The organism is Jiella flava (assembly GCF_017349315.1).
GTDB classification, from domain to species: Bacteria; Pseudomonadota; Alphaproteobacteria; order Rhizobiales; family Rhizobiaceae; genus Jiella; species Jiella flava.
Genome location: NZ_JAFMPP010000010.1, coordinates 56,872 through 113,198, shown reverse-complemented (window position 1 = coordinate 113,198; position 56,327 = coordinate 56,872). Strand labels below are relative to the sequence as shown.

The window sequence follows — 56,327 nt, the reverse complement described above, 5'->3', positions numbered from 1 at the left end:
TCAGGTCGGGGCGCACGAACATGCGATCGAAATCGAAGCGGGACTCGCCTTCGGCACCGGTCATCACGGCACCACGGCCGGCTGCCTGACGCTGATCGACCAAGTCGTGCGGCTGCGCCGGCCGCAAGCGGTTCTTGATCTCGGCACCGGGAGCGCGGTGTTGGCCATCGCACTTGCCAAACTCGCCCGGGTGAAGGTGCTCGCGACCGATGTCGATCCGGTCGCCGTCGCGGTCGCGGCCGACAATGCCCACGCCAATGGCGTTGCGGCATTGGTCGAGACGGTGCGGGCCGACGGCTTTGCGACGCCGGCGGTGCGCCAACGGGCGCCGTTCGATCTGATCGTCGCCAATATTCTTGCCGGCCCGCTGATGATGCTGTCGCCGGAGTTTCGCCGGCATTCGGCACTCGGTGCCGACGTCATTTTGTCCGGCATTCTCATCAAGCAGGCGGCTGCGGTGCGGGCCGCGTTCCGGGCGCAGGGCTTTGTCCATTGCCGGACGCTGGTGATGGGCGAATGGGTGGCGCTGCATCTTCGCGCCGCGGGTTGAACGGAAAAGCCCGGCGGCCACTATGGAATCCGCCGGGCTTTCATATCGTAGAAGCCTGAGATAGGCGCGGCGCTGTTACGAGCGCTGCGGAGCGCGGCTTTCGAAATTCGAGACGGTCTCGCCGCCGAAGACGTCGGGGTGGAAGCGCTTGCCGTAGTGGCTGGCGATGTAGCGGCGCGCTTCGCGCTCGCGGGCTTCCATCATCCGATTGATAACCGTGCGCATGATGCCGGCATTTTGCTGGCGCTGGCGGTCGTTGGTGCGGTCGTTGCTGGCCATGGTGCAATCTCCTTCAGAAAGCTGTTTTCGGCCTCCCGTTGCAGTGCAATATGACGCTGGCTGAGCGGCTTCGGTAGCGGTTCCGTTGCATAGGTCCTATCCGCTGTCTGCAACGCGACAGGGCTTGGTCGGTCTTCGGGCAAAATGCTGCGAGCGGTGGCTTTGAGAGCGGCTGCGAACGCTCCGACCTTGCGGTCAGGCTGGAAATTTCGGACACATCGCAAACGGCGTCGCGGCGCTCTCGGCAAGCAGGGGCGAACATGTTTCAGAGTTTCGACAATCCGATTGATTTCTCGAACAGCGCCGCGCGGATCGGCGCGTTGCGCAAGCTGCTTCGCGAGCGCGGTGTCGACGGCTTCATCGTGCCGCGCGCCGACGAGCATCAGGGCGAATACATCCCGCCCTCCGCGGCTCGGCTGGAATGGCTGACCGGTTTTAGCGGTTCGGCCGGGGTGGTCGTCATCCTTGGCGACAAGGCCGCGATCCTCGTCGACGGGCGCTATACGCTGCAGGTTCGCCAGCAGGTCGACTTGGCTGTGGTGACGCCGCTGTCGTCGCTGGAAACGCCTCTCAGCGCCGTTCTCGAAGCGGAAGGGGCCGGCAAGACAATCGCCTATGATCCGTGGCTGCATACCGTTGGCGAGGTCCGGCGCCTCGCCGAGATCCTGCAGAAAGTCGGCGGCAAGCTGGTCGCGATGGCTGACAATCCCGTCGACTGCATCTGGAACGACCGACCCGCGCCGCCGAAGGGCCAGGCGTTTGTCCAGGACGACGCGCTGGCCGGTCGCAGCGCGGCGGACAAGCTTGCCGAGATCCGGGCGGCGATCATCAAGCACAAGGCCGACCTGACGGTGCTGACCGACCCCTCGTCGGTCGCCTGGACGTTCAATCTGCGTGGGTCCGACATCGCCCATAACCCGCTGATGCTGAGCTTTGCCATTGTGCCGGCGACGGGCGAGGCGCAGCTTTACGTCGATCCGGAGAAGATCGACGCGGCGCTCGAAGCGCATTTGAAGCCGCTTGTTGCGCTCAGGACGCCCGACCGTTTCGAAAGCGATTTGGCGAAGATGGCCAAGCAACAGATTGTGGCTCTTGATCCCAATCTGGCGGCCGCGCGCCTCGGGGAAATCGCCGCGAGCGCGGGCGGGACCGTCGTCGATCTCGCCGATCCGGCGCAGCGGCCGCGGGCAACCAAGAACGCTGGCGAACTTGCCGGCAGCCGCGCGGCGCACCAGCGTGACGGCGTCGCCATGGTCAAATTCCTGGCCTGGCTGGTGCGCCAGGAGCCGGGGACGATCGATGAAATCACCGCGGCCGAGACGCTGGAGCGTTGCCGTGTCGAGGCCGGAGAGGCGGCGGGCATGCCGCTGGTGGACATCTCCTTCGACACGATCGCGGCGGCCGGGCCGAACGGGGCCATCGCCCATTACCGGGTCAACCGCGAATCGAATCGGGTGCTCGGCCCGGGCGAACTCTTCCTCATCGATTCCGGCGGGCAGTACCGCGATGGCACGACCGACATCACCCGCACCGTGCCGATCGGGGCGCCCGACACGCTGATGCGCACGCGCTTCACCCAGGTTCTGAAGGGCATGATCGCCATCTCGCTCGCTCGCTTTCCGAAGGGCACCCGCGGCGTCGATCTCGATCCGCTGGCCCGAATCGCATTGTGGAAGGCCGGCTGCGACTATGCCCACGGCACCGGCCACGGCGTCGGCGCGTTTCTGGCGGTTCATGAGGGGCCGCAGTCGATCTCGCGCCGGGGCATGGCGGTGCTGGAGCCCGGCATGATCGTTTCCAATGAGCCCGGCTACTACAAAGAGGGCGTCTTCGGGATCCGCATCGAAAACCTGCTGGTCGTCACCGAGCCCGCGCCGATCGAGGCGGGCGATGCGCTGATGCTCGGCTTTGAGACGCTGACGCTTGCGCCGATCGATCGGCGGTTGATCGATGCGACGCTGCTTGGCGAGGATGAGCGCCAGTGGCTGAACGCTTATCACCGGCGGGTGCGCGAGGCGCTTTCACCGCATCTTTCAGCGCAGGACGCCACCTGGCTGGAGGCTGTCACACGGCCCTTGTGATGATCCGGTGAACAGGATCGTTGCCACAGTGAGGCCCGCAGGCTTTGCTCGCTGGCGCGTCCGGCCACCGCTGTGGCGGTGAACGATCTGTCGACGCCTTGGAACCTTCGGTTTGTGCCATGCTTGGGCTCAAGAAGAGCCCCGGCCACTCGAACCGAAGGAACAGGGTCGTGATTCCCCATCTTGTTTATTTCGCCGATCCGATGTGCTCGTGGTGCTGGGGCTTCTCTCCGACCATCGACGCCATCGCCAAGGCCCATCCCGATCTTGCCATCCGCCTCGTGCTGGGGGGCTTGCGGCCGTTCAACGACCGACCGATGGACGAGCAGGCGAAGGCGGAAATTCGTCATCATTGGGAGCATGTGGAGGCGGCGAGCGGCCAGCCCTTCGACTATGCTTTCTTCGATCGCGAGAGTTTCGTCTACGACACCGAGCCGGCGGCGCGGGCGGTGGTGGCAGCGCGGCGGCTCGATCCCGCGCATGTTTTTCCGCTAAAGCAGCGGATTTCGCGGGCTTTTTATGCGGAAAACCGCGACGTGACGAAGCGTGAGGTGCTGGCTAATCTGGCAGTCGCCGAGGGTCTTGATCGAGATGCGTTCCTGCCAGCTTTCGACGATGAGGCGACCAAGCAGGAAACGCTTGCGGACTTTGCCGTCACCCAATCCTCCGGCGTGACCGGCTTTCCAACCTTGGTGGCGGGGCCGGTCGACGGCCGGGAAGGCCATTATGCGGCGCTTGCGATCGGGTTTCGTCCGGCCGATCAGGTGCTTGCCGCGATTGAGGCGTTTCTCGGCGCAAACTGAACCGAATCTTCCGCAGCGTCCTGGAGAAAAATTGATAAGTGTTTAAAACAAAATCTCGACAGTTTTGCACAATTGTGATCTTTTAGTTGCAGATAATCGCGGGTCTGGGGGCGGGGCTCGGCTATTTAATCGCATAGGTTGTTTTTTTGATGGCGTGCGGTTGTGATCGGATTTTGGCGGTGATCAAGACGTGATCGTCCCGTCACCGGATGGGGCTGGTTCGTGGAGTGTGGGTTGGCGGATTGGGCGATGCCGTACCTGGTTGTCGCGCTGAGCCAATCAGAAGATCGACGCGTCGCCGGCAGAGCCGACGGCGAGCCGAAGGGTGTGTGCCGGCAGGAGGGGCGCCTGCCGGCCTCACCTTTTTTGGGCCTACCTCACCTTCTCGTGCGTCGCGCCCGCATATCGATCCCTTGGCCCTGCGCACGATCAAGCCTGCCGGTCTGGGCTGATGGCTTTCGGCGATCTTGAACAGCTGATCGGCTGGTCCGGCCTCGACAAGGGTCAGCCTGGTCGGCCCTCGGCGATCTCCAAGCGGCGGCCATGTTCGCCGGCCAAATTCATCATGAACTGGTGGGCGACCCGCCCCGAGCGGCTGCCGCGTGTCGTCGCCCATTCCAGCGCGGCGCGGCGCAGTTCGTCCGGCGTCACCGTGTCGCAGAGCCCGTACGCTGCGACATAGCCGTCGATCATCGCCAGATATTGATCCTGGCTGCAATTGTGGAATCCCAGCCACAAGCCGAAGCGATCCGACAGCGACACCTTTTCCTCAACCGCCTCGCCGGGATTGATTGCCGTTGCGCGCTCGTTCTCGATCATGTCTCGCGGCAGAAGATGCCGGCGGTTCGACGTGGCGTAGAACAGCACATTGTCTGGCCGTCCCTCGACGCCGCCTTCAAGAGCGGCCTTCAGAGATTTGTAGGCGGTGTCGTCGTGATCGAAGGAGAGATCGTCGCAGAATAACAGCACCGGGGCAGGGGCGGCTACGAGTTGATCCATCAGCTCCGGCAGGTGCGCGATATCTTCGCGCGGGATTTCGACCAGCTTGAGCGGGGCCTGGGCGGAGCCATGAAGCTCTGCGTTGACCGAGGCGTGCACCGCTTTCACGAGCGACGACTTTCCCATGCCGCGTGCGCCCCAAAGCAGTGCGTTATTGGCGGGCAGACCCTTGGCAAAGCGCAGCGTGTTGTCGAACAGGATGTCGCGCGAGCGATCGATGCCTTTCAACAGCGTGATCGGCACGCGATTGACCTTCGGAACGGCCTTCAACCCTTTCTTCGGATCGAAGACAAAGCAGTCGGCTGCCGCAAAGTCGGGCTTGGCCGGGCGCGACGGCAGAGCTTCGGCGAGCCGTTCGGCGATCGATTCGAGCGCGATCGCGATCCGCGAGAGGTCGGCGGGTGAGGTCATCGAGGCTTTTCCTCCGTGGTCAAAACGCAACGGCGCGCATCATGTGGAGCACGGGCGTTCACGTCGCACTGACGGGTTGGTGACAGCATTGTAATGGCATAAGCGGCCCTGCGGCGGGCTGTAAATGCCGCAGCTTGTTGCAAAGGCATAGGCCGATCGTATATTGCGGCCACGTCCAGACAGGTCTCTTGGAGATCTTGGGCGCCGTCGGCGGGACGTTCGTTTCGACGCGCTTTTGTTGCAAACTCATTCTTGCGAGGTCGATGATGTTCGTGTCCGAGGCTTTCGCCCAGACCGGTGCCACTGCTGCCGGTGGGAGCGAATTGCTGATCAGTGTTCTTCCGTTTATCGCGGTTTTCGCGATCATGTATTTCCTGATCATCCGCCCCCAGCGGTCGCAGATGAAAAAGCGCGAGGAGATGCTGAAGAACATTCGGCGCGGCGACACGGTCGTCACCGGTGGTGGCATCGTCGGCAAGGTGACCAAGGTCCACGACAACGGCGAACTGGAAGTCCAGATCTCCGATCAGGTTCGCGTCCGGGTGCTGCAGGGAACGCTCAGCGACGTCCGCGTCAAGGGCGAGCCGGCCGCCGCCAACAGCAAGTAGCAGGCGGCACGGGCCGCAGGTCCGCCATGCCGCAGATCCGAGCCGCTCCGCTCTCAACTCTAGCGGGACGGCGACAGACGCCGAAACCGGTTCCAACGCCTTGGCGCGAGCCGACATCTCCGAGACCGACATGCTGTATTTCTCGCGCTGGAAGACGATCCTCATCTGGCTGACGGTGCTGATAGGCCTCGCCTATGCCGCTCCCAACGTTCTTCCGCGGAGCTGGACCGAGGGGCTGCCGAGCTGGCTGCCCGACAAGTCGGTGACGCTCGGTCTCGATCTTCAGGGCGGTTCTTATATTTTGCTGGAGGTCGACCGGGCCTCGCTCGTCAAGGAGCGTCTGCAGTCGGTGCAGGACGAGGTCCGTCAGCTGCTGCGCCAAAAGCGCATCGGCTACTCGGCGATTGCCACCAAGGACCACACCATCTCGGTTCGGCTGCGCGATCCGGCGCAGGCTTCAGACGCGCAGTCGGCGCTCGAGCAGTTGACCCAGCCGATTTCCAGCGGCCTGATGTCCGGTGGCTCCGTCGCCGAAGTCGAGTTGGCGCAGCCGCAAGCCGGCGTCATCACCGCCACCTTGACCGATCAGGGCATCGCTTACCGCGTGTCGACGGCGGTGACGCAGTCGATCGAAGTCGTGCGTCGGCGTGTTGACGAGCTCGGCACCACCGAGCCGATCATCCAGCGCCAAGGCGCCGACCGCATCATGGTCCAGGTGCCGGGCCTCGGCGATCCGAAGCGGTTGAAGGAACTGCTCAACCAGACCGCCAAACTCACCTTCCAATTGGTCGATCAGAGCGAGAACGCCGAGACGGTCGCCAAGGGCGGACGAGTGCCGCCGGGCGACGTGCTGCTCTACACCAACGACAAGCCGGCCCGACCGATCCTGGTGAAGCGACAGGTGATGGTCTCGGGTGAAAATCTCACCGACGCGCAGCCGGGCTTCGATCAGCAGACCAACGAGCCGGTGGTCAACATTCGCTTCGACTCGCAAGGCGCCCAGCGCTTCGGCCGGGTCACCCAGGCCAATGTCGGCAAGCCTTTCGCCATCGTTCTCGATGACAAGGTGCTGTCGGCGCCGGTGATCCGCACCGCCATTCTCGGGGGGCAGGCGCAGATCAGCGGCAGCTTCACGGTCCAGTCAGCCAACGATTTGGCGGTGCTGTTGCGGGCCGGGGCGCTGCCGGCGACGCTCAATATCATCGAAGAGCGAACCGTCGGGCCGGGCCTTGGCGCCGACTCGATCGACGCCGGCGAGATGGCCGGCGTGATCGGCGCGGTGGCGGTCGTCGTCTTCATGCTCGCGGCCTATGGCTTCCTCGGTGTCATCGCCAATATCGCTTTGGCCGCCAACCTGATCCTTCTGTTCGCGGTCCTCACGGTGATCGGGGCGACCCTGACACTGCCTGGTATCGCCGGTATCGTGCTGACGCTCGGCATGGCGGTCGATTCGAACGTTTTGATCTATGAGCGGATCCGCGACGAGCGGCGGCAGGGACGCTCGGTCGTGCAGGCGATCGACGCCGGCTTTCAGAAGGCCCTGGCGACGATTCTTGACGCCAACATCACCACGCTGATTGCCGCTGTCGTCCTGTTCTTCCTCGGCAGCGGCCCGGTGCGCGGCTTCGCCGTGACGTTGGCGATCGGTATTCTGACCACCGTTTTCACCGCCTTCACGCTGACGCGCTGGCTGGTCGCCGCATGGGTGCGCCGCCGGCGCCCGAAGGAGCTGCCGAAAGGTTATCTGCGCCTCGTGCCCGAGGTGACGAAGATCCCGTTCATGAAGGTCCGTCTGAAGATCTTCGGCGTGTCGATGGCGCTCTGCATCGCCTCGATCGTCTCGCTCTTTGCCATCGGCCCGAATTTCGGCATCGACTTCACCGGCGGCACCTTGATCGAGGTGCAGGCCAAGCAGGGCGCGGCCGATACCGGCGACATCCGCACCCAGCTGACCAAGGCGGGCATCGCCGACCCGCAGGTGCAGGAGTTCGGCACCCAGAACGAGGCGCTGATCCGGATCGGCGCCTTCGGTGAGGTGTCCGACTCATCCCAGCAGAAACTGGTCGACACGGCCAGCCAGGCGCTGTCGCAGACATATGATATCCGGCGGACCGAAGTCGTCGGCCCAACGGTCTCCGGCGAACTCGCCTGGGCCGCGATCATCGGCGTTCTCGCGTCGCTGGTCGCGATCCTGGTCTATGTCTGGCTGCGCTTCGAGTGGCAGTTCGCCCTCGGTGCGATCATCGCCACCGTCAACGATGTCATCCTGACTCTCGGCTTCATTACCGTGACGCAGCTCGACGTCAGCCTGTCGACGGTCGCGGCGATCCTGACCATCGTCGGCTATTCGCTGAACGACACCGTCGTCATCTACGACCGCGTCCGCGAGAATCTGCGGCGGTTCAAGAAGATGCCGCTCGGCCAGTTGCTCGATCTGTCCGACAACGAGATGCTGTCGCGCACGACCATGACGTCGGCGACGACCGTGCTCGCACTGGCCGCGCTGTTCGTCTTCGGTGGCGAGGTGATCCGCTCCTTTGTCGCCTCGATGTTGTTCGGCGTGATCATCGGCACCTTCTCGTCGATTTTCGTCGCCGCGCCGGTGCTGGTTTTCTTCAATCTACGCTCGACCGATGCGGCGGAAGCCGCCAGGGCGGCGGACCTTGACGAGAAGAAGAAGGCGGCCGAGCCTGGGCAGATCAGCGCCGGGCAGGCCTGATCATGGTGCAGGGAATCGAAATCCGGGAAGCGCATTTTCCTGGCCGCGCGCCGATCGAGGCGTATGGCAATGGCGGTTTCCGCTTTGCCGAGATGTCGCATCGGGGCTCGATCCTGTGCCTGCCATCCGGCATCTACGGCTGGTCGGCGACGGCGGAAGAGCCGTTTTTGGGCGAGCGGCTCGAGCGGATTTTCGATGAGGAGATTCGCTTTTTGCTGTTTGGCACGGGCAAGAATATCCGCCGGTTGCCGCCGGGCCTTGCCGAGCGCCTGAAGCGGGCCGGCATCTCCTGCGATCCGATGTCGACCGGAGCGGCGGTGCGCACCTTCAACATCATGCTTTCCGAGGGCCGTCCGGTCGGCGCCGCTCTCGTCGCCGTCGACTGAGCTGGCGCCATCTGGTGCCGGCCGTCGCGGTTGGCAAACTGCTTGACGCTAGAGCGGGATGCGATGAACTGGAATCGCCATTTCGCTCCAAGCCATTGTTTTACCGCATGATGTGACCCGAAAAGTCGTGCAACTTTTCGGCACCATGCTCTATCCGCTCGCGCCTTCGTTGGAGCGGAATGCGATGAACTGAAATCGTCATTCTGCTCCCGGTCATTATTTTGACGCATGATGTGATCCGAAAAGTCATGCAACTTTTCGGATCACATCATGCTCTAACAGCATCGGCCTGAACATCGGAATCGATTTTCGGCAAAGCACGATGCGTCGATTCAAAGGTCGCTCTCGGACGACGCCGACGCTTGCAACTTGCCCGTCATTCGAACCGGACGGGCCGATCAGGATCACCGCATGAGCGCCAGCCCGAGCGACACCTGCCACGACCTCGTCGAGGCCGAAGATCGCGACCGGGCATTGTCGTTGGCCTTCGCGCCGGCCGATCGACGCGGTGATCTCGCCGCGCTTTACGCCTTCAATATCGAGATCGCCAAGGTGCGCGATCAGATCCGCCAGCCGTTGCCTGGGGAGATCCGCCTGCAATGGTGGCGGGACGTGATCGCCGGCGGCGGATCGGAGAAGGGCGCAGCGGGGGGCGGTGAGGCCGGCCATCCGGTGGCGAGCCGGCTGCTCCAGACGATCGAGCGCCATCATCTGTCCAAGGCGGCGTTCGACCGGATGCTCGAAGCGCGGGCCTTCGATCTTTATGACGATCCGATGCCGAGCCGTGAGCATTTCGAGGCCTATGCCGGTGAAACCGCCTCGACGCTGATTATGCTCGCCGCGACGATTTTGTCGCCCGCCGATGCCGGTCAGATTGCCGATGCGGCGGGGCACGCCGGCGTCGCCCAGACGGTGGCAGGGGTGTTGCGCCTGCTGCCGATCCATCGCGCGCGCGGGCAGTGCTATCTGCCGGCCGACATTCTCGCGGCAGCCGGCTGTTCGCCCGAGGTGCTGAATGCCGGGGAGGCGGAGCCGTCGCAGCGGGCAATGGCCGCGATGGTGGCCTTTGGCCGTTATCATGTCGGCGAAGCGCGCCGCCATTCTCGTCGGCTGCCGAAGCCGGTTCGGGCCGCCTTCCTGCCGGCCTGGCTCGCCTCGCCATATTTGGACCGTATCGAACGGTCAGGAGCGAACGTGCTGCGCCAATCGCCAGACCTTTCGGCACCGCGCAAGGTGTTCGCTTACTGGCGGGCGATGCGCGGCTGAGCGTGTCGCGGCGCAACGGTCGGCATGGCACCGGGTGGTGCGGCTTTGGCGCCATGTGCGGACCGGCCCGTGCGCGTCGGGATTGGGCGAAGGGACGAGCGGGACGGCGGAATGCAGCGGATCGTGGACAGGCGCGCTTCGGCGCAAACCAGCGGTTGGTTCAACCGGGCCGCGGCGACGCTTGCCCGGGGCACCGAGATTGCCCTTGTCCGATTTCCGGTGGCTTCGCTCGGATTCATCGCCATTGCGATCCTGAGCAATATGGAGGTTGCCGGGCACGATTTTGACCGGATCGACGATCTTCTCTGGCTGATCGGTGCGCTCTATTGCGGGGCGGTTGCCGCGGTTTCGGCCACGCTGGCCGGCGAGGCGCGCGACTGGCGAGATCTGCCGATTCAACTGGCGGCGCTCGGCGTCGCCACGCTGCTGGCCGCGGTCGTCTATTTCGGTGGGCGCGCGGAGAATCATCTGCCGGCCCTGACGCCGGCTTTGACCTTGCTGGTCCCGCTCGCGCCGTTTTTGGGGCGGGGCGGACCGGTGCGGTTTTGGACCTTCACGCTCTGGTCGTTCGTCGGCGCGGCGCTTGCTTTCCTGTCGGTCCTCTTGTTCGTGGTCGGTCTCTCGGCGATCTTCGAGATGGTTCGGTTCCTGTTCGATATCGGACTGAGCGCGACCGACTACGAACATATCTACGTCACGGCCTTCACCCTCGTCGGTCCGCTCTTCGCGCTTGGTCGTCTGCCGCGAAGCTTTGAGGATCGGCCGGCTTTCGCCGAGGATCGGCTGGTCAGCGGCGTGCGCCTGCTGATCTCCTGGGTCGCCATTCCGCTCGCACTGACGACGGCGCTGGTTCTGCATCTTTACGCCGTCAAGATCGCTCTTGCAGGCCGCCTGCCGCAAAACGCCGTCGGTTGGATCGTCACCTTTGACGCCTTCCTGGTGCTTGCGCTGCGGATTGCCGCCGAGCCGTTTCTTGCCACGGGCGGGCTCCCGAGTCGGCTGTTTGCCAAAAGCTGGGGCGTCATTCTGATTGTCCCGCTGATTCTCGCCGCGATCGGGATCTGGCAGCGCATCGCGGCCGAGGGCGTCACGCTCGAACGCTATTATGTCGCGCTTGCGATCCTGGCGGCGGTGATCGTGCTCGCCTGCCAGCTGGTGCCCCGGCTCGCGGGCGACATCCGGCTGATGGCGTTGGTGCCTATTGCGCTCGTCGGACTGTCGGCCATCGGTCCTTGGGGAGCGGCGAGCGTATCTGGCGACAGCCAGACGGCACGGATCGTTGCGGAGTTCGCGACAAGGGTTCCCGGCAGCGATCAGCTGGCTTTGCGGCCGAGCAAGGAACAGCATGCGCAGCGCGTCACCCGGCTCGAATCGCGTTTGGGGGCGCTCGCCGACGCCGACCGCCTCGGCGATCTTGCGCCCTATCTCGATCACGATCTGGCCGCGCGGCTGATGACGGCGCTGCGCAACGATCCGGGCGACGCCTATGCGCTCTTGGTCGACAGTCTGCATATCGACACCTCGACATGGGTGAAGGCGCGTCCGCGCGGTTTCGTGGCGCTGAAGGGCACGGAGATCGCGACCGGCGGCTATGACAGAGCCGTGCTCGCCCGGGTCGTCATTCCCGGCGTCGACGAAAGCAAAGACGACAACGGCGACGCGATTGCCGGCATGACCTTCGCTCTCGAAGGGGGCGATCTCGTTGCCTCGCGGGGGACGACGGTGATCCACTTTCCGATCAAGAAGGCCATCGACGAGCTGCCCGATCAGCTCTTCGACGAGCCGGCGCAGGTAATCACGCCGCCGGTTCTCGATTTGATCGCCCAGGACGGCAAGCGCCTGCGGATCGTCCTGCGTCGCGTCGCCCAGAGCGATTCGGGCCAGATCAACTATCTTGAATTTGACGCCTTTTTCCGCAGCGCCGACTGGTCCTGAGGTCCGGCAGAAGTGTGCCGTTAGCGCGCATCGCTGCCGTTTCGGGGATTACTCGGCCGCTTGGCGCAGATCCTTTTCGCCGAGCCAGGCGGCGAAGTCGGCAAGGGCCCGGCGCGAGAGCGCGTTCTTTTTGGCAAGCGCCTTTTCCTTGCCGCGAAAGCGCTTCTGGCCTTCGGGCTTCTGGATTGCGCCCGGCTCGAGCGGCGGAAACAGGCCGAAATTGACGTTCATCGGCTGGAACGAGCGTTTGCCGCCATCGTCCTGCCGGGCGAGATGGCCGCCGGTGATATGGGCGATCAGCGCGCCGGTCGCCGTGCTCTGGGGCGGCGGAGGAAGCGATTGGCCCCGGCGTTCCGCGGCTGTGAAGCGTCCCGCCATCAAGCCGACCGCGGCCGATTCGACATAGCCTTCGCAGCCGGTGATCTGGCCGGCAAAGCGCAGATGCGGGCGCGCCTTCAGGGTGAGCGTCGCATCGAGGAGCACCGGCGAATTCAGATAGGTGTTGCGATGCAGGCCGCCGAGCCGCGCGAATTCGGCACTTTCCAGCCCCGGGATCATCCGGAAGATCTCGGCCTGCGCGCCGTATTTCAGCTTCGTCTGGAAGCCGACCATGTTGTAGAGCGTGCCGAGCGCATTGTCCTGGCGCAGCTGGACGACGGCATAGGGTTTGATGTCGGGCTGATGGGCGTTGGTCAGGCCCATCGGCTTCATCGGCCCGTGCCGCAAGGTCTCGGGGCCGCGCTCGGCCATCACCTCGATCGGCAGACAGCCGTCGAAATAGGGCGTGCCCTCCCACTCTTTGAACGCCGCCCGGTCGCCTTCGACAAGCGCCGCGACAAAGCGCTCATAGGTTTCGCGGTCGAGTGGGCAGTTGATGTAGTCCTTGCCGGTGCCGCCGGGCCCGACCTTGTCGTACCGCGATTGGAACCAGGCCTTGTCCATGTCGATCGAATCGAAATGGACGATCGGCGCGATGGCGTCGAAGAAGGCGAGGGCATCCTGGCCGGTGGCCGCGCCGATCGCTTCCGCGAGCTTTGGCGCGGTGAGCGGCCCGGTGGCGACGATGGTCGTGCCCCAGTCTTCCGGCGGCAGGCCGTCGACTTCCCCGCGCTCGATGGTGACCAGCGGGTGATCCTCGAGCGCTTTCGAGACGGCCGCCGAAAACCCTTCGCGATCGACGGCGAGGGCGCCACCGGCCGGCACCTGATGTTGGTCTGCCATCGTCATGATCAGCGAACCGGCAAGCCGCATCTCGGCGTGCAGGACGCCGACGGCATTGGCCGTCGCATCGTCGGAGCGAAACGAGTTCGAGCAGACCAGCTCCGCGAGACCGTCGGTCTTGTGGGCCTCGGTGCCGCGCAGCGGGCGCATTTCGTGAAGGATGACGGGGATGCCGGCATGGGCAAGCTGCCAGGCGGCTTCCGACCCAGCAAGGCCGCCGCCGACGACATGGACGGTTTTGTTTGACATGGCCGGAATCTACGCGACGGCGCGCGAAAACGAAACCGGCTTCCGGCCATTAAAGCTGTCAAATTCGAGCGAGACGAGCGCCTTGAAAACGCAAAACCCGCCGGGGGGAGGACCCGGCGGGTTCAAAGGATGGTCTGCCGGTTGGGAGGAGGTTGGCAGACCGTTTTCCGCTTTTGGCCTGGGAGGAGGATGGCCTCGGCGAAACTGTGAAACTCTTGGATCCCGATGTGCCCGCCGGGGGGAGGACCCGGCGGGCTCAAAGGATGGTCTGCCGGTTGGGAGGAGGTTGGCAGACCGTTTTCCGTCTTGGCCTGGGAGGAGGATGGCCGCGACGAAACTATGAAACTCTTGGGTCCCGATGCGCCCGCCGGGGGGAGGACCCGGCGGGCTCAAAGGATGGTCTGCCGGTTGGGAGGAGGTTGGCAGACCGTTTTCCGTCTTGGCCTGGGAGGAGGATGGCCGCGACGAAACTCAAAACTTCCGTGGCATTCTCTGACGTCGAGCGCCTTGACTTAGAGAACGGTCTGGCGAGCAACCGTCGGGATGTCCGAGCGAGAAATGCCGAGATCGGCAAGCTCGCGACGCGACAGACGGCTCAGCTCGTTCAACGTCTCACGGTAACGGCGCCAGGTCTTGTACGAACGAACCAGGTTCATGACGAACGTCCTTAATCATTCAAACTTCAGCCAACGAGCTTCGGATCAACGTCCGTTTCCCGCTGTTGTGATTGCAATCTATGCGCGGCCGACGAGGTGAGCTAGACGGCGAAATGCATGGCTGCAATGCGAGTTGTGCATCGCAGCAAAACTTTGCAATGACCCAGTTATCACAATGACTTGGAGTCAATCGTTGAGGCGATCTGTCGTTAATTTGTCATAAAGAATGCTTTATTCCCGCGCAGTGCGGGGGCCGTTCGCCGATAGCGTGTTGGAGCATCCCGGGCACCAATCGGTGCCGATGCGGCCGCAAGACAGGCGGTTTTGCCCTTTCATGGTCGGATTCGCGGTGATATAGAGGCCCGCGCTTCGCAACCTGTGTGGCCGACGCGTCTTGCGGGTGTGGCGGAATTGGCAGACGCACTTGGTTTAGGTCCAAGCGCCGAGAGGCATGGGGGTTCAAGTCCCTCCACCCGCACCATTTGCCGAATTCAACAGGACTGTTCTCGGTCGTAAATCCGCAAAATCAGCGGGCCGGTGCAGTCAAACAGGATCGAGAAGGTTATAAAGCATGCAGGTTACGGAGACCAAGGCCGAGGGCCTCAAGCGCGAGATCGAGATTGTCGTGCCCGCCTCGGACCTTGAGGCGCGCCTTCAGACCCGCCTCTTCGAGGCGAAGGACAAGGTGCAGCTGAAGGGTTTCCGTCCCGGCAAGGTGCCTGTCAATCATCTGCGCAAGATGTACGGCAAGTCGCTGATGGCCGAGATCGTCAACGAGATCTTGAACGAGACGCCGGGGTCGGTGATGGCCGAGCGCAACGAACGCGCCGCCATGCGCCCCGAGATCGCCATGACCGAGGACGAGGCCGAGGCCGACAAGGTCTTGAACGGTCAGAGCGACTTCAAGTTCACGGTCTCCTACGAGACGCTGCCGCAGTTCGAGATCAAGGACACTAGCGGTATCAAGATCGAGCGGCCGATTGTTGAGGTCTCCGAGGCGGAGGTCTCCGAGCAGGTTGAGCGGATCGCGGAGAACGCTCGCGTATACGAGGAAAAGGACGGGGCTGCCGAAACCGGCGACAAGCTGACCATTGATTTCGTCGGCAAGATCGACGGCGAGGCTTTCGAGGGCGGTTCGGCCGAGGGCGCCGATCTGGTGATCGGTTCCGGCCGTTTTATCCCCGGCTTCGAGGAGCAACTGGTCGGTGCCAAAGCCGGAGACGAAAAGACGCTCGATGTGACCTTCCCAGAGGATTACGGCGCAGATCATCTTGCCGGTAAGGCGGCGAAGTTCGACGTTACCGTCAAGGCGGTGTCGGCTCCGACCGAGACGGCGATCGACGACGAGATGGCCAAGAAGCTCGGTCTGGAGTCGCTGGAGAAGCTTCAGGAGATCGTTCGCGATCAGATCCAGAGCCAGTACGGCATGGCCACCCGCCAGAAGGTCAAGCGCCAGCTGCTCGACGCTCTCGACAAGGAATACGACTTTCCGCTCCCCGAGAAGCTGGTCGAAGCCGAGTTCGACAACATCTGGACCCAGGTGCAGCGCGAGCTGAATGACAACGGCAAGACCTTCGAGGATGAGGAGACGACCGAGGAAAAGGCTCGGGCGGATTACCGCCGCCTCGCCGAACGCCGGGTGCGTCTCGGGCTCGTTCTGTCGCAGATCGGCGAGACGGCCGGCGTGCAGGTCGCCGAGGAGGAGCTGCAGCGCGCGGTCTTCGAGCAGATGCAGCGCTTCCCGGGCCAGGAACAGGAAATCCTGAAGATGTTGCAGGAGAACCCGGAAGCGATCCAGAGCATCCGGGCGCCGCTTTACGAGGAGAAGGTCGTCGATCATCTTCTCGGTCAGGTCGATGTGACCGATAAGACGGTGACCAAGGAAGAGCTGATGGCCGAGGACGAAGCCGAAGACGGCGCGCTCGCCGCCAGCTGATCGACGACATTGAACTGTCATTGCAAAAGGGCCGGTCAATGCCGGCCCTTTTGCATTTTCTGCCCCACTGTCGTCAAAGCCATCGGTGATAGGCTGACGCGCGCGCCGCAGCGTGACGTGCTCGATCTCAACTGCATCTGCCGCTGCGCATCCTGCCAATCCGGATCCAGAAGAGACCTTTGTTGAAGATGAATCGCTGCGTCAGACCGCTGTTTTCATCGCGCTGCCTTGCGGCGTTGTTCGCCGCCCTGTTTGTCGTTCTCGCGGCGGCGACGTCGGTTGTGCAGGCGCAGAGCCTGTCCACGCTGACGGGCTCGTCGCAACCTGCCGAACAGGCCGACAGTGGCGCGGCCGCCAAGCAGCCATCGCTCGACGACCTCATCAAGATTCTCGAAAACGACGACACCCGCAAGAAGCTGATCGAATCGCTGAAAGCGGCTGCCTATAAGGCGCCGGAGCAGAGCGCTCAGCAGCCGCAGCAACAGGCGGAACAGGCCAAGAATCCCGGCCAGATCGTGCGCTCGCTGCCCGGCCGGGTCGCCGAATACAGCCGCATGGCGATCGGCGCGGTGGTCGAAAGCGTGTCGGAGATCCCGCATTACATCAATCTGTCGACGCAGATGCTGTCGGGCGCCGAATCGATCGACCTGCCGAACATCTTCAAGGCGATCCTGCCGGTCGCGCTGGTGGCCTTTGTGGTCTTCGCGATGTTGTTCGTCGGGCGCTATTTCTCCCGGAAGATTTTTCGCAAGCTCGCCGACGGTACCGAGCATGCCGGACCGCTGCGCAAGCTGAGCTATCTCGTCATTTCGGCCTTGGTCGAGTTGGTCGCCGTGGTGCTGAGCTGGGCCTGCGGCTACCTGATTGCGACGCTTTACAGCGGTACCCGGCCGATCTTCAGCCAGGCGCTGTTCCTCAACGCCTTCCTGCTGATCGAGATGATCAAGGTTGTGCTCTCCGCCTTCGTCGCGCCGAACTATCCCGAGCTGCGGCTGACGCCGTTCTCCAATCGCCAGGCGAGCTACTGGTATTTCTGGATCTCGCGCCTGATCTCGATCATCGGCTACACCTTCCTCTTCATCGCGCCGATCGTGCAATGGGCCTCGACCCAGGCGGCGGCGGAGGCCACGCAGTTCATCGTGGCGTTCGGCGCGCTCTGCTTGACGATTGGCCTGATCCTGAAAAACCGCGGGGTGGTGCGCGAGCGGCTGAAGCGGGCGCGTAAAAATGGCGACACCAGCTTCCGGGCGAGGGCCCACGCCTTTATCGGTCAGATCTGGTGGCTCTTGGCAATCGTCGCGACCCTCTCGCTCTTTGTGGTCTGGCTGCAGAGCCCCGAGGACGGTCTTGCCTTCGTCGCGACGGCGGCTGGCAAGTCGGTCGCCGCGATGGCGCTGGGTGGACTACTGTTCTCGATCCTGTCGCGGATGATCGCCCATGGCGTGATCATTCCGCAGGAGCTGAAATATCGCTTGCCGCTGCTGGAGCGGCGGCTGAACGGCTTCGTGCCGAAGCTGCTCACCATGATCAGCCTCCTCGTCGTCGCCGTGGTCTTTGTCATCATCCTCGATTCCTGGGGCATTTCGACGGTCGGCAGCTGGTTCAGCTCGACGTTCGGGCAGCAGGTGGTGTCGGGCTTCCTCGGGGCGCTGCTGATCGTCATGATCGCTTGTGCGATCTATCTCGGGGTGTCGTCCTGGATCGAATATCGGCTCAATCCGAACTACGGGACGGTGCCGACGGCGCGCGAGCGCACGCTCCTATCGTTGTTCCGCAATGCCTTTACCATCACCCTCGTGGTGGTGATTACGATGCTCGTTCTCTCGCAGATTGGCATCGACATCGCGCCGCTGCTCGCCGGTGCCGGTGTCGTCGGTCTGGCGATTGGTTTTGGTGCGCAGAAGCTGGTTCAGGACATCATCACCGGCGCCTTCATCCAGATCCAGAACGCCATGAACGAGGGCGACGTCGTCGAGCTGAACGGGGTGTCGGGCGTCGTCGAGCAACTGACCGTGCGCTCGGTCGGGCTGCGCAGCGTTGACGGCACCTGGCACCTGATCCCGTTCTCTGCGGTCGATCGGGTGGCGAACTTCTCCAAGGACTTTGCTTATTATGTCGCCGATATCGGCGTCGCCTATCGGGAAAATGTCGAGGATGTGAAGGCGATGATGATCGACGCCTTCGAGGAGTTGAAGACCACCAATGTCGGCGAGAATCTGATCTCCGGCTTCGATATGTGGGGCGTCAACGAACTCGGCGACTCGGCGGTGGTGGTGCGTGGCCGGGTGATGACCAAGCCCGGCACCCAATGGGGCGTCGGCCGCGCCTATCGCGAAATCATCAAGCGCATGGCGGACGAGCGCGGCATCGAGATCCCATTCCCGCATATGACGGTGTGGTTCGGCGAAGATCGAAACGGCAAGGCGCCGCCGGTGCGCATGCGCGAGGAGCCGGCCGAGCCGGCGAAGATCGTCGATCACACCGCCGAAACCAAGGAGGGGCACGAAGGCTACGACCGCGACCTTTCCAAGCACGGCACCAGCGACGGCGGCGGCAAGCCGATCCCGCCAGATGCGGTCGATATCGACACGGCCGGGGGCGGTCGGGGTTAGCCGCACAGGCTGACAGCGATCGCCGCGCGAGGTGGGCGGTTGGCGGCCGCAAGGGGCGGCGGCAGCCGACGAATTTACCGCAAGATCGCTTGATCGCGCAGCCCGGCTTCGGACGGGTTGCGGATCGCCGATGCAAGGCCCTATCTAGACTCCAAGCCGGCCGGCCGTGATTCGTCGCGGACGGGCAAAGCCATTCATATTCGCGATGTTTGAGACACGATCATGAAACACCCGATGGAAACCGCGATGAACCTCGTCCCGATGGTGGTCGAGCAGACCAATCGCGGCGAACGCGCCTACGACATTTTCTCGCGTCTTCTGAAAGAGCGGGTGATCTTCATCACCGGTCCGATCGAAGATTCGATGGCGACGCTGGTCTGCGCCCAGCTCCTTTTCCTCGAGGCCGAAAACCCGAAGAAGGAAATCGCGCTTTACATCAATTCTCCCGGTGGTGTCGTCACCTCCGGCATGGCGATCTACGACACCATGCAGTTCATCAAGCCGGCGGTTTCGACGCTGTGCATCGGTCAGGCGGCGTCGATGGGCTCGCTGCTTCTGTGCGCCGGCCACAAGGACATGCGCTTTGCCACGCCCAATGCGCGCATCATGGTCCATCAGCCGTCCGGTGGCTTCCAGGGTCAGGCGTCAGACATCGAGCGTCACGCCCAGGACATCATCAAGCTGAAGCGGCGCCTCAATGAGGTCTATGTCGAGCATACGGGGCAAGACTACGAGACTGTTGAACGCACGCTCGATCGTGACCACTTCATGACGGCAGGCGAAGCGCAGGCCTTCGGCCTGATTGACAAAGTTTACTCTTCACGCGAGGCGCTGGAGAAGGAATTGTCGCAATAGCGCGATTTGCACGGCTTCGTCACTTGTCGGCCACAGTTGAGCGTCGATAATGGGACGCGTCCCGTTAAGGGCCACATAAGCAATTGGCGTTATGCCTTAAGATGTGGATTGCTATGTGATGTCCGGGGAGGGGCTTGCGCCTTTGCAGAGACGGTCTGAAGACTATCTTTGGAAAGGTGCGGTTTCGCGGAAGAGACGCTAACGGGCGCATTGCACCCGATCGGAAGGAAAGACGAATGAGCAAAACGAGCGGCGGCGATTCCAAAAACACGCTCTATTGCTCTTTCTGCGGAAAGAGCCAGCACGAAGTCCGCAAGCTGATCGCCGGGCCTACGGTCTTCATCTGCGACGAGTGTGTCGAGCTTTGCATGGACATCATCCGGGAGGAAAACAAATCCTCCATGGTGAAGTCGCGTGAAGGCGTGCCCACACCTCAGGAGATTATCGCGGTTCTGGATGACTATGTGATCGGCCAGTCCTACGCGAAGAAGGTCTTGTCGGTCGCGGTCCACAATCATTACAAGCGTCTGGCTCACGCGCAGAAGAACAACGATGTCGAGCTGGCGAAGTCGAACATCCTGCTGATCGGCCCGACCGGTTGCGGCAAGACGCTGCTCGCGCAGACGCTCGCCCGCATCCTCGACGTGCCGTTCACCATGGCCGACGCGACGACGCTGACCGAGGCGGGCTACGTCGGCGAGGATGTCGAGAACATCATCCTGAAGCTGCTCCAGTCGGCCGACTATAATGTCGAGCGCGCGCAGCGCGGCATCGTTTATATCGACGAGATCGACAAGATCAGCCGCAAGTCGGACAACCCCTCGATCACCCGCGACGTGTCGGGCGAGGGTGTCCAGCAGGCGCTGCTGAAGATCATGGAAGGAACGGTTGCGTCGGTTCCGCCCCAGGGTGGCCGCAAGCATCCGCAGCAGGAATTCCTGCAGGTCGACACCGCGAACATCCTGTTCATCTGCGGTGGCGCCTTTGCCGGCCTCGACAAGATCATCTCTGATCGCGGCCGCAAGACGTCGATCGGCTTCGCCGCCAATGTCGAGTCGCCGGAAGACCGGCGCTCGGGCGAGCTGTTCCGTCAGGTCGAGCCGGAAGATCTGTTGAAGTTTGGCCTGATCCCGGAATTCGTCGGCCGCTTGCCGGTTCTGGCGACGCTGGAGGATCTCGACGAGGTCGCTCTGGTTCAGATCCTCGAACAGCCGAAAAATGCGCTCGTCAAGCAGTATGCGCGCCTGTTCGAGATGGAAAATGTCGAGCTGACCTTCCACGAGGACGCATTGAAGGCCATCGCCCGCAAGGCGATCGAGCGCAAGACCGGCGCACGTGGCCTGCGCTCGATCATGGAAGCGATGTTGCTCGACACCATGTTCGATCTGCCGACATTGGAAGGCGTGCAGGAAGTCGTGATTTCGGAAGAGGTGATCGACGGCAGCGCACGGCCGCTTTACATCTACGCGGACCGGAGCGACGAGAAGGAGAACGTCTCGGCGTGACGAACGTCAGCGTCCCACTCGACTGAGATTTGTGCGAGCCCGTTCCGATTTCGGAGCGGGCTTTTCCATGCTTGCGCCGGTCTGTTGCTGCATTGCGAACAATCTGTCTGCTGCTTGAAAAACAAGGACTAGGACGCCAAATTGGCATTGGCGAATGGCCTTTTGCGCAAGGTCTTCAAGTTAAGGCTTGCCCTTGAGGGCTGCATGCGGTCGTCGCCGTAGAAAGGAAAATTCATGTCCAATACGCCAGAACGTCCGGAGGCGGGAGAGACGGCATTGTTCCCAGTGCTGCCGCTCCGAGACATTGTTGTGTTTCCGCATATGATCGTGCCGCTTTTTGTCGGCCGTGAGAAGTCGATTAAGGCGCTCGAAGAGGTGATGGGCGCGGACAAGCAGATCCTGCTTGCCACCCAGAAGAATGCCAGCGACGAAGACCCGGCGCCGGATGGCATCTACCCGGTCGGCACCATTGCGAATGTTCTGCAGCTTTTGAAGCTTCCGGACGGTACCGTGAAGGTGCTGGTCGAAGGCATCTCGCGGGCGATTATCCAGTCGTTCAGCTCCCGTACGGAATGGCACGAAGCCGAGGCCGACGTCGTCGGTGACAGCGAGGATGATCCCGTCGAGCTCGAGGCGTTGGCGCGCTCCGTGGTTTCGGAATTTGAAAACTATGTGAAGCTCAACAAGAAGATCTCGCCCGAAATCGTTGGTGCGGCCGGCCAGATCGAGGACTATTCGAAGCTCGCCGACACGGTGGCCTCGCATCTGGCGATCAAGATTCCCGAGAAGCAGGAGATGCTCTCGCTCTACTCGGTACGGGAGCGGCTGGAGCGCGCGCTCGGCTTCATGGAGGCGGAGATCTCGGTCCTGCAGGTCGAGAAGCGCATCCGCTCGCGCGTGAAGCGCCAGATGGAGAAGACCCAGCGCGAATACTATCTCAACGAGCAGATGAAGGCGATCCAGAAGGAACTCGGCGACGGCGAAGACGGCCGCGACGAGATGGCCGAGCTCGAGGAGCGGATCAAGAAGACCAAGCTCTCCAAGGAGGCGCGGGAGAAGGCGAATGCTGAGCTGAAGAAGCTGAAGCAGATGTCGCCGATGTCCGCCGAGGCGACGGTCGTGCGCAACTATCTCGACTGGTTGCTCGGCCTGCCCTGGGGCGTCAAGTCGAAGGTCAAGATCGACCTGAAGAAGGCTGAGGAGATTCTCGACGCCGACCATTACGGCCTCGACAAGGTCAAGGAACGGATCGTCGAATATCTCGCCGTGCAGAGCCGGCAGAACAAGCTGAAGGGGCCGATCCTGTGCCTTGTCGGCCCTCCGGGCGTCGGCAAGACCTCGCTGGCCAAGTCGATCGCGCGGGCGACCGGGCGCGAGTATGTCCGTATGGCGCTCGGCGGTGTCCGTGACGAGGCGGAGATCCGCGGTCATCGGCGGACCTATATCGGCTCGATGCCAGGCAAGGTCGTGCAGTCGATGAAGAAGGCGAAGAAGGCGAACCCGCTGTTCCTTCTGGACGAGATCGACAAGATGGGGATGGATTTTCGCGGCGATCCGTCCTCGGCCTTGCTCGAAGTGCTCGATCCCGAGCAGAACGCCACCTTCATGGACCATTATCTTGAGGTCGAATACGATCTGTCGGCGACGATGTTCGTGACCACGGCGAATACGCTCAACATCCCGGCGCCGCTGATGGACCGGATGGAGATCATCCGCATCGCCGGCTACACCGAGGATGAGAAGGTCGAGATCGCCCGGCGGCACCTGTTGCCGAAGGCCGTTCGCGATCATGCTCTGAAGGATGGCGAGTTCTCGGTTTCCGAGGACGCGTTGCGCGAAATCGCCCGGCGCTACACCCGCGAGGCGGGCGTGCGCAATTTCGAGCGCGAGCTGATGACGCTTGCCCGCAAGGCGGTCACCAAGATCCTCAAGGGCGAGACCGAGACGGTGGAGGTCAAGGCGGACAACATTTCCGACTTCCTCGGCGTGCCGCGCTTCCGCTTCGGCGAGGCCGAGCTCGACGATCAGGTCGGTGTGGTGACCGGCCTGGCCTGGACCGAGGTCGGCGGCGAGTTGTTGACGATCGAAGGCGTCATGATGCCCGGCAAGGGCAAGATGACGGTGACGGGCAATCTGAAGGACGTCATGAAGGAGTCGATCTCCGCAGCGGCATCCTATGTGCGCTCGCGTGCTCTCGACTACGGCATCAAGCCGCCGCTGTTCGAAAAGCGCGACATCCACGTCCACGTTCCGGAGGGGGCGACCCCGAAGGACGGGCCGTCGGCCGGCACCGCGATGGCGACCGCGATTGTCTCGGTGATGACCGGCATTCCGGTGCGCCGCGATATCGCCATGACCGGCGAGATCACCCTGCGCGGCCGGGTCTTGCCGATCGGCGGATTGAAGGAGAAACTACTCGCGGCACTGCGCGGCGGCATCAAGAAGGTTCTGATTCCCGAGGAGAACGCCAAGGATCTGGCCGATATCCCGGACAATGTGAAGAACCGGCTTGAGATCGTCCCGGTTTCGCGGATGGGCGAAGTGCTCCAGCATGCCCTGATCGAGCCGTTGAAGCCGGTCGAATGGTCGGAGACGGAAGAGCCGCTGAAGGGGCCCGAACCGACCGATGAGGGCGCGACGGCTGTTGCGCACTGACCGCAGTTGCGAAACTATGTCATGAAATGCCGCCCTGCGGGGCGGCATTTTCGTGCTGTTAGCTCGATTCGAGCCTTGTGGACATTGCCGAAATTCAGGCGATCCGCGAGAGTAAACGCTGGTTCTCAATATGGAATCACATGAGCGATGATGCTCCCCAGGAGGATTGCCAATGAATAAGAATGACCTCGTCTCCGCCGTCGCCGAACAGGCGGAGCTCTCCAAGCAGCAGGCCGGCGCGGCCGTCGATGCCGTTTTCGACGCTATCGAAGCTTCCATGGCCAAGGGCGACGACGTGCGCCTTGTTGGTTTCGGAACCTTCTCGGTGTCGCACCGTGCCGCTTCCAAGGGCCGCAACCCGTCGACGGGCGCTGAGGTGGACATCCCGGCTCGGAACGTCCCGAAGTTCGCTCCGGGCAAGGGTCTCAAGGACGCCGTCAACAAGTAAGCTTTTCCGCTCGCTCGGTCTTGCCCGTCGAATGATGAGATGGGCAGGACCGCGCGGAGTAAGAGTCTGCCCATCGCATCGCCGGACCCGCGCGGCCGCGCCGACCGGTGTGGCGCTGAACAGATGTCCTGTGAACGTTGGCGTCACGGGCTTGCCCATGTGCCTTACGTCGCGAGTTCTGGTTTGCGATGGATTGCTCCGAGCGATTTCATTGCCCTGATGCGGCTCTCGGCTTGCTGATGACGATGCCGGTCGATCGTGCATGAGGGCGGAAGAACATCGCGCGTTCGCGCGTCGCTTCGACGTGCATGAGCCGCTCAGCATCTCGTTCATCTTTCACGTCCGATCACGTGTTACCGTTTGCCCGATCTGGTGCTGCGGCTGCGGCGATGATGTTGCGTATCGAAAAGTCGGCCAGGGCTCGATGCTCTGGCTGTCATGCGTGAACTGCGATAAGTTCGCCTGCGAAGAGTCGCGGCCGCGCGGAGGCGAATGAAACGTCCGGTCCGAACGAACTGTGTGGGCAGTGTTGTTCGGCGATGGGCACAGCCGGCCACGACACCAGGGGAGGCAAGCATGAAAGCCTTGGCAGTCGAGGCACCGGGCCGGATCGCCTTGGTCGACCGGGTGCGACCTGAAGTTGCGCCGGATGGCTGGGTTCTGGTCGACGTCGCGCGGGTCGGAATCTGTGGAACCGACTATCACATCATCGATGGCAAGCACCCTTTTCTGCAATATCCACGGCTTATCGGTCACGAACTGAGCGGCCGCGCGTATTCCGACGGTCCCGGGTATCGGGCCGGCGATCTGGTGATCGTCAATCCTTATGTGTCCTGCGGCAAATGCCGGGCCTGCCGCAAAGATATGCCGAATTGCTGCCAGAGCATTGAAGTGCTGGGTGTCCATCGCGATGGCGGGCTGACGGAGCGGATCGCGGTGCCGGCCGGCAATCTTTACCCAGCGGAAGGGCTGAGCGTTGATCAAGCGGCGATGGTCGAATTTTTGGCGATTGGTGCCCATGCGGTGCGCCGGGCGCGGCTTTCGGCCGGCGCCGAGGTCGCGGTGGTTGGGCTTGGCCCGATCGGCATCGGCGCGGCGCTGTTTGCCCGGATCGCCGGCGCAACGGTGACGCTGGTCGATACCAACGCCGACCGGATCGCGGTTTTGGCGGCCCGATTTGGTTTCGAGCGTGCGGCCTTGGCCGGGAAGGACGTCGACGTTCTGGCCGCAAGCGGTCAGCCGGACGGATTCGACTGCGTCTTCGATGCGACCGGCCATGCCGCTGCGATGGAGGCGTCCTTTGGGCTGGTCGCCCATGGCGGGCAATTGGTTTTCGTCGGCGTCGTCAAAGACGCGATCCGCTTTTCCGATAGCGAATTCCACAAGCGCGAGATGAGCCTGCTTGCCAGCCGCAACGCCACCCGCGAAGACTTCGAAACGGTGGCCGCCGCGATCCGGCGCGGCGACGTCGACACCGACGCTCTTGCCACCCACCGCGCCCGATTCGATGATATCGTGGCGGGCTTGGAAGAGTGGCGTCGCGATCGCTCGATGATCATCAAGGCGATCGTCGAAGTCGCTTAGATTTCGTGCGCCATCAAGTTTGATCGCTCGTTGAAACGGCTGATGTCCCGGTGGGAGCCCTGCGTCGCAGGCGGCGGATCAAGGGGGAGAGGCCGAACGAGCGATTTTGGACGGTCCCGGCGGGCCCGAGATCAAGGCCAGCGGCAAGTCCGCTGATGGGAGGCTGACAGTGATGGAAGACCCGGCAATGACTTCTGGCGTGGCGTCGAACGTTTTGAAGCTTGACGCGAGCGACAACGTTGTGGTTGCCCTGCGTCCGCTGGCGATCGGCGAGACCGTCGAGGGGTTGACGCTGACCAACCCGATCCCGATGGGTCATAAACTGTCGCTCGTGGCACGCACCGAAGGCGATCCGATCGTCAAATACGGCCAGGTGATCGGGCGCGCGACCCAGCCGATCGCCGCTGGCGAACATGTCCACAGCCACAATTGCGGCATGGCGGATCTGCGCAATGCGGCGGGACCGGGCGGCGCGTCGCAACGCGACCTTCCCGCGCGCCGGACCTTCCAAGGGTTTCTGCGTCCGAACGGACGCGTTGGAACCCGCAATTACATCGGCATTCTCGCCTCGGTGAATTGCTCGACCACCGTCTGCCATGCCATCGCCGCCGAGGCCGAAAAGCGGCTTTTGCCACGGTTTCCGGGCATTGATGGTTTTGCCGCGATCGTCCACGATCAGGGCTGCGGCATGGCCGGCGCCGGGGAGGGCTTCGAGACGCTGGTGCGCACCCTCAAAGGCTATCGCGATCATCCAAATTTCGGCGGCATTTTGATCGTCGGGCTCGGCTGCGAGGTCAACCAGCTCACCCTCTACCGGTCGAGCGACTGGACCAAGGAGCGCTTTGCGACTTTCAATATTCAGGACGTCGGCGGCTCGGCCTCCGCCGTGCGCCGGGCGCTGGAAATTCTCGAACCGATCGCGGCGGCGGCCAATCAGGACCGGCGCAGCGAGCAGCCGGTGTCGAAGTTGACGCTCGCCATGCAGTGTGGCGGGTCAGACGCGTTCTCTGGAATCTCTGCCAATCCGGCGCTTGGCGTTGCGTCCGACCTGCTGGTCGCCGCCGGCGGCACCTCGATCTTGTCCGAAACCCCCGAAATCTTTGGCGCCGAGCATCTCCTGATCGCGCGATCCGACGCAGAAGCCGGCGAGAAGATTACCAAGATGATCGAGTGGTGGCGCGACTACACCGGCAAGAACGGCGCCGAGCTCGACAACAATCCGTCGCCCGGCAACAAGCGCGGGGGGTTGACGACAATTCTCGAAAAATCTCTCGGTGCCGTTGCCAAGGGCGGACGCGCGCCGGTTGCCGGCGCCTATGCCTATGCCGAGCCGATCGACCGCAACGGCTTCGTCTTCATGGACAGTCCCGGATACGATCCGGTGTCTGCGACCGGTCAGGTGGCGAGCGGCGGCAACATCATCGCCTTCACCACGGGCCGCGGCTCCTGCTTCGGGGCCAAGCCGACGCCGAGCATCAAGCTGGCCTCGACCACGGCGCTGTTCAATTCGATGCCCGAGGATATGGATATCGATTGCGGCCGGGTGCTCTCCGGCGAGATCGACCTCGAAACCCTCGGGCGGTCGATCTATGAGACGATCCTCGACGTTGCGTCGGGCAAGAAGAGCCGCTCGGAAGAGTTCGGCTACGGGGACCACGAATTCGTCCCCTGGAAAATCGGCGCGACGCTCTGAGCTGTCGTTGCGCCAGGCCGAACGGGGCGGCTTGAGACCACCGCCATTCGGCGGCGCTCGGCCGGAAATTTTCGGGACTGCAACAAATCGTCATCCCGGCGTCCGATTTTAGCCGGGATGTGGCATGAAATCTTCGTTCGTCGACCACTGGGAATGGCCGTTATCCTGACCGCCATTCCAACGCCTGCGCCAAAGCGGAGGCGGTGTGGTCCAATCGGGGACGAGGACACTCGATGATCGCAGTCATTGCGCGGTTTTCGCGCCGCTTTGCTTCGCAGGCCGTGATCTCGGGCTCCGTCATGGTCGCGCTTCACGCGATCGGCGGTGGCGCCGGTCTTTATGCGCTCATCTTCGGCCATGACGGCACCGTCGGCCCAAGCCGCGATGCGCCGCTGGGGGCGAGGGGCGATGTCGATCGGGCCGGCAAATCCGCGCGTCTCACCCGCCAAGCCGAAGCCGAGCCCATCATCGCGTCGGCCAGCTTCGTTTCTCCCCAGCCAGCCGCCGAGCCGGCGCGAGCGCTGAAATCGTCAGCCGGTCAAAGCCGTGATCTGGGCCGCGATCTGGGCCACGGTCTGGCGATTCCATCCGGCGTGACATTGTTCACCGAATGCCGCACCCGGTGCGAATCTCACGATCCGAGGCTCGTCGAAAACGAGACACCCGCCGCGATCCTGCCGGTCGCCTCTTTGCCGATCGCAGCACGGTCTGATGGCGACCGCGCTGCCGGTACAAATTTGCGGATTGCCGAGCGCAATCGTCATGCGCCGGCAGCTCAAGGCGTCGCAGATCGCGTCACAGCACCGATTTCGAATGGCGCACGATTTGTCTCTCACCAGATTGGTTCGCTGATCGACGGGGCCGGCGATACGGTCACCGCGTTGGCGAGCTGGTGAAAAGCCGTGAGCCGTAATGCCGCGTCGAAACTCGTGTGAAGCATCGAAAATCATGGTGGGCGCGACAGGGATCGAACCTGTGACCCCTTCGGTGTGAACGAAGTGCTCTCCCGCTGAGCTACGCGCCCATTCGGCCTGCGGCCGTGTCGCGCCGAAACGCTTGGCCTGCCGTTGGTCTTTTCCCGCATCGATCCAGGCGAAAATCGCCCCACACATGATTGGATCACGCTCGGCGTCGCATGGCGACGCAGGGACAGCCTATAGGGCGCTGCAGGCGCTCCCGTCAATATGCGATCGGCGCTGCGGCGACCTGTCTTCACATTCCGTCGGCGCGGCGCTGCAACAATTCGGGCAGACCGGCGCAGCTTACGGGCGATGTGCGAGCAGCCGCCACGCCAGCTTGGGGGTGAGATCGCGATAATCGGCCAAGGTGATCGACGCCTTTGCACGGGCGTCCGCCTCCGGCGCATAGCCGAAATCGACCAGAATCGATGGGATACCGGCGGCATCGGCGGCGTCGATGTCCGCCGCCGAATCGCCGATCATGATGGCGCCCGCCGCGACGCTGCCGCCGGCTCGGCCGAGCGTTTCGCGGATATGGTCTGGATGCGGCTTGCGATGGGCGACCGTGTCGGCACCACAGATCGTCGCAAAGCGGGCCGACAGGCCAAGCTGGTCAAGAAGCACCGTTGCCAGCCTCTCGCGCTTGTTGGTGCACACGGCAAGCTCGAAGCCGGCCTCGGTTAGAGCATCCATCGCGGTGACGACGCCCGGATAGGGGCGGGAGGCATCGGCGATATGGGCTTCGTAATAGCCAAGAAAGCGGTCGAGGGCGGCAAGCATCATCGGTTCGTCGAGGGGGACGCCGCGCCGCGCGTAAGCCGCGGTGAGCATGGCGCGGGCGCCGTGGCCGGCCTCAGGGCGCACGACCGCCAAGGCATCGGTGCCATGACCGGCTTCGCCGAGACAGTAATTGAGCGCGGCGGCAAGATCGGGGGCGGTGTCGATCAGCGTTCCGTCGAGGTCGAAGATGATCGTGGCGGCGGTCGGTGATGGCATGGCGCATGTCCTTTCGAGCCGGCGCCGCAGTGTCTGTCGCGGCCGACCGGGTTTAAGCGGCGAGCGAGCGGCGCGGCAAGTCCGCCTCCGATCAAGCCCGTCACATCGCGGTCGCGGGCGGCGGGCGACCGTGTGAAATCCGCCACCGGGTCAGGGCGGCCATGCTCAGCACCGGCGCGATGAGACCGGGCTGGCAAATGCCGTCTGGGCGAATTGATTTTGCTTCAAAAACCGCTTGCCTTTCCGTATGTCAGAGCCCATCGCCCGTACGGGGCCGAGCTGTGAGGAAAGATGCATGTCCTTCAACGATCGCGCACATGACTTCCAATCGCGTTATCTGCACGATCAGGAACTCCGTTTCCGGATCGAGGCCCGCCGCAACAAGCTTCTGGGTCTATGGGCGGCGGAGAAAATGGGTCTGACCGGCGACGATGCGACGCGCTACGCGCAGGAGGTGATCAACATCGCCTTCCAGACTCCGGGCGAGGACGGGATTTTCCAAAAGATCCGCGCCGATCTCGACGGCGCCGGCGTGGATCAGTCCGACCATCAAATCCACCGGCACATGGCGGAGCTTTTGGCCGAGGCCGAAAAGCAGGTCCACGACGACTGAGCTGTGCGCCGGCGCCGTCAGGCGGATGCCGGCGACAACCGGCTCATGAAACGCCCGAAGGTCAATAGGCCCTCGGGCCACGGCCCATGGCCGCTCTCGGCATTCAGATGGCCGACATCGCCGGCATCGACGAACAGTGAGCCCCAGGCACCGGCGATGTCCTCCGCCGCTTCGAAGGAGGAGAACATGTCGCTGCGGCTGGCGACGACGACGCTCGGAAACGGCAGCGGATCGCGCGGATAGGGGCCGAAGGTGCGCAGATGCTTGGGCCGGATCGCGTCGTTCGCGACATCCGGCGGCGCGACGAAGAACGCCCCGACCACCGGCCGGGTAAATTTCGGCACGGCGTGGACGGCGGCGGCAACGCCCAGCGAATGACCGACCAGCACCACCGGCCGCTTGGCGCTGTTGACGGCGCTGGCGACGGCCGCGGTCCAATCCTCGACGACGGGTTTTGACCATTCGGCCTGTGCGACACGGCGGGCTGTCGAGAGCTTGCGCTCCCAACGGGTCTGCCAGTGATCGTCAGGCGATCCCTTGTATCCGGGAATGATGAGAATATCAGCTTCGGCGACACGCATGGCTTGGGAGATGCGAATGCGGCGCCGCGAAGTCAACCGTTTTTCGGCGTGAGCATCGGCGTTCTTTCAGTCCCGGCCGGCGGACACCGCCGCCGGCGCGCAGCGTGTGCCCGCGTCAGGTCTCGGCTTAACCGCCAAGGAGATCCTTGTAAGTCTCGCGCAGAATGTTTTTCTGCACTTTGCCCATGGTGTTGCGCGGCAATTCGTCGACGAAGACGATGCGCTTGGGCTGCTTGAAGCGCGCGAGCTTGGCGGTCAGAGCGGCGATGACCGCGTCCTCCTCCAGCGGCTTCGACGCCACTACGCAGCCGACGACGCCCTCGCCGAAATCCTTGTGCGGCACCCCGATCACCGCGCTCTCGACGACGCCGTCCAGCGCGTCGATCGCCAGCTCGACCTCTTTCGGATAGACGTTGTAGCCGCCGGTGATCACGAGATCCTTGCCGCGTCCGACGATGGTGACGTAGCCGTCCTGATCGATAAAGCCGAGATCGCCGGTGATGAAAAAGCCGTCGGCGCGAAATTCCGACGCGGTCTTTTCCGGCATCTGCCAGTAGCCGGCAAAAACGTTCGGCCCCTTTACCTCGATGACGCCGATCTCGCCCTGCGGCAGCAGCTTGCCGCTGTCCGGATCAGCAATTCGAAGATCCGTGCCGGTGAGCGGAAAACCGACGGTCCCCGCCCGGCGCTCCCCGTCATAGGGATTGGAGGTGTTCATGTTGGTTTCGGTCATGCCGTAGCGCTCGAGAATGCGCTGGCCGGTGCGCGCCTCGAAGGCCTTGTGGGTCTCGGCCAAAAGCGGCGCCGAGCCGGAGGTAAACAGCCGCATATGGGCGGTGGACTCCTTGTTCAGACGATCGTCGGCGAGAAGTCGGGTGTAAAAGGTCGGCACCCCCATCATTGTGGTCGCCTGTGGCAGGTGATGGAACACGGCGTCGGGATCGAATTTCGGCAGGAAGATCAGCCCGGCGCCGGCGATCATCACCGTGTTCGAGGCGACGAACAGGCCGTGGGTGTGGAAGATCGGCAATGCATGGAGAAGTTCGTCCTTGGCGGTGAAGCCCCAGGTCTCGCACAACACCTCGGCATTGGAGAGCAAGTTGGCGTGGTTCAGCATCGCGCCCTTGGAGCGCCCGGTCGTCCCGGAGGTGTAGAGGATCGCCGCCAAATCCTCTGGAGCGCGGGCGACGCTGTCGAAGCCGGGACCGGCCGCGGCGACCGCGTTAGCAAGGCTGCCGGTGCCGTCGGCGCCAAGCGTGACGATCGTGGCGCCCGCCGTCTTGGCGATCGGGGTGAGGGCGTCTTTCCTCTTCGGATCGGCGACGAAAACAGTCGGTCCCGCATCGGTGAGAAAATAGTCGATCTCGGCCGGCGTATAGGCGGTGTTCAGCGGCAGGAAGACGCCGCCGGCCCGAAGCGTGCCGAGATAGAGCACCAGCGCGTCGATCGACTTTTCCACCTGCACCGCGACACGGTCGCCGGGCTTGACGCCGAGATCGACGAGCGCGGTGGCGAAGCGGGAGGAGAGCGCTTCGACGTCGCCGTAGCTGAGCTGGCGAGCGTTCGGCAGGAGGGCGAACCGGCGGTCGGGATTGGCGCGGCCGTGCTGGTAGAGCGCGTCGAACAGCGTGTTGGTCATGCGACGTCCTTCAAAGTGTGTCCGCTGCGGCCGGGAAGCAGGCCGGTGACGGCGCGGCTGGCGGCGATTTCGCCGTCTGTGGCATAGGCCTCGTGGCGCTGCTCCACCCGTGGCAGATCGTAGAGATAGTTGACCATCAGGCCGTGGGCCTGGGCGAGGCCTCTGGCCGACGGGTCGCCGAGATGCATGATCCGACTGAGGATCGCGCCGTTGCCGAGATGAAAGCGCGCCACCGGATCCTGCGGTCGCCCATCCGGGCGCTTGGCCCGCAGGAAATAGCGCGCGGCGAGCGACATCATCCCCGGCCGGGCCTCATCGACCGCCGTCGGATCAGCCTGCCAATGCTCGGTCCCGATGAGTTCCAGCGCCCGGCGCTCGGCCGGCTCGAGGCGCTCGCGAAAATCCTTCGGCAGGGCGCCGAGCCAGGCCGCAAAGCCCGGGGCGGGCGAGAGGGTGACGAAGGTCTTCAGATTGGGGAAATGCTCCCTCAGATCCTCGGCCACCTGCTTGATCAGGAACGAGCCGAAGGAAACGCTGGCGAGTCCCTTGTGGCAGTTGGAAATCGAATAGAACACGCCGGTCTGGGTCTGTTCCGCCGGGATCACCGGCCGATCCGGATCGAGCACGGCGGCGATCGAGCTCGGGATCTCGTCGGTGAGCGCCACCTCAACGAAGATCAGAGGATCATCCGGGATCGAGGGGTGGAAGAAGGCGAAGCAGCGCCGGTCGCTGGGGGCGAGACGTTGGCGCAATTCGTCCCAATCGCCGATCGCGTGGACCGCCTCGTATTGGATGATCTTCTCCAGGATCGAGGCCGGGGTGTTCCAGTCGATCGGGCGTAGCAGCAGGAAGCCGCGATTGAACCAGGACTGGAACAGGTGCACGAGATCGGTGTCGACCGGCCCGAGCCGCACCGGATCCTTTCGCATCAAGGGCAACAAACGCTCACGCAGCTTGACCAGTTCGGCGGTTCCGCCGGGCGCGAGATTGAGGCGCCGGAACAGCTCTTGGCGCGGCGGTTCGGCCACATGCTGGAGGTGGCGCAGGGTCTGCGGATTGGGATCGGCCGCATAGGCCGTGGCGGCCTCCGCCAGGTCGATCGGATCGGGCGAAAACTCCTCGGCCAGCATATGGAAGAAGCGTTTGATGCCCTTGTCGTCGAGGCCGCGCACGCCGTTGATCACATCGGCCGCCATTCGCACGCCGGTGGCTTCGCCGCGCGAGGACACCAGCCGATGGCAGAGCGCTGCGATCTCCGGCACCTCGACCCGCATCGGTGCCTCGTCACCGGCGAACCAACTGCTGGCGCCGATCGAACTGAGCAGATCGGAAAGAAGCGAGACGCGGCTCATCCTCCCGGCCCCATGACGACGTTGGGAAGGAACAGGGCGATCTCGGGGAAGACGCAAAGGACGACGATCCCGAGCACCATGCACAGCACATAGGGCAGGGATCCCCGAAGGATCGAGCCGAGTGAGATGTCCGGGGCGATGCCGTTGATCACATAAAGGTTGAGGCCGACGGGCGGGGTGATCAGCCCGATCTCCATGTTGATCGTCAGGATGACCGCGAACCAATAGGGATCGAAACCGGCATTGGTGATGATCGGCAGAAGGATCGGCGCGGTCATGAGGATCACGCCGACCGGCGGCAGGAAGAAGCCGGCGACCAGCAGGAACAGGTTGATCACCGCCATCAGCACCCAGCGATTGACCTCCATGTCGGCGATCGCCTGGGCGATCGACTGGGTGATGAACATTGATGAGAGAGCGAAGGCGAAGAGATCCGCCGCGCCGATCACAAGCATGATCATCACGCTCTCCTTGAGCGTGTCGCGGAAGATCGTCGACATGCTGGAGAACTTCCAGCTGCGGCTGAAGAGACCGTAGACCACCGCGACGAGGACCAGGCAGAACAGCGCGCCGACGCCGGCTGCTTCCGAGGGTGTCGCAACGCCGCCATAGAGCACGTAGAGGACGCCGGCGATGATGATGAGAAACGGGATGACCCGGGGCAGCGCGGCGAAGCGCTCGCGCATGGTGAAGCTTTGGGTCAGTTCCGACAGGCCGAGACCGCGCCGTTTGCAGGCAATGATCGTCCAGACCATGAAGAAGATCGTCAGCATCAGCCCCGGCAACAGACCGGCGAGAAAGAGCCGGCCGATCGAGGTCTCGGTGGCGATGCCATAGATGATCATCGTCACCGAGGGCGGAATCAGGATGCCGAGCGTGCCGCCGGCAGCGATCGAGCCGGCGGCGATTTCCGAGGGATAGCCGCGCTGGCGCATCTCCGGAATGCCCATCTTGCCGATGGCGGCGCAGGTGGCGGGCGAGGAGCCGGAAAGCGCGGCGAAGATCGAGCAGGCGCCGAGATTGGACAGGACCAGCCCGCCCGGCACTCGGTTCAGCCAGCGATCCAACGCCTCGTAAAGATCCTTGCCGGCGGGCGACGAGGCGACCGCCGCACCCATCAGAATGAACATCGGCACCGCGACGAGGCTGAAGGGCGACAAAAAGCCGAAGAACTGCTCGCCCACCGTCTGCAGAAAATAGGCGCCGTAGACAGCGTAGAGCGCACCCATGGCAACCAAGCCGAGGGAGAAGGCGATGGGGGTGCCGATCGCCAGCAGGGCGAGCAGCACCACGAGCATCACGAGGCCGGAGAGAAGCGGTGTCACGGGCGGGCCTCGCGCCTGCTGTCGGACATCAGAGCCGGCTCGTGACCGACGTCGTCGGCCCCGTCGAGGATGAGGCGCATGATCTCGGCGACATATTGCAGCGCCAGCATCACCGTGCCGACGGGCATCGGCAGCAGCGGCATCCACAGCGGCACCGCCCAGACCGTGTCGCTAGTCCAGCCATTCGTCCAGGCTTCTTCGAAGTGGTACCAGCCGGCATAGGCCAGCAGGCCGACGAAGAGCAGTGAGGCAAGGGCCGACAGGATTTGCAGCACGAGACGCATCGGCGCCGGCGCGGCGAGCTGCAGGAGGTCGACATTGACGTGGCCGCGCTGGATCAGCACCCAAGGCGCTCCCAGAAACGTTGCCGCGACGATCGCATAGGCGGTGTATTCGGTCTGCCAGACGGTCGAATGCCCGAGCACCGAGCGCACGAAAACCATATGGCTCACCGACAGGACGGCGGAGAAGAGAAGCAGGCCGGCGACGAGGCCGAGGCCGCGCGAGATCGCCGAGATCGCCTGGATGAAGAGACGCATGGTGCCGAACCCGAATGTCTGCCGAAGAGCCGGCCGAAGGGAAGGAACGAGGAGCGCGGCGAGCGTAGCCGGTCCGCGCTGCTCAAGCTTGGCACGAGGACGACACGTGCCGTCCCCGACCGTCGGACCGGCGTGATTACTTGACCGCCAGCGCCTCTTCGATCAACTTCTGGCCGTTCGGCACTTTCTTGGCGAACTCCTTATAGGAGGTCTGCTTGGCGATCTTCAGCCAGGCGTCGTAGTTTTCCTTCGACATGGTGACAACCTTCACGCCGTTCTTCTTGTAGATATCGACGAGCTTTTGATCGAGCTTCTTGGCTTCGCCGGAGAAATACTCTTGCGCCACCTTGCCGGCGGCGAGGATGGCCTTCTGCTGCTTCTCGTCCAGCCGGTCGAAGGAGCGCTTCGACATCAGAATCGGCTCATACATGAACCATAGGGCGTTCTTGCCTGGCGCCGTCAGGCACTTCGACACTTCGTAGATGCGATAGGAAACCAGCGATCCGGACGAGGTGTTGGCGCCGGTCAGAACGTGCTGCTGCATCCCCGTGTAGATTTCCGACGACGGCATCGAGGAGATCGACGCGCCGGCGCCGACGAGCATCTGCTCGAAGGCGGGACCCGCGGCGCGCAGAACCTGGCCCTTTGCGGTCTCCGGCGCGGTGATGCATTCCTTCGATGAGACGAAACCGCCGGCCAGCCACGCGTCGGACAGAACAATCGCGCCGGCCTTTTCGATCTCCGCCTTGATGTCCTTCATGAACTGCGAATCGTTGAGCCGCGCGGCGCGTTCGTGATTGCCGACGAGGCCGGGCATCAAGGTGGCAGAGAAGGCGGGATGCCGACCCGAGGCGTAGTCGAGAGGGAAGGCCGTGATGTCGACTTGGCCCTTGGTCACCGCGCCCCACTGATCCTTCGCCTTGAACAGCGACTCGCCCGGGAAGACCTGCAGCTTCAGGCCGACATTATCCTTCTCCAGTTCTTTGCCGATGATGCGAACCATCTCGTCGCGCACGTCGCCCTTGCCCCCCGGCCATTGATGCGAGGCGCGCAGCGTGATGTCGGCGGCTGCGGCGGAGCCGCAAAGCGCGAGGCCGCAGATCGTCGAAATCAGCAGTCGTTTCATGGCATTTCCTCCCAAATTGAGGCAGAGGCCGGTCAACGGCCGCCGCTGAGAGCGCCGCGTATCCGACAGGACGCACGAAAGACGCTCTCACTCATGCAAGCAACCACTCATGCAAGCAACGGCATCGGGCCTTGCCGAAAATCGATCCCGATTTTCGGGTCGATGCGTTAGAGGCTCCTCCAAGCCCTCGGTCTCGAGCCAACATCGACTTGCACACGGTGTCAAGTCGATTGTATACGATTGAATGGCTTTGGCATTTTCCTGAAACGACACGATGCACGGATCGATGGACAGCGCGATCGACACCGCCCCTTCGACATTAAAGGCCGGCGAGCCGGCGGATCGGAGTTTGCCGGCCGCTTCGTCGGCTGGGCCGGCCGGCGGCGTCAAGCGCAAAGCCGGTGACATTCGCGATCGGCTCGAGCAGGAGATCGCGACCGGAACGCATCCGGCCGGCGAGCGTCTCGACGAGCAGGTCATCGCCGCGCGCTTCGGTGTTTCGCGCACGCCGGTGCGCGAAGCGATCAATCAGCTTGTCGCTGGCGGCCTCGTCGAACGCATTCCCAATCGGGGCGCTTTCGTCCGGGCGATGGGGCTCGCCGAACTCGTCGAAATGTTCGAGGTGATGGCGGAGCTTGAGGCGATGGCGGGTCGGCTTGCCGCCCGGCGGATCGACGCGGCGGGCGCCAAGCGCCTGGAGACGGCGCTGGTCGCTTGTGAAGCGGCGGCGGACCGGGAGGCCCACGACGCCTATTATTACGAGAACGAGCGGTTCCATGAGGCGATCTACGACGCCTGCGGCAATGCCTTCCTGGCCGGCGAGGCGCGGCGCCTGCATCTGCGGCTCAAAGCCTTCCGCCGGTTGCAACTGCGTTTTCCGCATCGGATGCGCCAGTCGCTGGCCGAGCATCGGCGGATCGTCGCGGCGATCGAAGCCGGCGACGGGCCGGGGGCCGAAGCGGAGCTGAAGGGGCATATCCTCGTCCAGGGCGAGCGTTTCGCCGATCTCGTGGCAACGCTGAAGCCCTGACGAGAGAACCGGCCGTCGCCGGCGTTGGCGTCAGGTTTCCGGGAGCCACGTCATCGGCTGGTAGCCGGGCAGGGCGGCGACGCGGGCGAGCCAGGCTGACACCGCCGGAAATGTCGTCAACTCGAATCCGCCCTCCTCAGCGACGTGGGTGTAAGCGTAGAGCGCGATGTCGGCGAGGCTTGGGCCGCTTCCGGCCAGCCAGTCCTGCGCGGCGAGGCGAGCTTCCATCACCCGCAGCGCCGCTTCACCGCCGACGAGTGTCTCGGCCAGACGCTCCGGCGTCGCCGCCTCTGCCCGGTGGGGATGGATCATCAGCGACCGGCGCACGGCGATAGCCGGCTCGTGGCTGTATTGCTCGAAGAACATCCAGGAGAGCATCTCGGCGCGCGCGAAGGCGTCGGCGGGCACAAAGGCCGTCGCTTCGCCGAGAAACCAGAGGATGGCGTTTGATTCCGGTAAGAGGCGGCCATCGCCGAGTTCGAGCAGCGGCACTTTGCCGTTGGCGTTCTTGGCGAGATAGGCGGGCCGGCGCGTACCGCCGTCAATCATCGAGACCGTCACATGCTGAAACGTTTGGCCGGTCAAGGCGCAGAGCAGCCGCGGCTTGTAGCAATTGCCGGAGTCGGGCATGCCGTAGATCGTGATCATCGCCGGAGCTTCTGCAGGTCGTCGACGGAGGGAAGCTACCATCGATCTTCGGGTCAAGACCAACTCATTTTGGTGAACCCAGCCGTTGCAGCACGCGAGTCTTGAATGTGAAGAGGTCTCGGTGCTGCGGCAATGGCCGGGCGGGTCAGGTGAGGAGCGACCGCAGCGACTGCTCGGTCTGAACCGAGGCGAACTCGATCGCAAAGCCCTCTTCGAGGTGGCGCACCACGCGTCCCTGCATCATGCCGAGGGTGATGCGCGAGTTCAGAGCCGGACGCACCGGACACTGGACGGCCGCGCCCGACAGCGACAGATCGATGATCTTGACCCGGTAGCGGCGATCGTCGTCGAGAACGATCTCGACATGCGGATCCTTCGGAGTGAGGCGCTGGTGGCGGCGATCCTCGGGCAGATCCAGTTCGCCGCGATTGGCGAACCAGGTCAGCTGCGCGGCAAGCTTTTCGCGCTTGCGATCGGTGTTGATCAGATCGACGGCGAAACCGCCGGGGTAGATGCGCGAGACTTTGCCCTCGAGCCGCCCGATGTGATCGACATAGAAGATGATACGCTCGCCTTCGCGGGGCTCGACCGGGCTGATTACCGCGACGCTGCCCGGCGACATGTTCTCGACCCGGCAGGGATATTCCTGAAAATCTTCACGCATGAAGCGGCCGAGCAAATCGAGATCGACGCGGCTGAATCTGCGACGGTCGCTGGTATCCGATTTCGGAGGCTCAGCCATCATGTCCATCGCCGCTGGTTCTTTCCGTTCGATTTTGGCGCGCGCCACCTTTCCAACCATTAATTCGGGAGGGTTAAGGAAGCGTGGAAGCACTGTATCGTATCCATCCGAAACCCGCAAAGAAACGCCGGTATTGCGGGGTTTCAGGCGTGTTAAGGATTACTTTTAGAATCAGTTGCGGGCGGGGATTGAGACGGTTACCCATGAGCAGCGGACATGTCCGGTCTTTTAGCGCATTTGATCGCGATCCGTTAAGGATCGCTGACCTCAACTTGACCGCCCGGTTTTCCGGGCGGTTTTTTCGTTGCGCGTCAGGGGCATTCGAGGGCGTGCAGCGTGTCCATTCGGTGCCGCCGCGACGCCGGGCCAGAGCCCGGCCGCCATCCCGTCCTCTCGCCTCGGCGGCGCCGCCCTGATAAGGCGCCATGCGTGTGACGGAACGCACAAACGGAGACTCTCACTGATGGACGCGACACATTGGTCTTTGCCGAAAATCGATTTCGATTTTCGGGCCGATGCGTTAGAGGCGGATTGCAACGGTCGAGGAATGGCGATCGCAAGCGCGGCGATGCGGATGGTGCGATAAACGCGTGGCCGCTCATGCCGGTCGGGCGGGCGCATCCTGGATTGCGACCATCTGATGCGATGTGAGGCGACGCTGGAGGCTGCTGGAGAGATCGTGGCACAGGAAGAGCTTTCATCCGACAACGACATCCGGCGTGAGCCGTCCCGCCGGCCGCCGGCCATCAACGTTCCCGGCGTTATTCTCGCGCTGATCGCGGTGATGGGCCTCGTCCATTTGTATCGTACCTCTCTCGGCGATCTCGCCGGCGTGCGGTTCCTGGTCGATTTCGCCTTCATCCCCGGCTGCTACGGTTCGGCCATTCCCGATTGTCTGGCGCGCTCGCCCGGCGCCGATCTGTGGTCGCCGCTGACCTATGCGTTTCTTCACGGCGACTGGACGCATTTCGGCGTCAATACGGTGTGGTTCCTGGCTTTTGGCACGCCGGTGGCGCGCCGGCTCGGCAATATCGGGTTCTTGATGTTCACCGCGGTCGGCGCGCTGGCCGGGGCGGCGGTATTCTACGCTTTCAATCCGAACTTGCTCGAGCCGGTCATCGGCGCCTCCGGTGCGGTGTCGGCTCTGATGGGGGGCGCCTGTCGCTTCGCCTTCGTGCGGCGCGCGCCATTTGGTGGTTTCGACGCCGGGGCGAATGCGCCCTGCATGCCGATCGGCGAGGCGCTACGCGAGCGCACGGTGCTGGTATTTGCGCTGGTTTTCTTCGGGACCAACTTTCTCCTTGGCACCAGTCTTGGCGGGGCCTTTACCGGCGGAGCGCAAGTCGCTTGGGAAGCTCATCTCGGCGGCTTCGTTTTTGGCTTCTTGGGTCTGCCGCTGTTCGATCGCCGGGTTACGCCGCACCGCTGATCGGGCCCGGAAGGCAAAGAGCGGCTCATCGACCACGAACAATTGTGGCCTTGATGTGCGCTGGGCTCTTGCCCTTCGCGGTCGTCTGGCTCACTTTTCTTACAAAACGGTAAGGGAGGCGAGTATGAATGTCGGTCATATCCTGAGTGTGAAAGGCTCCGAGGTCTATACGCTCGACGCCAAGGCCACGTTGGCCGAGACGGTCAGCGTTTTGGCCGAACGCCGCATTGGTGCGATCGTCCTGGTCGATGGCCGGGGCGGTGTCGCTGGCATCATTTCCGAGCGCGATATCGTGCGCGTGCTCGCCAAGTCCGGCGCCGAGGTCCTCGATAAGCCGGTGGGCGAAGCGATGACCGTGAAGGTCAAGACCTGCGGTCTGGAAACACCGATCGACGATCTTCTGGCTACGATGACTAAAGGCCGATTCCGGCATCTGCCGGTAGTCGAGAACGGCCGTCTGGTCGGCCTCGTCTCGATCGGCGACATCGTCAAGAACAAGATCGAACAGGCCGAGCGCGACGCGGAGAAGATGCGCGAATACATCGCCGCAGGCTAAGCGCGGCGCGGCAAGGGCGGACGGCGCGTCAAAGGCGCATCAACTCGGGGTGGTCGCTTTCGGCCAGGCGATGGATTTCGGAGATGCGGCTTTTGGTGGCGCTGTAGCCGATCTCGATTGCCTCGGCGGCGCGGAAGAACTCCCACAGCCCGATATCGCGGACCCGCGGCTGCAGCGACAGGTCGGGGGGATCGCCCGCGAGCCGGGCCCGGGAGATGCGGTCCTGGATGATGTTGAAAGCGTCGACCATCGTTCGAGTCAGGCCGAGCTTCTTGCGGCGCTGGGACGCATCTGTCATCTCGTCCTGCGGCGAGACCGGCCGGAAGACCGCGTCGGGCGCGGCATCATCCTCCACGGCCCGCATCCGCAGCACGGCGGCCCGACCAAACAGGTCGTAGTGGAGGTTGACCGCCATCACGTTCTGCTGCTCGAACACTCGGCAGACATTGGCGGGAACCGGATTGACCAGGGCGCCGTCCATCAGCCGGCGCCCCCCGCAAAAGACCGGTTCGAAGACGCCGGGCAGCGCATAGGACGCCCGCATGGCGAGGACCAGCGAGCCGGAATCGAGCCAGACCTCATGGCCGGTCTCCGCGTCGGTCGCGACGCAGATCAGCGTTCGGTCGAGATCCTCGATCCGGGTTTCGTGCAGCGCCTCGGTCAGGCGCTTGCTGAGCCGCAGGCCACCAATCAGGCCAGAGCCGCCGATGCGGAAGTCGAGATAGCGGATCAGGCCGCGCTTGGTCAGAGAGCGGGCAAATTCCTCCAGCTCGGCCAGTTTGCCGGCGAGATAGCAGCCGCCGACGAGGGCGCCGATCGAAGTGCCGGCGATCATCGAGATCGGGATATCGTATTCGTCGAGCGCCTTCAGCACACCGATATGAGCCCAGCCTCGCGCGGCGCCGCCGCCGAGCGCCAAGGCAATGCCGTTCTTCGGCTTTGGCTTGGCGGACACGATCGGAGAGGCCAACCCCGTAGGGGCGGGCGGGTCTTCGCGCCAACTGAATACGCGCTCCAGCATATCCGCTCTCCGGTCTCGTTCCTTTCGCTTGGTCAGCCTAGGCCGAACTCTTGACCATCGTGTTAAGGAGCGACGTGGCATCGGGACGCGGCCCTCGCGTGACTGTCAATCGGCCGATGGCGGCGCGACGAGAATTTTCAGCCTGCCATCATCCGGGCTGATGGCCCGGTAAAAGCAGCTCTCACGGCCGGTATGGCAGGTATCTTCCTTGCGCTCGCACACGACCTTCAGCCAGACGGCGTCCTGATCGCAGTCGATGCGGATCTGACGCACGATCTGCAACGCACCGGAACTCTCGCCCTTTTTCCAAAGGGTCTTGCGCGATCGCGACCAGTAATGGGCGATACCGGTTGCCATCGTGCGTTCGAGCGCTTCGGCATTCATATGGGCAACCATCAGCACCTCACCGCTCTGATGATCGGTGGTCACGGCCGTGATCAAGCCGTTTATGTCGAAACGCGGCCGCAGCGTGGTGCCTTCTTCCTGCTCGACCGTGTCGGAGGAAGGCAGCGGAAAAGTCGTCTCCATCATGGCGTGATGAGCGATCAGTTGCCCGCGCCGACGAGGCGGAGGATGCGATCCTGGCGCTCGGTGTCGTCGGCAAAGACACCGCGATAGGTGGTCGTCATCGTCGATGAGCCGTGACTGCGGATCCCACGCATCGACATGCATAGATGCTCCGCGTCGAGAATGACGGCGACGCCGCGCGGCTTGAGCGCCTGATCGAGCGCGTCGGCGATCTGTGCGGTCATGGCCTCCTGGGTCTGCAGGCGGCGACCGAACATATCGACCAGGCGGGCGATCTTTGAGAGGCCGAGCACCTTGCCGTCGGGCAGATAGGCGACATGCGCCCTGCCGATCACCGGCACCATGTGATGCTCGCAGTGGGAGTAGAACTTGATGTCCTTGACGAGGACGACGTCGTCATAGCCAGCAACCTCCTCGAACACCCGGCCGAGAACGTCGTTCGGGTCGAGATGGTAGCCGCTGAAGAGCTCTTCATAGGCCTTGACGACGCGCTTCGGCGTCTCTTTCAGCCCTTCGCGCGAGAGATCCTCACCGACCCAACGCAGCAGCGTCTCGACGGCCTGCTCGGCCTCTTCGCGGCTCGGGCGTTCGGGTCTGACGTCATCCGACTTTTCGGGAAATTTCTTGATCACGGCTTCCATGTTCTCATTCTCCGAAAGCGTCGGAATGCGGGCGGCCATCCAAAGCGAATGGTGATCGGGCGCACCGTTCAGGCGTCCTTGCTGCGCGACGGACAGAGGATTTTTCACGATGGTTGTTCCTCACGGATCATGAAGGCGCCCAAGTGAGATCGTCCAAAGTGAGATCGTCCGAAGGCGCATTGACCGCTGTCGGCGGCCCCTATCGAAGCGGTGCCCAGCAACCTATATAATTTGGAAAACCGGCCTTTGACAGGGCGTGAATCAAAAACCTCTTAATGAGGACTATGCCGTGATCGACGATGTCTACAATGCGAAGATACTCGAATTTGCCGGCAATATCCCGCGCATCGGCCGGCTGGAGCAGCCCGATGCCAGTGCGACCGCCCATTCGCGGCTCTGCGGCTCGACGGTGACCATCGACCTGAAGATCGCAGAGGGCCGGGTCGAGGACTTTGCCCATGAGGTCAAGGCGTGTGCCCTCGGCCAGGCGTCGTCCGCGGTGATGGCTCGCAACATCATCGGCGCGACACCGGAGGAATTACGGGCGGTGCGCGAGACGATGCGGGCCATGCTGAAGGAAAACGGTCGGCCACCGACCGGCCGGTTCGCGGATCTGAAATATCTGGAGCCGGTGCGCGACCATAAGGCGCGCCATGCCTCGACCATGCTGACCTTCGATGCGGTGGTCGAAGCCCTCGATACGATCGAACAGGCGGGGCGGGGCGAGGCCGCCTGAGCGGGAATGCGACAGAACGGCGCGTTCGATCCATTCGCAGGAGCTGTCGGGATGAAGCCATCTGAAGCGCTTGAGAAGCATCGTGAAACGATCCGCGAGATCCTGTCGCGTTATCCTGTGAGCAATCCCCGCTTTCTTCGGCTCGGTCGCGAGGGGGGAGGATACGGAGGAGAGCGACCTCGACATTATCGTCGAGGCCGCGGGCGAGTTTTCGCTGTTTGACCTGGCTCGTTTGGAGGAAAAGTTGTCCTCAAAATCGCAGACCCGCATCGAAGTTCGGACCGATGGCGATTTTTCGGATCCGGTTTTTCGCCGGATCAGCCCGTCCTTCAGACCGCTGTGACCGCGCCGCAGGATCTCCCCGACGGTTTCATGGATCGTCTCGTCGGCTTGTCGGCGGCGTGTCGACGGGCTGAACCCATTTTGCCCGAGATGAGTCCTGCGAACCTGCAGACCAACGACCGTCGCCAATTGGCCCTGTCGATAGCGGTCGAACTGTTGGACGAGATTGCGGTCGGGATCATCAAGACCTATCCGATGTTATCGCAGGCCCATCCGGAGCTGCGGCTGACACTCGCGGCCGCAATGCGGCATGTTCCCGTTCACCGCGATGACCCGATCTCCTTTGACCGACTTTGGTGGACGGCGGTTCGGGATATCCCCGATTGCAGTGCCAGAATCGAAGCTTTGCTCCCCGATGCCGACACCGCCGACTATGATCTCGCGTAATTACACCGGACCGTGGCGGAAGACGCCCGGCCGGCTGTTCGGGGTCGGCTTGGTACGGCTTTACCAGCTGACCTTTTCGCCGCTGGTCGGCGGCCATTGCCGGCATCTGCCGACCTGTTCGGAATATGCCTATGAAGCGATCGCCCGCCATGGGTTGTGGCGCGGCGGCTGGCTGTCGGCCAAGCGCGTCGCCACATGCGGTCCCTTCGGCGGCCACGGGATCGATAACGTTCCCGATTGACCGCCCCTCGGCGATCCTTTGCAATACAACTGCGGCTTCGGGGGAAGGGTGGTGGTTGGTCGCAATGCAACTTCCGACCGGCTGCGAATAGCTCGTCCGGTGCGATAAGTCTGGCTGGCTAAGCAATCGCATCGAGCAAGGAGGAAGATCCCGTGAAAGCGCTCATCGTCATCGACATGCTGAATGACTTCGTTACCGGCGTACTCGCCAATGAGGCGGATGCCATGGCCATCGTGCCGGCGATTCAGCGGATGATCGACCACGCCCGCAGCCAGCCGGACTGGATCGTCGTCTATTCCAACGACGCCCATCGCGCCGACGATCGTGAGATCGGCGTGTGGGGCAAGCATGCCATGGCCGGAACGCCCGGCGCCGACGTGATCGATGCGTTGCGGCCGCTCGGCCTGGAGCGCGAGATCGTCTCGCCCAAGCGCTTCTACGGCGCCTTCGATGAGACCGGCCTCGGCGAAACCCTCGATGCCTATGGCGTTACGGAGGTCGTGCTCACCGGCCAGCACACCCATTGCTGTGTACGCCACTCGGCCTACGGCGCTTTCACACGCGGTTACGGCATCAAGGTTCCCGCCGATGCGGTCTGCGTGTTCCCCGGTGTCGATCAGGCGGCCGCGCTCGATTATCTGAAGACGATCTACGGCGCCGAGATCACCACCACGGCGGCGTTGGCGGCCAAGAACGACTGACGTCGGGCTCGAGCATCGGCCCGACAATCGGCTCGCTTTCGGCAAGCCCGACGGGTCGAATGAATCAGAGTGCGCGCCGCGCGATCAGGTCGTCGCGCGGTGCTTATGAAGGTGACTTCGGCGCGCCGGAACTTGACGTGTCGTTGTTTGTGGGCGACATTTCTTCCTCTACGGGAGGAATTCGCGATGGCCCACAAATTCGAGATCTATAAAGACAAAGCGGGTGAGTTTCGTGTCCGCTTCAAATACAATTCCGAAATCATTTTTGCGACCGAGGGATACAGCTCGAAGTCGGGCGCCCATCGGGCGATCGAGTCGATCAAGAAATACGTGCCTGATGCACCGACGGAAGATCTCGACTGATCGCTGTCAGTGCCATCGCCAGCGCCTTCGGCGCCAGGCGCGCGTTTCCGAGAATCTTCTCGGCGAACGGATCGCGAAAGATCACGCCGGCCTTGAGGATTTGATGATCGGCGCGATAGCGCGCCACGCGCACCGCCGTGCGGCTTGGCTGGTTCGATTGCATCGACCTGCCTCTCCTCAACGTTGCTGTGGGGTCATCCGTCGGGGGCCATCGTCTAGTGCCTCCTCTGGCCTGGTGGTTTACTCCCCCGCATGATGACGATAGAAGCCTGGGCCTTCGCACAAGGCAACCACCCGCGCTCGTAGGCGGGACTGGACAACAGGAGACATGACGATGGCCGAGGCCATTTCCCTTTCCTTCCCCGACGGATCCGAACGTGCCTTCGATGCCGCCACCAGCGGCGCGGAGATCGCCACCGGCATTTCCAAGTCGCTGGCCAAGAAGGCGATCGCCTATGCGCTCGACGGCGAGGTCCGTGATCTGTCCGACCCGGTCGGCCGCTCCGGCGCGCTTGAAATTCTGACCCGCGACGATCCCCGTGCGCTCGAACTGATCCGCCACGACGCGGCCCATGTCATGGCGGAAGCGGTGCAGGAGTTATGGCCGGGCACTCAAGTCACCATCGGCCCGGTGATCGAAAACGGCTTCTATTACGATTTCGCCCGCAACGAGCCTTTTACCCCGGACGATCTTCCCGTCATCGAAAAGAAGATGGCCGAGATCATCCGCCGCAACGCGCCCTTCGTCAAAGACGTGTGGCCGCGCGACAAGGCCAAGCAGGTTTTTGCCGACAAGGGCGAGGCCTATAAGGTCGAGCTGGTCGACGCGATCCCCGAGGATCAGGACGTCAAGATCTATTCGCAGGGCGATTGGTTCGATTTGTGTCGTGGTCCGCACATGGCCTCGACCGGCCAGATCGGCGACGCCTTCAAGCTGATGAAGGTGGCCGGCGCCTATTGGCGCGGCGATTCCAACAACCCGATGCTGACCCGCATCTACGGCACTGCCTGGGCGACAAAAGAACAGCTCGCCGCCTATCTTCACATGCTGGAAGAGGCCGAGAAGCGCGATCACCGCCGACTCGGCCGGGAGATGGATCTGTTCCATTTCCAGGAAGAGGGGCCGGGCGTCGTCTTCTGGCACGGCAAGGGCTGGCGCATGTTCCAGACCCTCGTCGCCTATATGCGCCGCCGGCTCGACGGCGTCTATGAGGAAGTCAACGCCCCGCAGGTGCTCGACAACTCGCTCTGGAAAACCTCCGGCCACTGGGGCTGGTATCGCGAAAACATGTTCGCGGTTACCTGCGCCGACGAGGAGTCCGAGGACGAACGCGTCTTCGCGCTGAAGCCGATGAACTGCCCGGGCCACGTCCAGATCTTCAAGCACGGGCTAAAGTCCTATCGCGAATTGCCGATCCGGCTGGCCGAATTCGGCGCCGTCCATCGCTACGAACCCTCCGGCGCAATGCACGGTCTGATGCGCGTGCGCGGCTTCACCCAGGATGATGCTCACGTCTTCTGCACCGAAGAGCAGATGGCGGCCGAGTGCCTGCGCATCAACGATCTGATCCTGTCGGTCTATGAGGACTTCGGCTTCGAGGAGATCGTGGTGAAGCTCTCGACCCGGCCGGACAAGCGGGTCGGATCTGACGCAAGCTGGGACCGCGCCGAATCCATCATGGGCGAGGTTCTGGAGGAGATCGCCGCAAAGTCGAGTGGGCGCATAAAGACCGGCATTTTGCCGGGCGAGGGCGCGTTCTACGGGCCGAAGTTCGAATATACTCTGAAGGATGCGATCGGCCGCGAATGGCAGTGTGGCACCACTCAGGTGGATTTCAATCTGCCCGAACGCTTCGGCGCCTTCTATATCGACCAGAATTCGGAAAAGCGTCAGCCGGTGATGATCCACCGGGCGATCTGCGGTTCGATGGAGCGCTTCCTCGGCATTCTGATCGAGAACTTCGCCGGCCACATGCCGCTATGGTTCGCCCCCGAGCAGGTGGTCGTCGCGACCATCACCTCGGAGGCGGACGACTACGCCATGGAAGTCGTTGCGGCGCTGCGTGAGGCGGGCCTGCGGGCCAGCGTCGATCTGCGCAACGAGAAGATCAACTACAAGGTCCGCGAGCATTCGCTCGCCAAGGTGCCGGTGATGCTCGTCTGCGGCAAGCGCGAGGCGGAGGAGCGGACGGTCAACATCCGCCGTCTGGGCTCGCGCGATCAGACCGCGCTGCCGCTCGACGCGGCGATCGCCGCGCTGGCCGACGAGGCCGTGCCGCCGGATCTGAAACGCAAGGCCTTGCTAGCCGGCAAGGCCGCAGCCTGAGCAACGCGTTTGCGAGCGCTGTCTGGTCCGCATGGTCCGGGCAGCGCCGCCGGCGTGGTCCATAACCCGCATGGAATCGCGTTGGTCGCCGTCAATTTGAGCGCCGTGCGTTCTAGCAAACGCACGGCGCGTTAATCGCCGGTTGCCTTCAAGGCATTGGCGGCTGCATCGTCAACTGGCGCATCATCCGGCGGCGCATCTTCCGGTGTCGCATCGTCCTCGCTCGGCGCGATATCGGAGGTGAGAACCTCGACATCGGTGTTTTTTCCGGCTTGGACCGTGAAGTCGCGCTGATAGATCTTGTCGTTGTTGCGCGCGACGATGACGTAGTCGCCCGCGGCCAGCACCATCGAGGGAAAAGCGCCGACGCTTTCACCGACCAGATCGCCCTCGTTATTGGTGATCGTCCAGGCGGTATCGGCGATCGCTTCGCCGCCGTGTTCCCGCACGAGTTTCATCGTCAGCAACGCCGCCCGCTGGGTCATCGTCGCTTCCGTTAGCTTGCCCGCCTGGACGCGGATATCGGCCCTGACGACCGCATTGACCGCTCCGTAATGGGAGACGACCTGATAGGAACCTGCGTTCAGCCGCAGCACCTTGCCGGGCGGGACGTCGTTGGCCACGATCTTGCGCTCGGCATCATCCGTCGCCTCGGCATAAACGTCGAAGCGCAGTCGCGAGGGGATTGGTTTGCCGTGTTCGCCGACCACGGCGTTGAGCTTCAGCCCGCCCGCGTCGAGATCGATGATCTCCTGGGTTTTCAACCCGGAAAAGTCGATGCGCTTGACGGTGCCGGCACGGCCAAAGGCGACATGCAGAATGTACGAGCCGGGCGGCACATCGAAGCTTGGCGTCGCGCTTTGCGACGAGGCGATCAGCGGCGAGCGGCCCTCGAGCGAGGGAACGGCGGAAAACAGCCGCCAGATCAGGCCGTTCGGTACCGTTGCACCGCCTTTGACAAGCACCGCGCGCAACGACAGGCTGGCGCTGTGGCGCAACAGATTCTGGGATGGAGCGCTTTGAGGCGCATAGGCGGGCAGACCCGGCAGATCGATCTTCGGTGCCTTCAGATTGCCTGGTGCGGCCTTTGGCAGAGTGATCGGCTCGAACGTCTTCGGTGCGCGCGCCTGCGGCACACCGACGTCGCCGGCATTCGGGATCAGGTCATTGGCACTTGGCGAAACGTAAGGGGCAGGGCCGTCCGGCTTGCCGCCGAGGAGGTCACCGAGGCCGCCGAGAAATCCGCTGCCGCCTCCACCACCGCGTTCTTGCGCCATGGCGGCCGGGGCGGCGAGAAGAAAGGCCAAGAACAAGGCGACGAGCCTCGTCGTGCTCAGTATGTTGCGCCGGTGGAAGGGGCGTGGCGCGCTCGCCGCAGAATCCGCGCAAAGTGCGTCGCAGAAAGCGCGATGGCTTGCATCACGACACGCCTCAACGCTCCCGCCAAATCTCTTGGCCGGATTGCGAGGCCGTCGCCGCGGCGCCATCGTGAACGCTTCCCCCATGGCTTTTGTGTTGAGCGCAAATCATCGACAAATTCAAGGCGAAGCCTACGCGTCGCGGTGGACGACACGGTGTTCATCGGCCGACACGATTGCTAAGCCTTGCACGAGCACCTAGCTCTGCCGTGACATTTGCGGAGACGAAGCCTTGACCGACGCTATTGAACTCTTGTCCACCCGTCGTTCGATCCCGATCCCGATGCTCGCCGAACCGGCGCCGTCGGGCGAGGCGCTCGATCATATCCTGACGATTGCCGCGCGGGTGCCCGACCACGGCAAGCTCGCGCCATGGCGCTTCGTTCTGTATCGCGGCGATGCTGCGGTCAAAGTTGGCGAGGCCCTGGCCGGGCTCGTCGCCGAGCGCGAGGGCGAGCGGATGACCGAGACGCGTCAGACGATCGAGGCGGAGCGCTTCACCCGAGCTCCGCTCGTCGTCGGCGTGATCTCGACCGCCAAGGCGCATGTGAAGATTCCGATCTGGGAACAGGAATTGTCCGGCGGCGCGGTGGCGATGAACCTCGTCAATGCCGTTCATGCCCATGGCTATGCGGCCAATTGGGTGACGGAGTGGGTCGCCTATGACGACGAGGCCAAGGCAATTCTTGGCATCACGCCGGAGGAGAAGGTCGTCGGCTTCATCCATATCGGCACGCCGAGCGTTCCGCCGTCCGAGCGCCCACGCCCCGATCTCGCCGAAATCGTCAGCGAGGCGACGGCGACGGGAGCGGCCTGATGCTCTCTTACACGACCGACACCAACGACCATGGCCTGCCGCACGATCCGTTCAAGGCGATCGTCGCGCCACGGCCGATCGGCTGGATCTCCACCCGCAGCGCGGCCGGGGCGGTCAATCTCGCGCCCTACAGCTTTTTCAACGCCATCAGCGATCAGCCGAAACTGGTCATGTTCTCCTCGGCCGGTATGAAGGACACGGCGAGCTTCGCCATCGAAAGCGGCGAGTTCGTTGCCAATCTCGCGACGCGGGCGCTCGCCGATCCTCTCAATCGCAGCTCCGCCCCGGCGCCGCGTGGCGTGAGCGAATTCAGCTTCTCCGGCTTGACCGAGGCGCCCTGCCGGATCGTTGCCGCGCCGCGCGTTGCCGAAAGCCCGGCGGCGCTCGAATGCAAGGTGACCGATCACTTCCGGCCGAAGGGACTCGGCGCGACGCGATCGAACAACACCGTCGTGATCGGTGAGGTGGTGGCGATCCACATTGATGAGACCATCCTCAAAGACGGCCTGATCGACATGACGCTCGCCGCGCCGCTCGCCCGCCTCGGCTATCTCGATTACACCGTGGGCGACCAGGTGTTTCAGATGCAGCGCCCGAAGGCGCCGGACGCCTCGGATCTTTGAGCGTCGACCGAGGGTGGCAAAAGTTTTCATTTCGTCAACGCGTATGGTGAACGAAACCTAAACCATTTCCCGCAAAGATGACCTTATCAGTCTTGGCGGGAAAGGGACGGGTTCGATGATCGTGCAGCGATTTGCCAAATGGGCGAAACAAGCGTCGACCAAGGATCGGGCCGAGGCGGCGACGATGCTCGCCGGAACGCTGGCTTCGGGCAATGCCACGGGGGCCGATTACGACGCGGTCGTCGCCTCCCTGACGCTGCTTCTCGACGATCCGGCCTCCGCCGTGCGGCTGGCGATGGCCAAAGCCCTGTCGCGCGCGAACAATCTGCCGCCGGCGCTGCTCTACGCTTTGGCCGCAGACATCGATTCGGTCGCGACCGCCATCGTCACCGGTTGCGGGGATCTTTCAGCCGAGAGGCTGGTTGATCTCGTCGCCGTCGGTTCGCCGGCTGCCCGCCGGGCGATTGCCGAACGGGCCATCGTGCCGCTGCCGGTCGCCGCGGCGATCGCCGAGAGCGGCGAGGTAGAGGCGGCGCTGGCCCTATGCCGCAATCCGGGCGCGGCACTCTCCTCCCCAAGCTTTTATCGTCTCGCCGAGCGCTTTTCCGCCGATGGCGATCTGTGCGAAGCCCTGCTGGCCCGGACCGAGCTTCCGTCGGCGGTCCGCCAGACGCTGATGCTGGCCGCGCGCGACCGTCTCGCCGAAGCGCCGTTGCTGATCGGCTTGCTCGGCGCCAAGCGCGCCGGCGTGATCGCCTATGAGGCGGGCGAGCGCGGGACTGCCACCATCGGCGCCACACTGACGCGGCACGAAGTGCCTGCCTTCGCCGAGCATCTGCGCGGCAGCGGGACGATGACGCCGTCGCTGCTCCTCAGAGTGCTGGTTGGCGGCGACGTCGAACTCTTCACGACGCTGCTCGTCAGCTTGTCCGGGCGCTCGCAGCGGCGGGTGGAGAGCATCGTTGCGGCCGGCCGCTCGTCGGCGCTGCGGGCCCTTGTCCTCGATTGCGGCTTGTCGGAAGGAATCGCCTATCTCTTCGGCGAAGCGCTGACGCTCTGGCGCGCGGTCGCCCGCGACGCCTCGGCGCCGCGCCCGGCCGCCGTCCCGGCCCTGCTGTTGGCTCGCGTGTCGGCGCGCCAGTTCGACGACCGCGGGATGTCGGAAGCGATGGCGATTCTGCGCCAGCTTGTCAGCGAGGCTGAGCGGGACGCCGTGCGCGAAACGACCCGAGCCGTCGCGGCCTGACCGGATCATCGAAAGGTCGGCACGCACCGATCCCGGCGCGTCTTGTTTGTCTTCAATAGCGGAATTGCTCGATCAGGATGCGTTCGTCCCATGAATGGTCCTGGTCGAACAGAATGTAGCAGACGTCACTGCCAGATTCGCGGATCTGAACCTTGACGACCGATTTCACCTCGGTCGCGTCGGCGACGGCGTTGACCGGACGCTTCTCATATTCGAGTGCGGTGATCGTCACCTGCTGATGGTTGCGCAGGAGCGCGCCGCGCCAGCGCCGGGGCCGGAACGGGCTGACCGGGGTGAGCGCCAAAAGCGGTGCGTCGATCGGCAGGATCGGCCCCTGGGCGGAAAGATTGTAGGCGGTCGAGCCGGTAGGGGTCGCGACCAGGACGCCGTCGCAGACGAGTTCCTCCAGCCGCACCTTGTCGTCGATCGAGATTTGCAGCCGTGCCGCCTGAAAGGACTGGCGGAAGATCGACGCCTCGTTGATCGCCAGCGAGCGGTGCTCGATTCCGTCGGTATCGAGGGCAATCATTTCCAGCGGATGGATGACGTTCTCGACCGCTGCGGCAAGTCGTTCGCGCAGCCCGGCCTCGCGATAGGGGTTCATCAAGAACCCGACCGTGCCTTTGTTCATGCCGTAGATCGGCTGCGCGGTGTCGATGAAGCGGTGCAGCGTCTGCAGCATAAAGCCGTCACCGCCGAGCGCCACGATGACATCGGCGCAGTCCGTCGCAACGTTGCCGTAAAGCGCCGCGAGCCGATGCGCGGCCTCTTGGGCGGCGTCCGTTTCGCTGGCGACGAAGGCAATCGAATGAAAGGAACGGGACATCTTACCGGCACATCGTTACAGCATCGGCCCGAAAATCGGCATCGATTTTCGGCAAAGCACGATGCGTCGATTCAAAGGGTTAGAGCGACCTGTCTGCGTCCGATAGGACGCAGGGCGCTCTAGGCAGCGTGATGATTGCTTGACCCAAGCTGCCTGATGCTTGCTACGGCGCGAGCGTCAGCGCAACCGACATCGCTCCGAACGGCGAAAATTCCTGATTGCCGTGACGGGCTCACCGCTGGCGGGAGCGGCGCGTCCTGAGCATTGAAACGGTCCGCGCCGCTGCTGCGATTTTTTAGAAACGATGCGATCGGCGGACGTGAAGAAGGGGCCTTTCGGCCCCTTCCAACGGTGATGATCCCGAGAACAGCGGCTGCCTACTGGAAGCCAAACTTGGCGGCCAATCGCCGGAGAAGGCCAGCGGGCATCGCCGGCTTGTCGTCTTCCCCGGGATGGTTTCTTGTCTAGGCGCCGGCGAAGGGGTGCGCGGCGGAACCTTTCTTGGAGACCACTTCGGCGGCCGTCGGCGTGCCCTTGATGGCGCGCTCGATCGACTCCATCGTAGCCTGATAGTTGTAATCGCGGATCTTGGCGTCGTCCTCGGCTTCCCAGTGAATGAAGACGCCGACGCAGATGAACAGGTCGTCGGCTTCCGCGGCCGGAATGATGCCCTTCTCGACGCTGTCGGCAACGGCGCGGGCCACGGCGGTCTGGGCCGGGCCGAACATCTGCACGGCTTGCTTGGCGCCCTTGATCGTGACCTTGTTGAACATCACGGTGTTGGGCTTGCAGGGCAGGTTCGGCGCGACGACTGCGAGCAGCGTCGTGAAGCCGTCCTTGTTGTTGGTCAGCGAGTTACAAAACGCCGACTCCGCGGCCGAGCCGCGTGGTCCGATGATGAGGTCGATATGGGCGACCTCGTTGCCGTCTCCGACGAGCGATTCGCCGACCATCACCTTGTTGATTGTCGCCATGAGCAGTTCCTCCAAACTGGCGTTACATGCAGCGGCCCGGCAGCCCCGGTCCGCGCGAAGAAGTTCCGACCTGAAGAAGAGTTTCCCGTGACTCAGCCGCAGGCCTCGGCGCTGCGTCGAGTCGTCCTCCTTCCGGTCGCCGGGACAATCCCGGCCAGACGACTATCCTTGTTCGCGGCGTCCGCACGGGACCGGTTTGCCAGATAGCTTGAGGCCACATGTGCCCCTGCGCTGCTTAGTCAATCACCCCGCGAGCGCTTCCGCAAGCTCCTTGACGAACAGCGTACCGACGGTGAGATCGGCCGAGGTGCCGGGATTGACCCCTTTGGCTTTCAACTCCGAATCGAAGGCCAGAGCCAATGCGAGCCGCGCGTCGGGCTCGACCAGTTCTGTCAGATTTCGATCGAAATGTTTGAAAAGACTGCAGATTTCATCGGAAACCGATGCCCCGAACTTGCGGTCGATATGGCTGTCGGGAAAGCGTGTGGCAAAGGCAAGGAAGCTTGCCAGCGCGGCCCGATCGCCGAGGATCTCGTTGCCGGGATCGGCCTGCGCATGGATTGCGGCCATGCCGACATTAAAAATTTCCCCAAAGCCATTCGCATATTGCCGCGCGACGAGGTCGCGATCGCTGGCGAGCGTCATCGCCGCGACCAGGCCGATCCTCGGCGCATCCCGCACGTCGTTGTCGCTTCGCCTGCCAAGACCGCCGGGATTGGCCAGTGCGATCGCGCGATAGGCAAGGCGCGTGTCCTCGGCATCGAGGCTGCTGAGAACCGCGATCGTCTCTGACCGCAACGCGGCGACGGGGTCGGCAGGTGTCGCGCCGGCGCCGACGCGCTCGGCCGCTGCGGCGAGCGGCGCGGCCAAAAGGACGATGCCGAGATTGGCGTTCATGCCGACGGCCGCAACGCTCGCCTCGGTGGCGGCGATGATGCGGGCGCCGACCGAGGCGCCTGTGCGGGCAATCGCCGGAGCGGCGGCCTTGGCGGCGATGGCAAAGGTGACGGCGCTCATGCCGTGGCCGGCGGCGAAGCGATGGACGTTGCCCGGCTTCAGCGTGTCGATCTCCGCCTGACAGGCGGCGCGGAAGGCCGCCTCGATCCTGGCCGCCGAAAGGCTCATGCGAGCGCTGGCGAGGGCGCCGGCTGCGTGCGGCGACGGTCCGTGAGGCTGGCCAGGAGATCGGCGGCGCGGAGCGCGGCGATGTCGAGCCCGCTCGCCTTCTCAAGACCGGTCCAGGCCGGCATCGAATTGACTTCGAGCACCTGCGCCCGGCCATCGGCGTCGACCAGCAGGTCGACGCCGCAAAAATCGCCGGCGACGGCCTCAGTCGCGGCGATGGCCAGCTCTTCGAGGTCGCGGCGTGGGAAGATCGGACGGGCGGCGGCGCCCTGCTTGATGTTGGTGATCCAGCACGCGGCCTCACGGCGCATGGCGGCGGCGACGCGGCCGCGCGAGACCAAAAGCCGGTAATCCGACCAGCGGCCATCGCGGGAATGACCGATGAAGCGTTGGAGATAATAGACCCCGCCAGCGATCTCCTCGGCGGGCGGCAGATCGCTCGCGGATCCGATGAGCTTCAGCCCTTTGCCCTGGGCACCGAACAAGGGCTTGAGGACAAGGGCGCGGTTTTCCGCGGCAATGATCCGCTCCGCTTCGGCGCGGGACTCCACCGTCCAGCTGCGCGGCGTCGGCAGGCCCGACTTCGCCACCAGAAAGCTCGTCATTGCCTTGTCGACGCAGTTTTCGATCGCCCGGGCATCGTTCGAGACGAAAATGTTGAGGCGTGCGAGAGCATGCAGGATCGACAGGCGACGTGTCACCGCCTCGAAGCTGCCGCCATCCATGGTTCGCACGCAGACGGCGTCCGGCAGGGTTTCGCCGAGTCCCGGAAAATGCAGGCCATGACGGGCGCCGGTGTCGAAGCCGGCGTCGGCGAGTTTCGTCATCGTCACGCTGGCCCCGCGCGCCTCGAACGCGGCGCAGAGGTCGCGGGCATGGCGATCAAGGCTTGCGGTCACCAGGAGGATGCGCGCAGGCTCGCCGTCGCCCGGCTGCTCCACGCGACGCTCAGCCGAAGGACGCATCGATCAGATCCGGGTTGACAGCCCCGGCCGAAAAGGTCTCGCCGCTCTCCAGCGCGACGAC

The 56,327-nt window shown here is 63.6% G+C and carries 53 protein-coding genes, 2 tRNA genes and 1 pseudogene (2 of these 56 only partly in view); 32 read left to right on the top strand and 24 right to left on the bottom strand.

The annotated features are described in order from the left end of the window. Positions 1-550, top strand: partial view of a 50S ribosomal protein L11 methyltransferase gene (locus J1C48_RS12675; protein WP_207258214.1) — the 3' portion only. 326 nt of this gene lie to the left of the window's left edge; only the last 550 of its 876 coding nucleotides appear in the window; its start codon lies off the left edge, out of view; its stop codon occupies positions 548-550. A gap of 75 nt (positions 551-625) precedes the next feature. Here the strand turns inward: J1C48_RS12675 and J1C48_RS12670 are convergent, their stop codons facing one another. Next, complete coding sequence (locus tag J1C48_RS12670; RefSeq protein WP_207258213.1) at positions 626-829, bottom strand: hypothetical protein; 204 nt, start codon at positions 827-829, stop codon at positions 626-628. A gap of 260 nt (positions 830-1,089) precedes the next feature. On the opposite strand from J1C48_RS12670, the gene J1C48_RS12665 reads away from it, so the two are divergent. After that, complete coding sequence (locus tag J1C48_RS12665) at positions 1,090-2,910, top strand: aminopeptidase P family protein (protein WP_207258212.1); 1,821 nt, start codon at positions 1,090-1,092, stop codon at positions 2,908-2,910. A gap of 170 nt (positions 2,911-3,080) precedes the next feature. Beyond that, positions 3,081-3,713, top strand: coding sequence for a DsbA family protein (locus tag J1C48_RS12660; protein ID WP_231081769.1), 633 nt, complete (start codon positions 3,081-3,083; stop codon positions 3,711-3,713). 504 nt (positions 3,714-4,217) lie between these two features. Here the strand turns inward: J1C48_RS12660 and J1C48_RS12655 are convergent. Then, on the bottom strand, positions 4,218-5,123 hold the full coding sequence (locus tag J1C48_RS12655; protein ID WP_207258210.1) for an ATP-binding protein: 906 nt from the start codon (positions 5,121-5,123) through the stop codon (positions 4,218-4,220). Positions 5,124-5,389: 266 nt separating this feature from the next. On the opposite strand from J1C48_RS12655, the gene yajC reads away from it, so the two are divergent. The 5 genes from yajC (at position 5,390) to J1C48_RS12630 (ending at position 12,037) form a co-directional block, all read left to right on the top strand. Beyond that, positions 5,390-5,731, top strand: a complete 342-nt coding sequence (yajC, locus tag J1C48_RS12650; protein ID WP_207258250.1) for a preprotein translocase subunit YajC — start codon at positions 5,390-5,392, stop codon at positions 5,729-5,731. A gap of 130 nt (positions 5,732-5,861) precedes the next feature. Beyond that, complete coding sequence (gene secDF, locus J1C48_RS12645; RefSeq protein ID WP_207258249.1) at positions 5,862-8,450, top strand: protein translocase subunit SecDF; 2,589 nt, start codon at positions 5,862-5,864, stop codon at positions 8,448-8,450. A 2-nt stretch (positions 8,451-8,452) separates the two neighbouring features. Then, complete coding sequence (locus J1C48_RS12640; RefSeq protein WP_207258209.1) at positions 8,453-8,836, top strand: Mth938-like domain-containing protein; 384 nt, start codon at positions 8,453-8,455, stop codon at positions 8,834-8,836. A gap of 411 nt (positions 8,837-9,247) precedes the next feature. After that, on the top strand, positions 9,248-10,102 hold the full coding sequence (locus tag J1C48_RS12635) for a phytoene/squalene synthase family protein (protein WP_207258208.1): 855 nt from the start codon (positions 9,248-9,250) through the stop codon (positions 10,100-10,102). A 111-nt stretch (positions 10,103-10,213) separates the two neighbouring features. Beyond that, entirely contained in the window at positions 10,214-12,037 is a 1,824-nt protein-coding gene (locus J1C48_RS12630; protein WP_207258207.1) for a DUF4153 domain-containing protein, read from the top strand. Positions 12,038-12,085: 48 nt separating this feature from the next. Here J1C48_RS12630 and trmFO read toward each other — a convergent pair whose 3' ends face one another. Both trmFO and J1C48_RS12620 read right to left on the bottom strand, forming a co-directional pair. Then, positions 12,086-13,507 (bottom strand): methylenetetrahydrofolate--tRNA-(uracil(54)-C(5))-methyltransferase (FADH(2)-oxidizing) TrmFO, encoded by a 1,422-nt coding sequence (gene trmFO, locus J1C48_RS12625; protein ID WP_207258206.1) that lies wholly within the window; start codon positions 13,505-13,507, stop codon positions 12,086-12,088. A 512-nt stretch (positions 13,508-14,019) separates the two neighbouring features. Then, the gene (locus tag J1C48_RS12620) at positions 14,020-14,163 is read right to left on the bottom strand and encodes a DUF1127 domain-containing protein (RefSeq protein ID WP_207258205.1); all 144 of its coding nucleotides are present in this window, start codon (positions 14,161-14,163) and stop codon (positions 14,020-14,022) included. A gap of 396 nt (positions 14,164-14,559) precedes the next feature. Here J1C48_RS12620 and J1C48_RS12615 point away from each other — a divergent pair. The 10 genes from J1C48_RS12615 (at position 14,560) to J1C48_RS12570 (ending at position 28,347) form a co-directional block, all read left to right on the top strand. Beyond that, positions 14,560-14,644 (top strand) — tRNA-Leu (locus J1C48_RS12615). Between the two features lie 90 nt (positions 14,645-14,734). After that, positions 14,735-16,099, top strand: a complete 1,365-nt coding sequence (gene tig / locus J1C48_RS12610) for a trigger factor (protein ID WP_207258204.1) — start codon at positions 14,735-14,737, stop codon at positions 16,097-16,099. A gap of 188 nt (positions 16,100-16,287) precedes the next feature. Then, on the top strand, positions 16,288-18,711 hold the full coding sequence (locus J1C48_RS12605; protein WP_207258248.1) for a mechanosensitive ion channel domain-containing protein: 2,424 nt from the start codon (positions 16,288-16,290) through the stop codon (positions 18,709-18,711). Positions 18,712-18,933: 222 nt separating this feature from the next. Next, entirely contained in the window at positions 18,934-19,566 is a 633-nt protein-coding gene (locus tag J1C48_RS12600) for an ATP-dependent Clp protease proteolytic subunit (RefSeq protein ID WP_207258203.1), read from the top strand. Between the two features lie 236 nt (positions 19,567-19,802). Further along, positions 19,803-21,071, top strand: a complete 1,269-nt coding sequence (gene clpX / locus J1C48_RS12595) for an ATP-dependent Clp protease ATP-binding subunit ClpX (RefSeq protein ID WP_207258202.1) — start codon at positions 19,803-19,805, stop codon at positions 21,069-21,071. 234 nt (positions 21,072-21,305) lie between these two features. Next, complete coding sequence (gene lon / locus J1C48_RS12590; protein ID WP_207258201.1) at positions 21,306-23,726, top strand: endopeptidase La; 2,421 nt, start codon at positions 21,306-21,308, stop codon at positions 23,724-23,726. 172 nt (positions 23,727-23,898) lie between these two features. Further along, entirely contained in the window at positions 23,899-24,174 is a 276-nt protein-coding gene (locus tag J1C48_RS12585; RefSeq protein ID WP_207258200.1) for an HU family DNA-binding protein, read from the top strand. 576 nt (positions 24,175-24,750) lie between these two features. Further along, positions 24,751-25,758 (top strand): zinc-binding alcohol dehydrogenase family protein, encoded by a 1,008-nt coding sequence (locus J1C48_RS12580; RefSeq protein WP_207258199.1) that lies wholly within the window; start codon positions 24,751-24,753, stop codon positions 25,756-25,758. A 187-nt stretch (positions 25,759-25,945) separates the two neighbouring features. Further along, positions 25,946-27,451, top strand: coding sequence for a UxaA family hydrolase (locus J1C48_RS12575; protein ID WP_207258198.1), 1,506 nt, complete (start codon positions 25,946-25,948; stop codon positions 27,449-27,451). Between the two features lie 233 nt (positions 27,452-27,684). After that, entirely contained in the window at positions 27,685-28,347 is a 663-nt protein-coding gene (locus tag J1C48_RS12570) for a hypothetical protein (RefSeq protein WP_207258197.1), read from the top strand. Positions 28,348-28,400: 53 nt separating this feature from the next. Here the strand turns inward: J1C48_RS12570 and J1C48_RS12565 are convergent. Then, a tRNA-Val gene (locus tag J1C48_RS12565) sits at positions 28,401-28,475 on the bottom strand. Between the two features lie 238 nt (positions 28,476-28,713). Then, a complete protein-coding gene (locus J1C48_RS12560; RefSeq protein ID WP_207258196.1) occupies positions 28,714-29,406 on the bottom strand; it encodes an HAD-IA family hydrolase in 693 nt (230 codons plus the stop codon). Between the two features lie 295 nt (positions 29,407-29,701). On the opposite strand from J1C48_RS12560, the gene J1C48_RS12555 reads away from it, so the two are divergent. Then, entirely contained in the window at positions 29,702-30,019 is a 318-nt protein-coding gene (locus tag J1C48_RS12555; RefSeq protein WP_207258195.1) for a DUF1476 domain-containing protein, read from the top strand. 17 nt (positions 30,020-30,036) lie between these two features. Here J1C48_RS12555 and J1C48_RS12550 read toward each other — a convergent pair whose 3' ends face one another. The 6 genes from J1C48_RS12550 to dctP all read right to left on the bottom strand — a co-directional run bounded on the left by J1C48_RS12550 (position 30,037) and on the right by dctP (position 36,581). Beyond that, complete coding sequence (locus J1C48_RS12550; RefSeq protein WP_207258247.1) at positions 30,037-30,600, bottom strand: RBBP9/YdeN family alpha/beta hydrolase; 564 nt, start codon at positions 30,598-30,600, stop codon at positions 30,037-30,039. A gap of 127 nt (positions 30,601-30,727) precedes the next feature. Further along, on the bottom strand, positions 30,728-32,239 hold the full coding sequence (locus tag J1C48_RS12545) for a malonate--CoA ligase (RefSeq protein ID WP_207258194.1): 1,512 nt from the start codon (positions 32,237-32,239) through the stop codon (positions 30,728-30,730). Beyond that, the gene (locus tag J1C48_RS12540; RefSeq protein WP_207258193.1) at positions 32,236-33,591 is read right to left on the bottom strand and encodes a malonyl-CoA decarboxylase; all 1,356 of its coding nucleotides are present in this window, start codon (positions 33,589-33,591) and stop codon (positions 32,236-32,238) included. The genes J1C48_RS12545 and J1C48_RS12540 overlap by 4 nt, the downstream gene beginning before the upstream one ends. Beyond that, a complete protein-coding gene (locus J1C48_RS12535; protein WP_207258192.1) occupies positions 33,588-34,916 on the bottom strand; it encodes a TRAP transporter large permease subunit in 1,329 nt (442 codons plus the stop codon). The genes J1C48_RS12540 and J1C48_RS12535 overlap by 4 nt, the downstream gene beginning before the upstream one ends. Further along, entirely contained in the window at positions 34,913-35,455 is a 543-nt protein-coding gene (locus J1C48_RS12530; RefSeq protein ID WP_207258191.1) for a TRAP transporter small permease subunit, read from the bottom strand. The genes J1C48_RS12535 and J1C48_RS12530 overlap by 4 nt, the downstream gene beginning before the upstream one ends. A 136-nt stretch (positions 35,456-35,591) precedes the next feature. After that, positions 35,592-36,581: a TRAP transporter substrate-binding protein DctP gene (gene dctP / locus J1C48_RS12525; protein ID WP_207258190.1), complete on the bottom strand. Its 990-nt coding sequence runs from the start codon at positions 36,579-36,581 to the stop codon at positions 35,592-35,594. A gap of 286 nt (positions 36,582-36,867) precedes the next feature. Here dctP and J1C48_RS12520 point away from each other — a divergent pair, with 286 nt between their 5' ends. Further along, positions 36,868-37,611, top strand: a complete 744-nt coding sequence (locus J1C48_RS12520) for a GntR family transcriptional regulator (protein WP_207258189.1) — start codon at positions 36,868-36,870, stop codon at positions 37,609-37,611. A 30-nt stretch (positions 37,612-37,641) separates the two neighbouring features. On the opposite strand, the gene J1C48_RS12515 is transcribed toward J1C48_RS12520, so the two are convergent. Together J1C48_RS12515 and J1C48_RS12510 are read right to left on the bottom strand one after the other, a co-directional pair. After that, positions 37,642-38,259: a glutathione S-transferase family protein gene (locus J1C48_RS12515; RefSeq protein ID WP_207258188.1), complete on the bottom strand. Its 618-nt coding sequence runs from the start codon at positions 38,257-38,259 to the stop codon at positions 37,642-37,644. 145 nt (positions 38,260-38,404) lie between these two features. Beyond that, positions 38,405-39,010 (bottom strand): PilZ domain-containing protein, encoded by a 606-nt coding sequence (locus J1C48_RS12510; RefSeq protein WP_231081768.1) that lies wholly within the window; start codon positions 39,008-39,010, stop codon positions 38,405-38,407. Between the two features lie 670 nt (positions 39,011-39,680). On the opposite strand from J1C48_RS12510, the gene J1C48_RS12505 reads away from it, so the two are divergent. Further along, complete coding sequence (locus tag J1C48_RS12505) at positions 39,681-40,430, top strand: rhomboid family intramembrane serine protease (RefSeq protein WP_343217699.1); 750 nt, start codon at positions 39,681-39,683, stop codon at positions 40,428-40,430. 124 nt (positions 40,431-40,554) lie between these two features. After that, positions 40,555-40,986 carry a CBS domain-containing protein gene (locus J1C48_RS12500; RefSeq protein WP_207258186.1) on the top strand — a complete coding sequence of 144 codons (432 nt, stop codon included), beginning with the start codon at positions 40,555-40,557 and terminating at the stop codon, positions 40,984-40,986. 28 nt (positions 40,987-41,014) lie between these two features. On the opposite strand, the gene J1C48_RS12495 is transcribed toward J1C48_RS12500, so the two are convergent. The 3 genes from J1C48_RS12495 to folE all read right to left on the bottom strand — a co-directional run bounded on the left by J1C48_RS12495 (position 41,015) and on the right by folE (position 43,176). Next, the gene (locus J1C48_RS12495; protein ID WP_207258185.1) at positions 41,015-42,007 is read right to left on the bottom strand and encodes a patatin-like phospholipase family protein; all 993 of its coding nucleotides are present in this window, start codon (positions 42,005-42,007) and stop codon (positions 41,015-41,017) included. A gap of 105 nt (positions 42,008-42,112) precedes the next feature. Further along, positions 42,113-42,535, bottom strand: coding sequence for a phosphoribosyl-AMP cyclohydrolase (gene hisI / locus J1C48_RS12490; protein WP_207258245.1), 423 nt, complete (start codon positions 42,533-42,535; stop codon positions 42,113-42,115). 17 nt (positions 42,536-42,552) lie between these two features. Beyond that, a complete protein-coding gene (folE, locus tag J1C48_RS12485; protein ID WP_207258244.1) occupies positions 42,553-43,176 on the bottom strand; it encodes a GTP cyclohydrolase I FolE in 624 nt (207 codons plus the stop codon). Positions 43,177-43,465: 289 nt separating this feature from the next. On the opposite strand from folE, the gene J1C48_RS12480 reads away from it, so the two are divergent. From J1C48_RS12480 to J1C48_RS12455, 6 genes and pseudogenes are all read left to right on the top strand, one after another. Continuing rightward, positions 43,466-43,912, top strand: coding sequence for an iron-sulfur cluster assembly scaffold protein (locus J1C48_RS12480; RefSeq protein WP_207258184.1), 447 nt, complete (start codon positions 43,466-43,468; stop codon positions 43,910-43,912). 124 nt (positions 43,913-44,036) lie between these two features. Continuing rightward, entirely contained in the window at positions 44,037-44,255 is a 219-nt protein-coding gene (locus J1C48_RS18980; RefSeq protein ID WP_343217701.1) for a nucleotidyltransferase family protein, read from the top strand. Between the two features lie 29 nt (positions 44,256-44,284). Beyond that, positions 44,285-44,641, top strand: coding sequence for a HepT-like ribonuclease domain-containing protein (locus J1C48_RS12470; protein WP_207258183.1), 357 nt, complete (start codon positions 44,285-44,287; stop codon positions 44,639-44,641). After that, a pseudogene (yidD, locus tag J1C48_RS12465) lies at positions 44,610-44,876 on the top strand (membrane protein insertion efficiency factor YidD); the annotation flags it as partial. The gene J1C48_RS12470 and the pseudogene yidD, both read left to right, overlap by 32 nt. 158 nt (positions 44,877-45,034) lie before the next feature. Further along, complete coding sequence (locus tag J1C48_RS12460) at positions 45,035-45,583, top strand: isochorismatase family protein (protein WP_207258181.1); 549 nt, start codon at positions 45,035-45,037, stop codon at positions 45,581-45,583. Between the two features lie 186 nt (positions 45,584-45,769). Beyond that, positions 45,770-45,946 carry a YegP family protein gene (locus J1C48_RS12455; RefSeq protein ID WP_207258180.1) on the top strand — a complete coding sequence of 59 codons (177 nt, stop codon included), beginning with the start codon at positions 45,770-45,772 and terminating at the stop codon, positions 45,944-45,946. On the opposite strand, the gene J1C48_RS12450 is transcribed toward J1C48_RS12455, so the two are convergent. Further along, positions 45,903-46,109 carry a hypothetical protein gene (locus J1C48_RS12450; protein ID WP_207258179.1) on the bottom strand — a complete coding sequence of 69 codons (207 nt, stop codon included), beginning with the start codon at positions 46,107-46,109 and terminating at the stop codon, positions 45,903-45,905. The genes J1C48_RS12455 and J1C48_RS12450 overlap by 44 nt on opposite strands. A 171-nt stretch (positions 46,110-46,280) precedes the next feature. Here J1C48_RS12450 and thrS point away from each other — a divergent pair, with 171 nt between their 5' ends. Next, positions 46,281-48,272 carry a threonine--tRNA ligase gene (gene thrS / locus J1C48_RS12445; protein ID WP_207258178.1) on the top strand — a complete coding sequence of 664 codons (1,992 nt, stop codon included), beginning with the start codon at positions 46,281-46,283 and terminating at the stop codon, positions 48,270-48,272. Positions 48,273-48,403: 131 nt separating this feature from the next. Here the strand turns inward: thrS and J1C48_RS12440 are convergent, their stop codons facing one another. After that, positions 48,404-49,585: a hypothetical protein gene (locus tag J1C48_RS12440; protein ID WP_207258177.1), complete on the bottom strand. Its 1,182-nt coding sequence runs from the start codon at positions 49,583-49,585 to the stop codon at positions 48,404-48,406. 337 nt (positions 49,586-49,922) lie between these two features. On the opposite strand from J1C48_RS12440, the gene J1C48_RS12435 reads away from it, so the two are divergent. From J1C48_RS12435 to J1C48_RS12425, 3 genes are all read left to right on the top strand, one after another. After that, complete coding sequence (locus J1C48_RS12435; RefSeq protein ID WP_207258176.1) at positions 49,923-50,507, top strand: nitroreductase family protein; 585 nt, start codon at positions 49,923-49,925, stop codon at positions 50,505-50,507. Then, on the top strand, positions 50,507-51,130 hold the full coding sequence (locus tag J1C48_RS12430; protein ID WP_207258175.1) for a flavin reductase family protein: 624 nt from the start codon (positions 50,507-50,509) through the stop codon (positions 51,128-51,130). Before J1C48_RS12435 ends, J1C48_RS12430 begins: the two co-directional genes overlap by 1 nt. A 115-nt stretch (positions 51,131-51,245) precedes the next feature. After that, positions 51,246-52,376 carry a DUF2336 domain-containing protein gene (locus J1C48_RS12425; protein ID WP_207258174.1) on the top strand — a complete coding sequence of 377 codons (1,131 nt, stop codon included), beginning with the start codon at positions 51,246-51,248 and terminating at the stop codon, positions 52,374-52,376. A 52-nt stretch (positions 52,377-52,428) separates the two neighbouring features. On the opposite strand, the gene J1C48_RS12420 is transcribed toward J1C48_RS12425, so the two are convergent. From J1C48_RS12420 to mch, 5 genes are all read right to left on the bottom strand, one after another. Continuing rightward, complete coding sequence (locus tag J1C48_RS12420) at positions 52,429-53,202, bottom strand: NAD kinase (RefSeq protein ID WP_207258173.1); 774 nt, start codon at positions 53,200-53,202, stop codon at positions 52,429-52,431. Positions 53,203-53,666: 464 nt separating this feature from the next. Continuing rightward, a complete protein-coding gene (gene fae, locus J1C48_RS12415) occupies positions 53,667-54,176 on the bottom strand; it encodes a formaldehyde-activating enzyme (RefSeq protein ID WP_207258172.1) in 510 nt (169 codons plus the stop codon). A 243-nt stretch (positions 54,177-54,419) separates the two neighbouring features. Further along, positions 54,420-55,301, bottom strand: coding sequence for a triphosphoribosyl-dephospho-CoA synthase (locus tag J1C48_RS12410; protein ID WP_207258171.1), 882 nt, complete (start codon positions 55,299-55,301; stop codon positions 54,420-54,422). After that, the gene (locus J1C48_RS12405) at positions 55,298-56,266 is read right to left on the bottom strand and encodes an ATP-grasp domain-containing protein (protein ID WP_207258170.1); all 969 of its coding nucleotides are present in this window, start codon (positions 56,264-56,266) and stop codon (positions 55,298-55,300) included. Before J1C48_RS12405 ends, J1C48_RS12410 begins: the two co-directional genes overlap by 4 nt. Next, positions 56,250-56,327: the 3' end of a methenyltetrahydromethanopterin cyclohydrolase gene (gene mch, locus J1C48_RS12400; RefSeq protein WP_207258169.1), read on the bottom strand. The gene runs 894 nt beyond the window's last position; only the last 78 of its 972 coding nucleotides appear in the window; its start codon lies beyond the right edge, outside the window — the gene reads right to left on this strand; the stop codon is at positions 56,250-56,252. Before mch ends, J1C48_RS12405 begins: the two co-directional genes overlap by 17 nt.

What these genes read in the sequence shown, in the direction of transcription:
- J1C48_RS12545 (WP_207258194.1), bottom strand. Translation starts at nt 32,239, where the DNA reads ATGACCAACACGCTGTTCGACGCGCTCTACCAGCACGGCCGCGCCAAT.
- hisI (WP_207258245.1), bottom strand. Translation starts at nt 42,535, where the DNA reads ATGGAGACGACTTTTCCGCTGCCTTCCTCCGACACGGTCGAGCAGGAA.
- J1C48_RS12585 (WP_207258200.1), top strand. Translation starts at nt 23,899, where the DNA reads ATGAATAAGAATGACCTCGTCTCCGCCGTCGCCGAACAGGCGGAGCTC.
- clpX (WP_207258202.1), top strand. Translation starts at nt 19,803, where the DNA reads ATGAGCAAAACGAGCGGCGGCGATTCCAAAAACACGCTCTATTGCTCT.
- J1C48_RS12575 (WP_207258198.1), top strand. Translation starts at nt 25,946, where the DNA reads ATGACTTCTGGCGTGGCGTCGAACGTTTTGAAGCTTGACGCGAGCGAC.
- J1C48_RS12500 (WP_207258186.1), top strand. Translation starts at nt 40,555, where the DNA reads ATGAATGTCGGTCATATCCTGAGTGTGAAAGGCTCCGAGGTCTATACG.
- J1C48_RS12560 (WP_207258196.1), bottom strand. Translation starts at nt 29,406, where the DNA reads ATGCCATCACCGACCGCCGCCACGATCATCTTCGACCTCGACGGAACG.
- J1C48_RS12555 (WP_207258195.1), top strand. Translation starts at nt 29,702, where the DNA reads ATGTCCTTCAACGATCGCGCACATGACTTCCAATCGCGTTATCTGCAC.
- J1C48_RS12430 (WP_207258175.1), top strand. Translation starts at nt 50,507, where the DNA reads ATGCTCTCTTACACGACCGACACCAACGACCATGGCCTGCCGCACGAT.
- J1C48_RS12455 (WP_207258180.1), top strand. Translation starts at nt 45,770, where the DNA reads ATGGCCCACAAATTCGAGATCTATAAAGACAAAGCGGGTGAGTTTCGT.
- J1C48_RS12510 (WP_231081768.1), bottom strand. Translation starts at nt 39,010, where the DNA reads ATGGACATGATGGCTGAGCCTCCGAAATCGGATACCAGCGACCGTCGC.
- fae (WP_207258172.1), bottom strand. Translation starts at nt 54,176, where the DNA reads ATGGCGACAATCAACAAGGTGATGGTCGGCGAATCGCTCGTCGGAGAC.
- J1C48_RS12580 (WP_207258199.1), top strand. Translation starts at nt 24,751, where the DNA reads ATGAAAGCCTTGGCAGTCGAGGCACCGGGCCGGATCGCCTTGGTCGAC.
- thrS (WP_207258178.1), top strand. Translation starts at nt 46,281, where the DNA reads ATGGCCGAGGCCATTTCCCTTTCCTTCCCCGACGGATCCGAACGTGCC.
- folE (WP_207258244.1), bottom strand. Translation starts at nt 43,176, where the DNA reads ATGGAAGCCGTGATCAAGAAATTTCCCGAAAAGTCGGATGACGTCAGA.
- J1C48_RS12665 (WP_207258212.1), top strand. Translation starts at nt 1,090, where the DNA reads ATGTTTCAGAGTTTCGACAATCCGATTGATTTCTCGAACAGCGCCGCG.
- J1C48_RS12420 (WP_207258173.1), bottom strand. Translation starts at nt 53,202, where the DNA reads ATGTCCCGTTCCTTTCATTCGATTGCCTTCGTCGCCAGCGAAACGGAC.
- dctP (WP_207258190.1), bottom strand. Translation starts at nt 36,581, where the DNA reads ATGAAACGACTGCTGATTTCGACGATCTGCGGCCTCGCGCTTTGCGGC.
- J1C48_RS12600 (WP_207258203.1), top strand. Translation starts at nt 18,934, where the DNA reads ATGAAACACCCGATGGAAACCGCGATGAACCTCGTCCCGATGGTGGTC.
- tig (WP_207258204.1), top strand. Translation starts at nt 14,735, where the DNA reads ATGCAGGTTACGGAGACCAAGGCCGAGGGCCTCAAGCGCGAGATCGAG.
- J1C48_RS12530 (WP_207258191.1), bottom strand. Translation starts at nt 35,455, where the DNA reads ATGCGTCTCTTCATCCAGGCGATCTCGGCGATCTCGCGCGGCCTCGGC.
- J1C48_RS12425 (WP_207258174.1), top strand. Translation starts at nt 51,246, where the DNA reads ATGATCGTGCAGCGATTTGCCAAATGGGCGAAACAAGCGTCGACCAAG.
- J1C48_RS12630 (WP_207258207.1), top strand. Translation starts at nt 10,214, where the DNA reads ATGCAGCGGATCGTGGACAGGCGCGCTTCGGCGCAAACCAGCGGTTGG.
- J1C48_RS12640 (WP_207258209.1), top strand. Translation starts at nt 8,453, where the DNA reads ATGGTGCAGGGAATCGAAATCCGGGAAGCGCATTTTCCTGGCCGCGCG.
- secDF (WP_207258249.1), top strand. Translation starts at nt 5,862, where the DNA reads ATGCTGTATTTCTCGCGCTGGAAGACGATCCTCATCTGGCTGACGGTG.
- J1C48_RS12550 (WP_207258247.1), bottom strand. Translation starts at nt 30,600, where the DNA reads ATGCGTGTCGCCGAAGCTGATATTCTCATCATTCCCGGATACAAGGGA.
- J1C48_RS12670 (WP_207258213.1), bottom strand. Translation starts at nt 829, where the DNA reads ATGGCCAGCAACGACCGCACCAACGACCGCCAGCGCCAGCAAAATGCC.
- J1C48_RS12605 (WP_207258248.1), top strand. Translation starts at nt 16,288, where the DNA reads ATGAATCGCTGCGTCAGACCGCTGTTTTCATCGCGCTGCCTTGCGGCG.
- trmFO (WP_207258206.1), bottom strand. Translation starts at nt 13,507, where the DNA reads ATGTCAAACAAAACCGTCCATGTCGTCGGCGGCGGCCTTGCTGGGTCG.
- J1C48_RS12655 (WP_207258210.1), bottom strand. Translation starts at nt 5,123, where the DNA reads ATGACCTCACCCGCCGACCTCTCGCGGATCGCGATCGCGCTCGAATCG.
- J1C48_RS12570 (WP_207258197.1), top strand. Translation starts at nt 27,685, where the DNA reads ATGATCGCAGTCATTGCGCGGTTTTCGCGCCGCTTTGCTTCGCAGGCC.
- J1C48_RS12520 (WP_207258189.1), top strand. Translation starts at nt 36,868, where the DNA reads ATGGACAGCGCGATCGACACCGCCCCTTCGACATTAAAGGCCGGCGAG.
- yajC (WP_207258250.1), top strand. Translation starts at nt 5,390, where the DNA reads ATGTTCGTGTCCGAGGCTTTCGCCCAGACCGGTGCCACTGCTGCCGGT.
- J1C48_RS12410 (WP_207258171.1), bottom strand. Translation starts at nt 55,301, where the DNA reads ATGAGCCTTTCGGCGGCCAGGATCGAGGCGGCCTTCCGCGCCGCCTGT.
- lon (WP_207258201.1), top strand. Translation starts at nt 21,306, where the DNA reads ATGTCCAATACGCCAGAACGTCCGGAGGCGGGAGAGACGGCATTGTTC.
- J1C48_RS12470 (WP_207258183.1), top strand. Translation starts at nt 44,285, where the DNA reads ATGGATCGTCTCGTCGGCTTGTCGGCGGCGTGTCGACGGGCTGAACCC.
- J1C48_RS12405 (WP_207258170.1), bottom strand. Translation starts at nt 56,266, where the DNA reads ATGCGTCCTTCGGCTGAGCGTCGCGTGGAGCAGCCGGGCGACGGCGAG.
- J1C48_RS12515 (WP_207258188.1), bottom strand. Translation starts at nt 38,259, where the DNA reads ATGATCACGATCTACGGCATGCCCGACTCCGGCAATTGCTACAAGCCG.
- J1C48_RS12620 (WP_207258205.1), bottom strand. Translation starts at nt 14,163, where the DNA reads ATGAACCTGGTTCGTTCGTACAAGACCTGGCGCCGTTACCGTGAGACG.
- J1C48_RS12495 (WP_207258185.1), bottom strand. Translation starts at nt 42,007, where the DNA reads ATGCTGGAGCGCGTATTCAGTTGGCGCGAAGACCCGCCCGCCCCTACG.
- J1C48_RS12635 (WP_207258208.1), top strand. Translation starts at nt 9,248, where the DNA reads ATGAGCGCCAGCCCGAGCGACACCTGCCACGACCTCGTCGAGGCCGAA.
- J1C48_RS12450 (WP_207258179.1), bottom strand. Translation starts at nt 46,109, where the DNA reads ATGCAATCGAACCAGCCAAGCCGCACGGCGGTGCGCGTGGCGCGCTAT.
- J1C48_RS12540 (WP_207258193.1), bottom strand. Translation starts at nt 33,591, where the DNA reads ATGAGCCGCGTCTCGCTTCTTTCCGATCTGCTCAGTTCGATCGGCGCC.